The 44498-nt window shown below is 70.9% G+C and carries 37 protein-coding genes and 1 tRNA gene (1 of these 38 running past the window's edge); 22 read left to right on the top strand and 16 right to left on the bottom strand.

Annotation, left to right across the window (positions count from 1 at the left end; all coding sequences use genetic code 11):
- A partial coding sequence (locus tag BM339_RS05815) for a non-ribosomal peptide synthetase (protein ID WP_143118280.1) occupies positions 1-3730 on the bottom strand: 3730 nt, incomplete at its 3' end.
- Positions 3731-3767: 37 nt separating this feature from the next.
- Entirely contained in the window at positions 3768-3986 is a 219-nt protein-coding gene (locus BM339_RS05810; RefSeq protein WP_024935673.1) for an MbtH family protein, read from the bottom strand.
- A gap of 407 nt (positions 3987-4393) precedes the next feature.
- Between BM339_RS05810 and BM339_RS05805 the strand changes: the two genes are divergently transcribed.
- The gene (locus tag BM339_RS05805; RefSeq protein ID WP_075020094.1) at positions 4394-5890 is read left to right on the top strand and encodes a tryptophan 7-halogenase; all 1497 of its coding nucleotides are present in this window, start codon (positions 4394-4396) and stop codon (positions 5888-5890) included.
- 130 nt (positions 5891-6020) lie between these two features.
- Here BM339_RS05805 and BM339_RS05800 read toward each other — a convergent pair whose 3' ends face one another.
- From BM339_RS05800 to BM339_RS05770, 7 genes are all read right to left on the bottom strand, one after another.
- Complete coding sequence (locus tag BM339_RS05800; protein ID WP_052357646.1) at positions 6021-6290, bottom strand: acyl carrier protein; 270 nt, start codon at positions 6288-6290, stop codon at positions 6021-6023.
- Between the two features lie 13 nt (positions 6291-6303).
- Complete coding sequence (locus BM339_RS05795; protein ID WP_075020093.1) at positions 6304-8067, bottom strand: fatty acyl-AMP ligase; 1764 nt, start codon at positions 8065-8067, stop codon at positions 6304-6306.
- Positions 8068-8168: 101 nt separating this feature from the next.
- Positions 8169-8990, bottom strand: coding sequence for an enoyl-CoA-hydratase DpgD (gene dpgD, locus BM339_RS05790; RefSeq protein ID WP_052357648.1), 822 nt, complete (start codon positions 8988-8990; stop codon positions 8169-8171).
- Between the two features lie 110 nt (positions 8991-9100).
- Positions 9101-10345 (bottom strand): threonine synthase, encoded by a 1245-nt coding sequence (thrC, locus tag BM339_RS05785; protein WP_083597276.1) that lies wholly within the window; start codon positions 10343-10345, stop codon positions 9101-9103.
- 77 nt (positions 10346-10422) lie between these two features.
- A complete protein-coding gene (locus tag BM339_RS05780) occupies positions 10423-11127 on the bottom strand; it encodes a class I SAM-dependent methyltransferase (protein WP_075020091.1) in 705 nt (234 codons plus the stop codon).
- A gap of 177 nt (positions 11128-11304) precedes the next feature.
- Positions 11305-12435, bottom strand: coding sequence for a prephenate dehydrogenase (locus BM339_RS05775; RefSeq protein ID WP_256255222.1), 1131 nt, complete (start codon positions 12433-12435; stop codon positions 11305-11307).
- A 348-nt stretch (positions 12436-12783) separates the two neighbouring features.
- Positions 12784-15873, bottom strand: a complete 3090-nt coding sequence (locus BM339_RS05770) for an AfsR/SARP family transcriptional regulator (protein ID WP_075020090.1) — start codon at positions 15871-15873, stop codon at positions 12784-12786.
- Between the two features lie 679 nt (positions 15874-16552).
- Between BM339_RS05770 and BM339_RS05765 the strand changes: the two genes are divergently transcribed.
- The 17 genes from BM339_RS05765 to BM339_RS05685 all read left to right on the top strand — a co-directional run bounded on the left by BM339_RS05765 (position 16553) and on the right by BM339_RS05685 (position 32966).
- Positions 16553-16625, top strand: a tRNA-Leu gene (locus BM339_RS05765).
- 394 nt (positions 16626-17019) lie between these two features.
- The gene (locus BM339_RS05760) at positions 17020-17814 is read left to right on the top strand and encodes an IclR family transcriptional regulator (RefSeq protein ID WP_021593045.1); all 795 of its coding nucleotides are present in this window, start codon (positions 17020-17022) and stop codon (positions 17812-17814) included.
- A 79-nt stretch (positions 17815-17893) separates the two neighbouring features.
- Positions 17894-18946 (top strand): ABC transporter substrate-binding protein, encoded by a 1053-nt coding sequence (locus tag BM339_RS05755; RefSeq protein ID WP_218163569.1) that lies wholly within the window; start codon positions 17894-17896, stop codon positions 18944-18946.
- A gap of 23 nt (positions 18947-18969) precedes the next feature.
- A complete protein-coding gene (locus tag BM339_RS05750) occupies positions 18970-19833 on the top strand; it encodes an ABC transporter ATP-binding protein (RefSeq protein WP_083597271.1) in 864 nt (287 codons plus the stop codon).
- A 32-nt stretch (positions 19834-19865) separates the two neighbouring features.
- The gene (locus tag BM339_RS05745) at positions 19866-20639 is read left to right on the top strand and encodes an ABC transporter permease (protein WP_021593042.1); all 774 of its coding nucleotides are present in this window, start codon (positions 19866-19868) and stop codon (positions 20637-20639) included.
- Positions 20636-22339 carry a dihydroxy-acid dehydratase domain-containing protein gene (locus BM339_RS05740; protein ID WP_075020089.1) on the top strand — a complete coding sequence of 568 codons (1704 nt, stop codon included), beginning with the start codon at positions 20636-20638 and terminating at the stop codon, positions 22337-22339. Before BM339_RS05745 ends, BM339_RS05740 begins: the two co-directional genes overlap by 4 nt.
- Before the next feature lie 40 nt (positions 22340-22379).
- Entirely contained in the window at positions 22380-23669 is a 1290-nt protein-coding gene (locus BM339_RS05735) for an FAD-dependent oxidoreductase (RefSeq protein WP_075020088.1), read from the top strand.
- Between the two features lie 9 nt (positions 23670-23678).
- A complete protein-coding gene (locus tag BM339_RS05730; RefSeq protein WP_075020087.1) occupies positions 23679-24959 on the top strand; it encodes an aconitase X in 1281 nt (426 codons plus the stop codon).
- Positions 24956-25408, top strand: a complete 453-nt coding sequence (locus tag BM339_RS05725) for an aconitase X swivel domain-containing protein (RefSeq protein WP_021593038.1) — start codon at positions 24956-24958, stop codon at positions 25406-25408. Before BM339_RS05730 ends, BM339_RS05725 begins: the two co-directional genes overlap by 4 nt.
- A 9-nt stretch (positions 25409-25417) precedes the next feature.
- On the top strand, positions 25418-26338 hold the full coding sequence (locus BM339_RS05720) for a LysR family transcriptional regulator (protein WP_075020086.1): 921 nt from the start codon (positions 25418-25420) through the stop codon (positions 26336-26338).
- Positions 26339-26566: 228 nt separating this feature from the next.
- Complete coding sequence (locus BM339_RS05715) at positions 26567-27331, top strand: sulfite exporter TauE/SafE family protein (protein ID WP_075020085.1); 765 nt, start codon at positions 26567-26569, stop codon at positions 27329-27331.
- 123 nt (positions 27332-27454) lie between these two features.
- The gene (locus BM339_RS05710; protein WP_075020084.1) at positions 27455-28057 is read left to right on the top strand and encodes a DedA family protein; all 603 of its coding nucleotides are present in this window, start codon (positions 27455-27457) and stop codon (positions 28055-28057) included.
- Complete coding sequence (locus BM339_RS05705; protein WP_075020083.1) at positions 28054-28518, top strand: nuclear transport factor 2 family protein; 465 nt, start codon at positions 28054-28056, stop codon at positions 28516-28518. Before BM339_RS05710 ends, BM339_RS05705 begins: the two co-directional genes overlap by 4 nt.
- A gap of 64 nt (positions 28519-28582) precedes the next feature.
- Positions 28583-28837, top strand: a complete 255-nt coding sequence (locus tag BM339_RS05700; RefSeq protein WP_220126851.1) for a hypothetical protein — start codon at positions 28583-28585, stop codon at positions 28835-28837.
- A gap of 64 nt (positions 28838-28901) precedes the next feature.
- Positions 28902-29990: an FAD-dependent monooxygenase gene (locus tag BM339_RS05695; protein ID WP_075020081.1), complete on the top strand. Its 1089-nt coding sequence runs from the start codon at positions 28902-28904 to the stop codon at positions 29988-29990.
- A gap of 16 nt (positions 29991-30006) precedes the next feature.
- A complete protein-coding gene (locus tag BM339_RS05690) occupies positions 30007-31728 on the top strand; it encodes a CocE/NonD family hydrolase (protein ID WP_075020169.1) in 1722 nt (573 codons plus the stop codon).
- Positions 31725-32966 (top strand): metal-dependent hydrolase family protein, encoded by a 1242-nt coding sequence (locus BM339_RS05685; protein WP_021594720.1) that lies wholly within the window; start codon positions 31725-31727, stop codon positions 32964-32966. Before BM339_RS05690 ends, BM339_RS05685 begins: the two co-directional genes overlap by 4 nt.
- A 21-nt stretch (positions 32967-32987) precedes the next feature.
- Here BM339_RS05685 and BM339_RS05680 read toward each other — a convergent pair whose 3' ends face one another.
- Positions 32988-33431: a hypothetical protein gene (locus BM339_RS05680; RefSeq protein WP_075020080.1), complete on the bottom strand. Its 444-nt coding sequence runs from the start codon at positions 33429-33431 to the stop codon at positions 32988-32990.
- A 159-nt stretch (positions 33432-33590) separates the two neighbouring features.
- Here BM339_RS05680 and BM339_RS05675 point away from each other — a divergent pair, with 159 nt between their 5' ends.
- The gene (locus BM339_RS05675) at positions 33591-34721 is read left to right on the top strand and encodes a serine hydrolase domain-containing protein (RefSeq protein ID WP_218163567.1); all 1131 of its coding nucleotides are present in this window, start codon (positions 33591-33593) and stop codon (positions 34719-34721) included.
- Here the strand turns inward: BM339_RS05675 and BM339_RS05670 are convergent.
- Positions 34718-35095 (bottom strand): LysR family transcriptional regulator, encoded by a 378-nt coding sequence (locus BM339_RS05670; RefSeq protein ID WP_244938877.1) that lies wholly within the window; start codon positions 35093-35095, stop codon positions 34718-34720. The genes BM339_RS05675 and BM339_RS05670 overlap by 4 nt on opposite strands.
- Positions 35096-35238: 143 nt before the next feature.
- Between BM339_RS05670 and BM339_RS05665 the strand changes: the two genes are divergently transcribed.
- From BM339_RS05665 to BM339_RS05655, 3 genes are all read left to right on the top strand, one after another.
- Positions 35239-35757, top strand: a complete 519-nt coding sequence (locus tag BM339_RS05665) for an SDR family NAD(P)-dependent oxidoreductase (RefSeq protein WP_075020078.1) — start codon at positions 35239-35241, stop codon at positions 35755-35757.
- A 13-nt stretch (positions 35758-35770) separates the two neighbouring features.
- The gene (locus BM339_RS05660; protein ID WP_177287620.1) at positions 35771-36211 is read left to right on the top strand and encodes a nuclear transport factor 2 family protein; all 441 of its coding nucleotides are present in this window, start codon (positions 35771-35773) and stop codon (positions 36209-36211) included.
- A gap of 370 nt (positions 36212-36581) precedes the next feature.
- The gene (locus tag BM339_RS05655; RefSeq protein WP_075020167.1) at positions 36582-37589 is read left to right on the top strand and encodes a SagB/ThcOx family dehydrogenase; all 1008 of its coding nucleotides are present in this window, start codon (positions 36582-36584) and stop codon (positions 37587-37589) included.
- Here the strand turns inward: BM339_RS05655 and BM339_RS05650 are convergent.
- The 5 genes in view from BM339_RS05650 to BM339_RS05630 are tightly spaced (at most 27 nt apart) and all read right to left on the bottom strand, a layout consistent with a single transcriptional unit that may run on beyond the window.
- Positions 37579-38127 (bottom strand): cysteine dioxygenase family protein, encoded by a 549-nt coding sequence (locus BM339_RS05650; RefSeq protein ID WP_021594712.1) that lies wholly within the window; start codon positions 38125-38127, stop codon positions 37579-37581. The two genes, BM339_RS05655 and BM339_RS05650, sit on opposite strands and share 11 nt — an antisense overlap.
- Positions 38128-38154: 27 nt before the next feature.
- Positions 38155-39321: a MalY/PatB family protein gene (locus BM339_RS05645; protein ID WP_075020076.1), complete on the bottom strand. Its 1167-nt coding sequence runs from the start codon at positions 39319-39321 to the stop codon at positions 38155-38157.
- Positions 39314-40993, bottom strand: a complete 1680-nt coding sequence (locus BM339_RS05640) for a rhodanese-like domain-containing protein (protein WP_075020075.1) — start codon at positions 40991-40993, stop codon at positions 39314-39316. The genes BM339_RS05645 and BM339_RS05640 overlap by 8 nt, the downstream gene beginning before the upstream one ends.
- Positions 40994-41016: 23 nt before the next feature.
- Positions 41017-43341: a molybdopterin-dependent oxidoreductase gene (locus BM339_RS05635; RefSeq protein ID WP_075020166.1), complete on the bottom strand. Its 2325-nt coding sequence runs from the start codon at positions 43339-43341 to the stop codon at positions 41017-41019.
- Positions 43338-44498, bottom strand: the 3' portion of a protein-coding gene (locus BM339_RS05630) for an amidase (RefSeq protein ID WP_075020074.1). 234 nt of this gene lie beyond the right edge of the window; only the last 1161 of its 1395 coding nucleotides appear in the window; the start codon falls outside the window, past its right edge — the gene reads right to left on this strand; its stop codon occupies positions 43338-43340. Before BM339_RS05630 ends, BM339_RS05635 begins: the two co-directional genes overlap by 4 nt.

The following is a 44498-nucleotide window of genomic DNA, read 5'->3' as shown; positions in this document are numbered from 1 at the left end:
CCTCCGACCCCAGCAACTCCCGCTGCCACAACGCGTAATCGGCGTACTGCACCGGCAACGCCGCCCACTCCGGCACCCGGCCCTCACACCGCGCCGCATACGCCACCGACAGATCACGCGCCAACCGGCCCATCGACCAGCCATCACCCGCGATGTGATGCACCACCAGCACCAGCACATGCTCATCCGGCCCCACACCGAACAACCACGCCCGCACCGGCACCTCGACCGACAGATCGAAGGCGTGCCGGGCCGCCGCGAGCACCGCCTCGCTGAGCTCGGGAGGTCCTTCGCCGCCCTCCGCAGGGGCGGGCGCGGAGAGATCCTGGAGCCCCCGGAGCCGCTCGTAGGATTCGGGTGTCGCGACCACGTCGACGAACGGCAGGTCCCAGACGAGTTCCTCCATGCCCACGACCCGCTGGTACGGCTCACCGTCGGCCACCGGGAACACTGTCCGCAGCGACTCGTGCCGCCCGATCACGTCCCGCAGCGCGGCGTGGAGTTCCGAGCGGTCGAGCCCGCCGGAGAGGTTCATGACGAGCGGCGGCGCGTTGTACGTCGGGCTCGGGCCCTCCATCTGCCCGAGGAACCACATGCGGCGCTGGTTGAACGACAGCGGCACGCGCTCTGGACGCTCCGCCGCGGTCAGCCGGAGGCGTCCGGCCTCCGAGCCGGCGATGCGGGTCGCGAGGCCGGCGACCGTGGGGGCCTCGAACACGTCGATGACGTCCATCTCGACGTCGAGAAGCGCCCGGATCCGGCTGATCAGGCCGGTCGCCATCAGGGAGTGGCCGCCGAGGTCGAAGAAGTTGTCGTCCACACCGACCTCGTCCACGCCGAGGACGTTGGCGAACGCGGCGCACAGGATCTCCTCCCGCACCGTGGCGGGCGGCCGGCTCGCGGCGCTCGTGTACGCGGGCGCGGGCAGGGCACCGCGGTCCACCTTCCCGTTGGGGGTGAGCGGGATCGCGTCGAGCACCACCACGGCCGAGGGGACCATGAAGTCCGGGAGCCGCTCGGCCGCGAATCCCCGGACCGAGGCCGCGAGCCCGTCGCCCTCCCCCGTCACGTACGCGACCAGGCGTTTCTCGCCCCGCTCGTCCTCGGCGACGATCACCGCCGCGTGGCCGACCTCGGGGTGCGCGGCCATCACCGCCTCGACCTCGGCGGGTTCGATCCGGTAGCCGCGGATCTTCACCTGCTCGTCGGCCCGGCCGACGTAGACCAGCCGTCCGTCGCCGGTCCACCGGACGCGGTCCCCGGTCCGGTACATCCGGGTGCCCGGTCCGCCGAACGGGCAGGCGACGAACCGTTCACCGGTCAGCCCGGGCCTGCCGAGATAGCCGCGCGCGAGGCCGGTCCCGGCGACGTAGAGCTCGCCCGCCACTCCCGCCGGCACCGGCCGCAGGAAGGCGTCCAGCACGAACACGCGCGTGTTGGCGAGCGGGCCGCCGACGTCGGGCTCCTCGCCCGCCGCCAGCGGAGCCGAGATCGCGACGCCGATCGTGGTCTCGGTCGCCCCGTACCCGTTCACGAACCGGCGGCCCGGCGCCCAGCGCGCCACCTGCTCGGCGCTCAAGGCCTCGCCCACCGACGTCAGCGTCACCACCGACGGCACGTCGGCGGGCTCCAGCATCGCCAGCGCCGAGGGCGGCAGGGTCGCGTACGAGACCTCGTGCCGGGCGATCACATCGGTGAGCCCCGGCCCGGGCAGCAGCTCGCTCGCGGACGCCACGACCAGCCGCGCCCCGGGGTAGAGGGCCATCAGCAGGTCCGAGGTGGCCGCGTCGAACCCGACCGCGGCGAACTGCAGCACGCGGCTGCCCGCGTCCACCCCGCACCGCTCGGCCTGCGCGGCCGCGAGGTTCACGCCGCCGGCATGGGTGAGCATGACGCCCTTCGGCCTGCCGGTGGAGCCGGAGGTGTAGATCACGTAGGCCAGGCAGTCCGGCCTCGGGGCCGCGGCGGGGGCCGTCGCGGGTGCCGCGTCCAGCGCCGCGCGCACCTGGGGGGAGTCGACGGCGACCGCCAGGATGTTCCTGACGGGCAGCTCGTCGAGGAGCTCCTCCTGGCCGAGCAGCACCGCGGCATGGCTGTCGGCCAGCATGAACCTGATCCGGTCGGCGGGATAGGCGGTGTCGATCGGCAGGTAGGCCGCACCGGCCTTCCACACCGCGACCAGCGCCACGATCAGGTCGACGCCACGGCTCATCGCCACCGCGACCACCGACTCGGGCCCGATGCCGAGGCTCGTGAGGTGGTGCGCCAGGCGGTTCGCCCGCTCGTCCAGTTCGGCGTACGTCAGCCGGGCCTCGTCGGACACGACGGCCACCGCGTCCGGTGCCCTCGCCACCCGCTCGGCGAACATGTCGGAGAGGTCGGTCTCCGGGACCTCGGTCGCGGTGTCGTTCCAGTCGACGAGCAGGCGCCGGTGCTCCTCGTCGGCCAGGAGGGGCACCCGTCCGGCGCGCTCGGCCGGCGCGACCGCGGCGAGCCGGTCGGCGATGGCCAGGATCCGCCGGTGGATGCGCTGGGCGGCGGCGGGTTCGTGGACGTCGAGGTTGACATCGACGTCGGTCCGGAACCCGGGATCCCCCGGCCGGTCGTAGACGTCGATGCGGGCGCCGTCGATCGCGCCGGTGGAAACGTTGTGGCCGGTGACGGCGCAGCCCCCGAACTTCTCCGGGTAGTCGAAGGCCATCACGTTGACGTACAGGTCGCAGAGAGCGCCGCGCCTCGACTCCCTGAGAGCGTCCTCGTAGCGGTAGCGCTGGTGCCGCAGGCCCCGGTGGACCGCGGTGTTCGTCTGCCGGACGAGATCCGCGACGGTCGTGTCACGGTCGATCCGGAGCCGGATCGGCAGGTTGTTGGCGGTCGTGGCGGGGGCGAACACCCTGCGGCGGTCCGGCAGGCTGAGGACGGGAAGACCGATGACGATGTCCCGCTCGCCGGTGACGCCGTGCTGGTGCACGGCCGCAGAAACGATCATCAGCTCGGTCAGGCCGGTCCCCAGCCCGCGTGCCGCCGACCTCAGGCGCTCGGCGGCGTCGCCGTCGAGGTGGCCGGCGTGCCGCGCCAGGGGGGCCATCAGCCGGGTTCCTCCGCGCCCGTGCGCTCCGGGGGCGTCGGGGAGGTCGGCGAGGACGCCGAGCCAGTACGCCCGGTCGCGGCCGAAGTCGGGCGAGGCCCGGTAGGCGCGTTCCGCCTCCAGGAGCGCGCCCAGCGGCTCCAGCGGCCCGTCGGCGGCGGGCGGGCCCCCGGTGAGCTCGCCGTAGAGGGCGGCGACCCTTCGGACGAGGACCACGAGGGCCCGGCCGTCCATGATCAAGTGGTGGTACCGGTGGTACCAGCGGTGGTGATCCGGGCCGAGGACGAAGACCGCGTGCGTGAACAGCGGGCCGCCGGTGAGATCGGCGGGCGTGCGCACGTCCTGCCGCATCCACGCGTCGGCGGCCGCCGCCGGGTCGGGCCGGCCGCTGACGTCGATGACGGGGACCGCGTGCTCGGCCGAGGCGTCGACGTACTGCTTCGGAACACCGTCCACCACGCGGAAGCGGAGGCGGAGGGCGTCGGCCTCGGCCGCGGCGCGCCGCAGCGCCTCGGCGAAGAGCCCTACCTCGAGATCGCCGCGAATCTCCAGATACTCGGCGATGTTGTACGCCGGATTCTCGGGTGCGAACTGCTGGGCCCGCCAGATATCCAGCTGGCCGGCCATGAGATCATGAAGCACGCGTTCCACGACAGCCTTTCCCGACCGATCAGGGCTTCTACTTCTCCATCTTCTCCATGGCCTCGATCAGGCTCTTGGGCCGCATGTCCGTCCAGGACTTCTCTATGTAGTCGAGGCATTCCTGCCGGCCGGCCTCCCCGAACACCGTTTTCCAGCCGTCCGGCACGTCGATGAATACCGGCCAGAGCGAGTGCTGGTTCTCGTCGTTGACGAGAACCAGGTACATGGCATCGGGGTCTTCAAAAGGATTCGTCACCGTGCTGTCCCTTCACCGGGCCTTGAGAGTCCATGCCGGACAAATGACTAACGATCAACATGCCGCATGGTCAAACGGGTTCGCCAGCCGCCGGTTGAACGCGGCACGGGTGTTCAACCGGCGCACCGCCCCAGTTGGGCACCCGCCGCGGAGGCGCGTTCGAGCGCGCCGGGCAAACAGCGATGAACCCACGCTAGGATCCGGCCCGAACGCACGTTGTTGATCAGCGGACGCCTGACCGAATGGACCGATCACCGGTTTCCTCGCGGTCCATTGAGAATGTTTCATTCAGGCAGCTCGTGCTTCAACGGAAAAGCATCGGGCCGCGCAGCAGGTGATCGACGGGGCGCACCGGCTGCGGGCCGTGGTCATGCGCCCCTGAACCGTCCGTGCGAGAAGGGTGTCCGATGAGTTCTGGAACTGTCGAAGAATTCGATGTCGTCGTCGTGGGCGGCGGTCCCGGCGGCTCTGCTCTGGCCGCGCTCGTGGCGATGCAGGGGCATCGGGTCCTTCTCTTGGAGAAGGAGAGGTTCCCGCGGTACCAGATCGGCGAGTCCCTGCTTCCGGGCACGGTGCAGGGCGTGTGCGTGCTCCTCGGAGTGGCGGACGAGCTGGCCAAGGCCGGCTTCATGGTGAAGCGGGGCGGCACGCTCAGATGGGGCGCCAATCCGGAGCCGTGGACGGTCTCCTTCTCCCTCTCGCCGAAGATGGCCGCGCCGACGTCCTTCGCCTACCAGGTCGAGCGGAGCAGGTTCGACCAGATCCTGCTCGACAACGCCCGCCGCGTGGGCGTCGACGTACGGGAACAATGCTGCGTCACCAACGTGATCGCCGACGAGGAGCGGGTTCGCGGGGTCTCCTATACCGACGCCGGCGGCACCGGCCGCGAGGCCCGCGCCCGGTTCGTCGTCGACGCGTCGGGAAACGGGAGCCGCATCAACCGGCATGTCGGCGGATCGCGAAAGTACTCCGAGTTCTTCCGAAATGTCGCGCTGTTCGGCTACTACGAGGGCGGCAAGCGCCTTCCCGCGCCCAACTCGGGGAACATCCTGTCCGCGGCGTTCGACAGCGGCTGGTTCTGGTACATCCCGCTCAGCGACACGCTGACCAGCGTCGGCGCCGTCGTCCGGCGCGACATGGCGAGCAAGATCCAGGGGGATCCGGAGCGCGCGCTCGAGGCGCTCATCGAGGAGTGCCCGATGATCAGCGACTACCTCTCGTCGGCCAAGCGCGTCACCACCGGCCAGTACGGGAAGCTCCGGGTCCGCAAGGACTACTCCTACCACCACACGGCGTTCTCGCGACCCGGCATGGTGCTCGTGGGCGACGCCGCCTGCTTCATCGACCCGGTGTTCTCCTCGGGCGTCCATCTGGCCACCTACAGCGCCCTGCTGGCCGCGCGCTCGATCAACAGCGTGATGGCCGGCATCGTGGACGAGCGGGTCGCCTTCGAGGAGTTCGAGGCGAGGTACCGGCGCGAGTACGGCGTGTTCTACGAGTTCCTGATGTCCTTCTACGACATGCACGTGAGCGAGACGTCGTACTTCTGGTCGGCGAAGAAGGTCACCAAGAGCACCCACACCGAACTGGAGTCGTTCATCGACCTGATCGCCGGTGTGTCCTCCGGAGAGTCCGCCCTCGCCGACGCGTCCGGCGTGGCGCGGCGTTTCCAGTCGAGGTCGAAGGAGTTCGCCGACGCGGTCGACGAGGTCGGCAGGGGCACGAGGGGCAGCATGATGCCCCTGTTCCGGGCCTCCCTGGTCCGCGAGGCGGTGCGGGAGGGCGCGGTGGTCCAGACGCGCGCACACCTGCGGGAGGAAGCCGGGGCCGAGACGCCGATGTTCGACAGCGGCCTGGTCTCCTCGGCCGACGGCATGTTCTGGGTGCGGGCCGAGGAGACGTGACCGGGGCCGCCCCAAGTCCCGGACGGCGTCACGGTCGTCCGGGATGCGCTCTGGAGAACGGCACCGGTGCCCGGCGCACGGCCGGGCACCGGTCGGACGGCTCCCCTCCGCCGGCGCTCTTCCCCTCGGCTCAGTTCGTCCGCTCGACGAGGTAGGCGGTGAGCCGGTTGACGGTGTCGGCCTCCCAAAGCTGGGGCGGCTCGATGTACACGCCCAGCGCGTCCTCGATGTCGGCGCAGAGCGTGTGCGCGTGAACGGAGTCCAGGCCGCCGCCGGTGAGCGACGCGTCGGGATCGATCTCGGCCTCGGGCACCCTGAGATGGAGGGCGAGGTGCTCGACCAGCCAGGAGCGGACACCCGCCGGCGTCCACGGCGCATCGGTCACATCGGTCTCGGTCACGTGGTCTCCCTTCTCAGCCCGTGATGCCTCGCACATCGGGCTCCAGCTCCGCGTACAGCGGCGCGATCTCGCCGGCGAGGAACCTCGCGCGCGTCTCGACCCGCTGGATCTTGCCGCTGGTCGTCCGGCCCACCGTGCCGCGCCGCACCAGGACGACGTTCCGCACCGGCACCCCCAGCTCCACCGTGAGCCGGCGCGACACGTCCGCCGCGACCGCGGGCAGCTCGGCCGCCGGCGTTCCGGGGGCGACCTCGTGCACGAGCACGATCCGCTCGTCGGGCTCGGAGACCCCGAAGGCCGCGCCGACGAGCCCCGCGAGCGCCGGCTGGTCGCCGCGCGCCGCCTGCTCGACGTCCTGCGGATAGATGTTGCGGCCGTAGACGATCATCATCTCCTTGAGCCGTCCGGTGACGAACAGCTCGCCGTTCACCACGGCGCCCAGATCGCCCGTGCGCAGCCATCCGGGGCCCGCCGGACCGGCGTCCTCATCGGCGAGACGCGCCTCGAAGACCTCGGCCCTGAGTTCGGGCCTGTTCCAGTAGCCGCGCCCCATGGGGGCGCCGCGCAGCCAGATCTCGCCCACGGCGCCGCCGGGCAGCCGGCGGCGGGTCCGCGGGTCGACGATCCGGGTGTCGAAGCCGCCGGGCGGCGCGCCGACGCCCACGATCTCCCTGCCCGTGCCACGGGCCGTCGCGACGAGCGCCGGGGCTTCGGCGGACTCCAGGCGGTCCCGGTCGGCGACGAGGACGGTCGGCGGCGCGCTGGGCGGGGTGGACGTCACGAACACCGTGGCCTCCGCCATCCCGTACGCCGCCGCGAACGCCTCGGGCCGCAGCCCGGTGCGCGCGAAGCGCTTGGCGAACGCCGCCAGGGTGGGCGCGTGGATCGGCTCGGAGCCGTTGTGGATGATGCGCAGCCGGGACAGGTCGAGCGTGTCGAGATCGTCGTCCCGGATGAGGCGGGTGCACAGCTCGAAGGCGAAGTTGGGGCCCCCGGTGATCGTGCTCGCGTACCGCTCCATCATCCGGAGCCACTCCAGGGGGCGCCTGACGAAGGCCGTGGCGGGCATCAGCGCGATGGGATTGCCGAACATCAGGCCCGCCGTGAGATGGAGGAACAGGCCCATGTCGTGGTGGAGGGGCAGCCAGGAGCCGATCGAGTCCTCGGCGCCCGCCCCGGTGCCGGCGCGGATCGCGCCCATGTCGGCGAGGATGTTGCCGTGGCCGAGCATCACCCCTTTCGGGGTCGCCGTGGAGCCCGAGCTGTACTGGAGGACCGCGAGCGTGTCAGGGCCGGGACGGTGGAGCGGCCCCGCGGGCGGCTCCCCTGGTCCGGCCTCTCCCACGTCCTCGACCGGCACCTGCCCGAGCCCGTGATCTCTGAGCCGGGCGGCGAGCGGCTCCCGGTCGTCCTTCGTGGTGACGACGAGACGCGGCGCGCAGTCTCCGATGATCGCGGTGAGCCGGGTGTCGGCGCGCGACTGGCCGGGCGCCGGGACCGGCACCGCCACGAGGCCGGCGAACAGGCACGCGAGGTAGGTCTCGACGTACTCGGTGCAGGTCGGCAGCGCGATGACCACTCGGTCCCCGGGGGCCAGCCGCCCGGCGAGCCCGGCCGCCCGCACCCTGGCGCGGCGGCCGAGCTCGGCGTAGGTGAGGATCTCGTGGTCCTCGGCGGCGGGGCCCCGGACGATGGACAGCGCCATCCGGTCCGGGTGCTCGGCGACCCGTCCGGCGAACGCCTCGGCGACATTCCGGTATCCATCGAAATTCAGCATGAACGCACCGGCTTTCCTTCTGGGCTCCAGCACTTTGACATGGAATCGCGACACCGCTCAATGCGTTCAACCGCGGCCCTGAATGCACCGCCATTCGTCGGCTAATCGCCGGACCACACCGGGTCGCGCTTTTCCGTGAACGCCCGCACGCCTTCCGCCGCGTCGCGGCTGCGCCTGCGGCGTTCCTCCCAGACATAACTGGACGAGAATGCCTTTTCGAGGGGCATGTCAACCGATCGGAGAACGCTCTCCTTGAGGGCCCGCACGGAGAGCGGTGCGCTGCCGGCGATGCCGTCCGTCCATTCCGCGACGCACCGGTCCAGATCCGCGTAGGGCACGACCTCGTTGACCAGGCCGTACCGCAGCGCCGTCGCGGCGGTCATGCGCCGGCCGGTGAGCAGGTATCCCATCGCGATCTTCAGTGGCAGCTGCCGGGCCAGCCTGAACGCGCCGCCGGCCCCCGGGACCAGGCCGAGCGTCGCCTCGGGCAGCGCGAAGACCGCCTCCTCCGACGCGATGATCAGGTCACAGGCCAGCGCCAGTTCGAAACCGCCACCCACGGCGTATCCGTGCACCCGTGCGATCACCGGCTTCGACAGCGTGAACCGCTCGGTCAGCCGGGGCCACCCGGGCTGCCCCCGGCTCCCGAAGGTGGTGGGCGCCACGCCCTCCTCGGTCAGCCTGGCCCGCTCCTTGAGATCCTGCCCGGCCGAGAAGGCCCGGTCGCCCGCCCCCGTCAGAACGGCGACCCGCACACCGTCATCGGCCTCCACGTCGTCCCACACGGCGCCCAGTTCCTCGTGCGTGCGCAGGTCCATGGCATTGAGCACCTCGGGCCGGTCGAGGGTCACATACGCGACGTGCCCGCGCTTCTCGTAGCGCACCCGAGCACGGTCCTCGCGTGAGGACCCCAGAGCGGTCATTGCGACGCCCCTTCCGAAACGGTCAACTGCGTCGTTGCGCCACTTGGACGGGCCCGCGGGGATCGCCCGCCGACCAGGTCCCTCGCGACGTCCGCACCGGCCTCGGGGCCTTACAGTGCGTCGATGAGCGCGCCGCTGACGGTGTCGGCGTCCGCCGGGAGCCGGGTCACGCGCTCAACGGAGGAGGCGACCACCTCCTGGGCCTTGAGCCCGTTCCCGGAGATCACGGCCACCACCGACTCCTCCGGGGAGATGATCCCTGCTCTGGCCAGTCGCCTCGCCGTCGCGACCACGACGCCACCGGCGGGCTCGGTGAACACGCCCTCCGTCGAGGCGAGCAGCCCGATGCTTTCGACGATCTCCTCGTCGGAAATGGCGGAAGCCGATCCGTTGGACCTGCCGATCAGATCCAGGGCCACCTTTCCATCGGTGGGGTTGCCGATGGCGAGCGACTTCGCCAGCGTGTCGGGGACACAGGGCCGCACCGCGGATTCTCCGTGCTCGAACGCGTCCGCGACCGGAGCGCATCCGGCGGCCTGCGCGGCATGGATGCGCGGCCCGCCGCCGGCGGCCGTCATGCCGAGGCGGCTCATCTCCTCGAAACCATGGGCTATCCGGGTGAGCAGCGTCGCTCCCGCCACAGGCACGATCACGTTGGACGGCTGCCGCCAGCCGAGCTGTTCGACCACTTCGTAGGCGATCGTCTTGGCGCCCTCGGCATAGAACGGGCGCAGGTCCAGGTTGACGAAGGGCACCACCCCCTTGAGGGCGAGCTCCCGGCAGATCGCGTTCACCTGGTCGAACGTCCCCTGCAGCTGGAAGATCTCGGCGCCATGGACCGAGCTCACGACGTTCTTGGCCGGCTCGATGCCGTCGGGGTAGAAGACGACGGCGCGCATGTTCGCCGCGGCGGCGAGCGAGGCCAGCGAGTTGCCGACGTTGCCCGTGGAAACGCAGGCGACGGTCGACGCGCCTCGTTCGAACGCATACTGAAGGGCCATGGCGACGACTCGATCTTTGTACGAGAAGGATGGCCAGTTATAGCAGTCGAGCTTGAGGTAGAGATTCTCGAGACCGATGAGGCCGCCCAGTCGACGCGCGTGAACAAGTGGCGTCCATCCAGTATGGAGGCCGATGGTCGGCAGAGGCCCGACCGGCAGTAGCTCGCGCATCCTGTATATATTCCTGGGCCTCTCGCGCAAGGCTTCGGCATCCATCACGACGTCGTCGATCGGCGGGCTGAGGGTCGTGCTGCATTCACCGCACAGCCAAGGAACCTCTGGATTCGCGGCCACACCATGCCGTCGACAGACCAGAACTTCTTTGTTCATGACGAAATCGGCGTTCAGCGGCATGATTCTCCTTCGAAAAGCGGCTTCCGGGCATTACAACCGACCCGCGCGCAAACCGTCAAGGAGCGACTATGAAGCCGTCAGCGGCGGACGGCCGAAATGACGACCCGCGGATTTTCGTCCAACAGGGCCGGGGTGTGCGTCGCCTCTGCCCTGAGCACCTTGGCGGCCTCTTCACCGAGTTCCTCGGAGATCGCCTCCCAATTGCGCAGGATGGCCTCGTGCACGGCGATCTCCCGGTCCCGCGAACCGGTGGGACGCTTGGTGATGTCGGTGAATCCGGCTCTTTCGAGAAAGAAATCATAAGGCAGGTGAACAGGTTCCCAGCTGGTGAACACCAGCCGGCCTCCGGGACGGAGCACCCGTGCCAGCTCGCGGAACGCGCCCGACTTGTCGTGCACCATCCACAGCGCGTCGACACTGACCGCTCCGTCGAAGCCTCCGGCGGGCAGGCCGGTGTCCGTGGCGCTGGCCACGTGGAAGCCGGCCCGGGACGCCATGCCGAAGCCCGCCGCCCGATCCGACGCGGCGGCCACCGCCTCGGCGATGATGTCCACGCCGACCAGGGGGACATCGAGCTCGCGCGCGATCCAGAGACCGGGGCCGCCACGGCCGCAGCCGACGTCGAGCAGCCGTGTCGTGCCCGACTGCGCCAGGGTCTCCGCCAGCAGGCGCAGGTCGCTCAGAGTGACGAAACCGAAGGGCTCCACCTCGGCGGGGTAATCGCCGCCCAGGATCTCCCGGTAGATGGACTGGAGCGTGGAGCCCCGGCTCTGATTGGCCAACACCGAACGGTAACGGTCCTCACTGGTGGAGAGTGGTATCTCAGCGGCACACATCGAAGCATGCTGCACCGGATGTCCAACCACGGCAACGCGTCAGTTGAACACAAGCCTTTCCCTCCGCCAATGGAACTCTGTGGCATCGCTGAGTGGGCGAATTCTTTCTCGGCCATCGCGCCGTCACCGTCCGGGCGGATCAGGCAGAGACCATCCGCGGTCTCGAAGTTCGGCGATCAGGCGCGGAGCCGATTCCGGGTCCACCGACAGTTCTGCCACGCCGACCGGCCGGCCCTGCAGATGCTCGATCGAGACGTCCTCGATGTTGATCCCCGCGACCCCGGCGGCCTGGAGGATGAGGGCGAGCTCGCCGGGGCGGTCGGCGACGAGGACGGTGACGGTCGTGAGCCGACCGGCCGATCCGCCGCGCTTGACCGGAATCCGGTCGCGGCCGGTGACGCCCCGTGTCAGCAGCCCGGCCACCGCCGGCTCCCCGCCGGCGCGCGCCCGCAGCGCGGAGGCGACCCTGGCCAGGTCGTCCGACACCGCCTCGATCACGTCGGCGACCGGGCCGGCATTGGCCGCCAGGATCTCCTGCCAGAGCGCCGGCGCCCCGCCGGCGATACGGGTGACGTCGCGGGCGCCCTGCCCCGCGAGGCCGACCATGCCCTCCGGTGCGTCGGCGAAGCGGGCCGCCATCGCGGACGACACCACGTGCGGCGCGTGCGAGACGAGCGCCATCGCCCGGTCGTGCCCGGCGGCGTCGATGCGGACCGGGGTGGCGCCGCACCCGGTGACGAGGCTGGTCACGGCCTCCACGGCCGCGGGGTCGGCGCCCTCCGCGGGGCACAGCGCCCAGGGGCGGCCGTCGAAGAGCTCGGGCCGGGCGGCGAGCGGGCCGGACCGCTCGCTCCCTCCCAGCGGGTGCCCGCCGACGAAGACCCGCAGGTCGCAGCCCAGCCGGGCCGCCTCGGCCAACGGCGGGACCTTGACGCTCGCCACATCGGTGTACGCCGCGGCCAGGCCGCGCTCCTGAGCGTCCAGCAGGGTCCTCGCGACCGCCGAGGGCGGCACGGCCAGCACGGCGACGTCGGCCGACTCGCCGCTCCACGGGGCTCCGGCCCCCAGCTCCGCGGCGAGCCCGGCGACCGCCGGATCCCGGTCGATCAGCAGGACCTCCGCGCCGACCCGCCGCATGGCCAGCGCGATGGAGGTCCCGATCAGCCCGGTCCCGATGACCGTGATCCGCTTGAGCGCCGGCCCGAGCCGCTCACCGTCCGGAGCGCGTCGCCCGTCGTGACCGATGATGGGGATATTCACGCGCCACCTCATTGGTGCCAATCTCGCCGGACGTGGTCGGCGACAATAGCCGCAGCACCGTTCAACCGTGCCCGCGCGGCGTTTGAACACCTTCATGCCGCACCGCCCCCGCATCATCCACCCTTGACGCCGTTTAGGCATTCCTGAAGGATCGCGAGGTCAGATAGGGGAGGCGACGGCCGCTCACCGGAAATCCAGACTTTCGAAGCCGGGCACTATAACTACTCCAAAACGCCTCCCTTCACCGCACGTAAGAGCCTTCTCCACCAGTGAAGAAGGCTCCACCAGGAAAGCCCGTCCCTGTGCCGGCGCCCGCGTCCTGGCCGCCGCCGGCGTCCGCCGTCAGGAGCGCGCCGTGCCGCGCGCTCCGCGGAGGCGCTCATCGACGGAGGAGCGGCCGTCCGCATCGCCGATGCGGACGAACAGCTCGCGCGCCTCCGCCCAGGCGGCCAGGGCCGCGTCGCGGTCGCCGGCGGCATCGCGTGCGTTCCCGAGGATGCGCAGGGCCCGCGCCAGATACGGAACCCATCCGCGCGTGCGCCACACCTCCACCGAACGCTCCAGGCACGCGACGGCGCCCAGAAGGTCCCCCTCCGCCATGTTCAACTCGCCGAGCACGCCGAGCCCGTCGGCCAGGTGGTGGCGGAAATTGCCCGCCAGGCTGAACGACAGCAGCCGTTCCAGCGTCGGCCTGGCCTGCGCGTCCCCGGTCGCGACGAAGAGCTTGGCGAGGTAGAGCAGCGAGAACGCCTCCACATAGCGGTCGTCCAGATCCCGCGCCATCACGATCGACTCGTCCAGCAGCCTCCTGCCCGCCTCGATGTCACCGCACAGGGCGCGGGCGGCCCCGAGGAACTGCACGATCGTCGCGACGAACCGCGGGTTGCCCAGTTCCTCGGCCACCACGAGCGCCTGCTCCAGGCACTCCAGAGCGCTCTGCGGGTCGCCCTCACCGTGCACGACCGCCGTGACGTGGAGGGCACGGGCCTCCCCGGCGACGTAGCCCGCCTCCCGCGCGACGCGCAGAGCACGCTCCGCCAGTTCCAGCGCCTCGCCGTCCTCGCCGTCGGCCACCCGGCCCCAGACCATCGCCACCATCGCGTCGACCGTCCCGGCCGCGTCGCCCAGCTCGGTGAAGAGGTCGAGGACCCGCGCGGCCATCGTTCGCATCCGGATCATCGCCGGGCCCGGCCCGACCGGGGACGTCCAGGTAAGGACCTCCAGCAGCCCGCGCAGCACCACCGCCTCACCCCGCCTGGCACCGGTCTCCTGGCACAGCTCCAGCACCCGCTCGTGCATGCGGCGCCAGTCGTCGTACAGGCCGCGGACATCGCAGTACCGCTCCAGGGAGGCCGCCAGGTCCCACGCGTACTCGGTGAACCCCAGGTCGGCGGCCTGCACGGCCGCCGCGACCAGCGCCGCCCGCTCCGCGCCGAACCAGTGCATCGGATCGGCCAGCAGCCGGCTCCGCTCCGGGGACGGCGGCGGGAACCGCGGGACCGGTCCGTGCATGAGGGCGTAGCAGGGCCCCGGCACCCGCTCCGCCGCCTCCTCGGCGAGCGCCAGCCACCCGCCCAGTGCGCGCCGCAGCGCCGAGGCGCGCTCCTCCTCCGGGATGTCGCGTTCGGCCAGCTCGCGCGCGTACAACCGGAGCAGGTCGTGCAGCCGGTATCTCAGCTCCCCCGTCTCGTCCACCCCGGCGACCCCCACGAGGTGCGCGTCCACCAGCGTTTCGAGATGGTGCCGCGCCGCGGGCGGCGGCAGGTCCGCCAGCGCGGCGACCGTCCAGCTCGCGAAGTCGGGCGCGTCCAGCAGCCCGATCAGCTGGAACGCGCGCCGGGCCGGGGCGGGGAGCAGCCGGTAGCTCATCTCGAACCCGGCCCGCACCTCGAGATCGCCGGCCACCAGTTCGTCGAGCCGGCGCCGCTCCTCGCGCAGGACGTCGGCCAGGTGCGACGGCCTCCAGTGGTCGCGGCCCACCAGCCGGGCCGCGGCGATGCGCACCGCCAGCGGCATGTGCCCGCACAGCCGCGCGATCTCGGCCACGACGTCCGGCTCGGCCGCGACCCGCCGCTCCCCCACGATGTTGGTGATCAGCTCCACCGCCTGCGCGGACGGCAGGACGTCGAGGTTCAGCAGCCTCGCGCCCTCCAGGCCGATCAGCCGGTTGCGGCTGGTGACGAGGACGGCCGCGTCCGGCGTGCCCGGCAGCAGCGGCCGCACCTGGGACTCGTCGGCGGCGTTGTCGAGCACGACCAGGATCCTTCTGCCGGCCAGCCGGCTCCGGTACAGCGCCACCCGCTCGTCCAGGGACGGGGGGATGCCCGCGCCGGACATGCCGAGCGTGCGCAGGAAGCGGCCGAGCAGCTCGGCCGGCTCGGCGGGCTTGGCCGAGTCTCCGTGCAGGTCCACGTACAGCTGCCCGTCCGGGAAGGCATCCGCGACCCGGTGGGCGACGTGCACGGCGACCGTGGTCTTGCCGACCCCGCCCAGCCCCGAGATCGTGGTGACGGCCACCGCCCGCGGCCGGGAGACCCCCGCGGTCCCGACGAGGCTCTCGACCAGCTCCGCCACCTCGGCCGTCCGGCCGGCGAAGTCGGGGATGTCGGGCGGGAGCTGGGCGGGCGGCGGGGCCCCCGGAGGGGCGGCCGCCGTGCCCGGCTCATCGATCGTGCCGTCGGCCGACAGGACGCGCATGTGCGCGCGCTGAACGTCCCGGCTCGGCTCGACGCCCAGATCGTCGGTGAGCCGCTCGCTGAGCCGCCGGTAGATCTGCAGGGCCTCCGCCGGGCGCCCGCTCGCCGTCAGCAGGTCGATCAGCGCGGCGTGCAAGGGCTCGTCGAAGGGGAGCTCCTCGATCAGCGCGCCGACGGCGCCGACCGCCCCCTCGGGGTCGCCCGACTCCAGGGCCGCGGCGGCGAGGGCCATCGCCGCCTCGCGGATCTGGTCCTCAAGACCGCGGACCAGCGTGTCCGTCCGGTCGATCCGGGAGAGGCCGGCCAGCAACGGCCCCTTGCGCTCGGCGAACGCGGCCGTGAGCGCCCGGTACCTCCGCTCGGGCGCGGACAGGGAGCGCGCCTCGTCGGCGAGCGTCAGGAACCGGCCGAGATCGGACCGGTCCGCCGGGCAGTGCAGCAGATACCCGTTCCGGTAGCTGACCTCGATCCGATCCGGCCGCCCGGTGTGGAGGGACGCCGCCCATTTGCGCAGCCGCGACACCCCGACGTGCACCGATTCGCGGCTCGTCTCCCGGACCCGGTCGGTCCAGACGAGCTCGGCGAGCCGGCCGGTGGCCAGCGGCTCGCCCCGCGCCAGGACGAGCACGCCCAGCAGCCCCCGGAGGACCGGAGAACTCGGCGGGGCCACCTCGTCGCCGTCCACACTGACGGCGAGCGGCCCCAGGACCCGGAAGAAGACACCCTCTGCACCCACGCCTCGACATCCCCGTCGACCATCGACCAGAAGTCGCCCGCCACAGCCGTCTCAGCGAAGCAGCGAACGCGAACAACACGCGGGGTGAGAACGCATAAGAACATCCCGGACACGCCCGGTGAGCCGATTCGCGCAACACTCGGGCGCGCCCCGGCTCCGGCCGCAGAGAGAACACAGGAGCACATGAGCAGTCCGATCCACGTTTGGGAGCGACCGCGGACCGCGGGTCGCGAACAGCAACAAGACTTACGCGTACACCAGAAATGCAATTGTCGAAGACCACTTGGCGGGGAGCTCGCGCACGACAAGAGGTTCCTTCCCTGCGATTTCACAGGTCCCGTACCCTCGGCGATCTAGATGATCTCCGTATTTGAACGTAGCACAACCCATAGGCGGTCCTCACCCCCTTACTCGTGCCGATTCGGCCGTACTCCGCGCACGGGCGTCCGGCCCCCGAGTACCGCCCCCCGCGCCACCGCCGGCCACCCGGGGACCCACCACGGCCGCCACGGCCGACAGGCTGTGAACTCCTGCGTCACCGGAGACGGCCGCCGGTTCAGGTGAGCGGTCGCGGCACCTGGACACAGCGCGCCGCCCCACTTTCCCGCACATGCGCACCGTGTTCAACGAACACGCGTGGACGCCTATCGTCGGCGACCTTAAAGTCGAGTCCGCACCGGCCCCCGTAGCCCAATGGCAGAGGCAGTCTCCTTAAAAGGGACCATTTGTCGGTTCGACTCCGACCGGGGGTACCCATTTCTTTCAGCACGGCCACCGAACGGCTCGTCCGGACGACGAACGCGCCAGCGAGGCGCACCCGTCCGCTGGGAATCCCGGAACGTTCGTCGGCCATCAGGTCCGGTATGCAACGGCCCACCGGCACGGTGGAAACGATTCGTGCCGCAGCGGTGATGTGCGGTGAGGCTCATCCTGGAGCGCGCCGGATTACCAGGCGGCCGTTAATGCCCTCGGAATCATCGATGACGCCAAAAGCGGGCAGCGGAAACGTCTGGGCCGGGCACGGCGCGGTGCTGGTGGTGTGGCCTACAATGACGGTCCGGCTGGGCCGCCCCCCAGAACCAGTCCTCTGACCTGCTCAGACGTGGTGAGGCGATCGCGAGCCGGGCAGCGGACGAGGCGGTGAGGATGCCGAAGGAGCGTCGGTCCGTTCTCCGCCGTGCGCTGCGCATCCTGGACGTCTTCGAGGACGCCGCGGACGGGCTGAGCCTCTCGGAGATCAGCCGGCGGTCCGGCGTCCCGCTCACCACCACCCATCGCATCGTGGGGGAACTGCACGAGTGGGGCGCGCTCGAACGCGACGACTCCGGTGCCTACCGGATCGGGCTGCGGCTGTGGGAGGCGGCCTCTCTCGCGCCGCGGTCCGTGGGCCTGCAGCGCGTCGCTCTGCCGTTCATGCAGGATCTCTTCGAGACGACGCACCGCGGCGTGCACCTCGCCGTGCGGGAGCAGGACCAGGTCGTGTTCGTCGAGCGGTTCGTCAGCCCCGAGGTGGCCGGCGACCGGCCCCGCGTGGGCGGGCGCTACGCGATGCACGCCACCGCGGTCGGGCTGGTGCTGCTCGCGCACGCCCCGCTGGACATGCAAGAGCAGGTCATCGGCGGGCCGCTCGCGAGGTACACCCCGCACACCTGCACGAGCGCCGGCGAGCTGCGCAGGCTGCTCGCCGGCGTCCGGCGGTCCGGGTACGCGATCAGCGACCGGCAGATCAACCCGAAGTACTCCTCGGTGGCCGCGCCGATCCATGGCCCCGCCGGCGGCGTCGTCGCGGCCCTCTCGCTCATCCTGCCCTACGAGGAGTTCAACGGCCCGAGCGTGCCGCATCTGGTCCAGGCCAGCGCTCGGGGGATCTCGCGGGCGCTGGGAGCGCCCCGGGGCCGGACCGGTCCACACTCCTCTTCCGATATGCGGAAAGGCGGGTAGTCGCCGCGGCGATGGGGAGCGACCCTCAGTCCGTCGGCCGGGGGGTGTGACCTGGCCAGATCGGACTTAGGAGGGGTTCGTGCCCGTAACCGAGTTCACCTCATCCGCCCTCGACCGCCGATCGTTCCTCATGATGGCCGTCGCCGCGGCAGGCGCTCCCCTGCTGGCGGGGTGCGGTTCGGGCGCCGCCGGTTCGAGCGGCGGCAAGAAGACCACGTTCCTGAGCTATCTGCCGCTGGAGACGCTGTCGCTCGCGCCCGAACTGCTCGCGGTCGCGGGCGGCCACTTCGCCAAGCACGGCCTGGACGTGAAGCTGCAGCCGGTCAAGGGATCGCCCCAGGCCATGCAGACGCTCCTGGCCGGCATCTCCCCCATCACGCGTGTGGGCCAGATCGACGTGATGACCGCGGTCGCCGACACCGGCCAGCCGCTGGTCAACATCGGCACGCTCAGCCGCGGCTCGTCCTTGCGCTTCGTGTACAGCAAGAAGAGACATCCGCTGGCCAAGCCGCAGGACTTCGTCGGCCAGACGATGGGCGTCCCCTCCGAGGGCGGGACGAGCGACAAGGTGGTGTCGCTGGTGCTCGCCAGCGCCGGGATCGACCCGAAGCAGACCAAGCGGCAGGTCGTCGGCCTCACCCCTGGAACGTTCAATCTGGTGGAACAGGGCCGCATCGTCGGCTACGTGGTCAGCGTCGACACCGCCAACCTCCTGACGTCCAAGAACTCCGACGTCGGCCTGTTCGATCCCGGCAAGTACGTCAAGTCCGACCAGCAGGTCTATGTCACGACGAAGGACGCCGCCACGAAGGACGCGCAGACCCTCACGTCGTTCATGGCCGGGATCCACGACGCGGTGGCGGCGATGGTGGCCGACCAGTCGCTCGACGAGACCGTCAAGAAGCTGCGCGACGAGTACTCCTTCGCCTCCCTCAACGACGACAAGGTCGCCAAGGCCAGCTTGACCATGCTGCGGAACTCCTGGACCGGCGGGGATCCGAGCAAGCCGCTGCTCGTCACGGACAAGGCCGTGTGGACGGCCGGATACAAGGAGCTCACGTCCGCCGGCGTCGCCAAACCCGGCGGCGATGCCCCCAGCTGGTTCGACAACGGCCTCCTGCCCAAGACGTGAACCAGATCGACTGGAGGAAGCGGATGACCAGGCACAGCGCCAGGACGCTCGGGGAGAGCCGGGCCGAAGCGCCGCCGGGCTCGTCCCCGGAAGGGAAGAAGGGGACGGCGGCCAAGCTGGAGCTGATCGGGATCGGCAAGGAGTTCCGGAGCAGGCGGACCACCACGCAGGCCCTGTCCGGCATCGACCTGACGATCAGCGACGGCGAGTTCGTGTCGGTGATCGGACGCTCCGGGTGCGGCAAGACGACGCTGCTGCGCATGCTGGCCGGCCTGCTCGGGCCGTCCACGGGCGAGATCCTCGTCGAGGGCAGCCCGCTGTGGCACGGCTCCCGCGTGGACTCCTCCGTGGTGTCCCAGCTCGGCGTGGTGTTCCAGGAGGCCAACCTGTTCCCGTGGTACTCGGTCGCCGACAACATCTCGCTCCCGCTGCGGCTGCGCGGGGCCGGCAGGCGGGAACGGCGGGACCGGGCCCATGAGCTGGCCGAGCTGGTCGGCCTCGCCGGGTTCGAGTCGTCCTACCCCCGGGAGCTGTCCGGGGGGATGCGCCAGCGGGCCGCGATCGCCCGGGCGCTGAGCACCGGGCCGAAGCTGCTGCTGATGGACGAGCCGTTCGGCGCGCTCGACGCGCTCACCCGGGAGCGGATGAACCTCGAACTCCAGCGCATCGCGCTGGCCACCGACGCCACCGTCGTCTTCGTCACGCACGACATCACCGAGGCGGTCTTCCTGGGCGACCGGGTGGTCCATCTGACGCCGCGGCCCGGCCGGATCCGGCAGATCACGCCGGTCGGCTTCGAACGGCCGCGCGGCATCGACGTGCAGACCGAGCCGGAGTTCGGCGCGATCGTGCGGGGCCTGCGCCACGCGCTGGACGAGGAGGAATAGGGATGGGCAGGGAACGATCCAGGAGCCGGAGGATGCTGCCCTGGCTCAGCACGCCGCTCATCCTGCTCGCCTTCTTCGGTGCCTGGGAGCTGTTCGTCCGCGCCTCCGGCATCTCCGAGCTGGTGCTGCCCCCTCCGGCGAAGGTCTTCGAGAGCTTGCGGACCGTGGTCGGGGACCCGGCGACCTGGGGGCACGCGCGGACCACCGCGACCGAGACCATCGGCGGGTTCCTGATCGCGCTGGTCACGGGCGTCGCGGTGGGGGTCGTGCTCGGCAAGGTGCCCTGGCTGGAGCTCAGCCTGCGGCCGGTGATCGTGGCCTCCCAGGTCGTCCCCAAGGTCGCGCTGATCCCGCTGTTCGTGATCTGGTTCGGATTCGGGATGACCTCCAAGGTGATCATGGCCGCGATGCTCGCGTTCTTCCCGATCATGCTCAACGTGCAGCTGGGGGTCCGCTCGGTGGAGAGCGGCCAGCGCGAGGTCATGCGCAGCCTCAACGCGAGCCGGTGGCAGACCTTCACCCACCTGGAGCTGAAGAGCACCATGCCGTACGTCTTCGCCGGCATGGAGGTCGGCATCGTCTTCGCGATCATCGGCACGATCGTCGGCGAGTACCTCGGCGGCAGCGAGGGCCTGGGGTACCTGGTGGTGCGGACGCTCAACGAGCTGGACGCCCCCGCCCTGTTCGCGACGATCATCCTGCTGTCGGTGCTGGGGCTGCTGCTCTACTTCGTCGTCAACGGCCTGAAGCGGTTCTTCATCCCGTGGCACGAATCGGTCTACGGCCGGCAGGAGGTGAACCGGTGACCCGGCGGCTGCGCAGCGAGGTCCCGGACGGCAGCCCGCGCTGGGCCACCCGGCGCGCGCAGTGGCGCGCGCTCGGGCTGACCGACGCGGACCTGGACAAGCCCAAGATCGCGATCGTGAACTCCTCGTCGGGGCTCGCCCCGTGCTTCAGCCATCTCGACCCCATCGCCGCCGCGGTGAAGCGGTCGGTCGAGGCGGCGGGCGGCGTGGCGTTCGAGATCCGCACCGTCGCGCCGACGGACTTCATCATGAGCGCCGGCCGCGCCGGCGGCCACGTCCTGTCGAGCCGGGACCTGCTCGCCGCCGACATCGAGGCCGTCGTCGAGGGCGCCCGGCTGGACGGCATGGTCTGCCTGGCCTCGTGCGACAAGACGACCCCCGGCCAGCTCATGGCGGCGGCCCGGACCGACGTTCCGGCCCTGGTCGTCGCCTGCGGCTACCAGAGCTGCGGACGGCTCGACACGGGCGAGCGGGTGGACATCGAGGAGGTCTTCCTGCGCGCGGGAAGTCTGAAGTTCGGCGGCATCACCTACGACGGCCTGTGCGAGATGAGCGCACGCGCGATCACCGGACCGGGCGTGTGCACCGGGATGGGCACCGCCAACTCCATGCACGTCGTCGCCGAGGCGCTCGGCATGACGCTGCCCGGCACGACGCCCGCACGGGCGAACGGCGAGACGATGTGGCGGGCCGTCGAGGCGAGTGGCGAGGCGATCGTCGGCGCGGTCCGCGAGGACCGCCGGCCCCGCACGATCATGACGCCGGCGGCGTTCGCGAACGCGGTGATGTCGGTGCTCGCGATCAGCGGTTCGATCAACTGCGTCAAGCACCTCCAGGCGATCGCCCGCGAGGCCGGCAGCGGGGTCGACGTCTACCGGCTGTTCGAGGAGTACGCCGGGACGATCAGGCCGCTGTCCGCCGTCCGCCCCAACGGCGAGGACTCCATCGAGGAGTTCGAGGACGCCGGCGGCGCGCTGGCCGTCCTCAAGCAGCTCGGCGGCGCCCTCGCCGGCGACGCGGTCACGGTCACCGGGGAGACGATGGCCGCCCGGACGGCGCGCGCGACGGTGCGGGACGAACGGGTCATCCGGCCGCTGCGCGACCCGCGGGCCGGCCATCCGACCGTCGTGGTCGTGCGCGGCTCGCTCGCGCCCGACACGGCCATCGTCAAGCTGTCGGTGACCGAGGACCGGCCCGCGACGTTCGAGGGCCCCGCCCGCGTCTTCGACGACGCCCCGTCGGCGATCGCCGGCATCGAGGGCGGGGAGGTACGGCCCGGCGACGTCCTGGTGCTGCGCGGGCTCGGCCCGGTGGGCACCCCCGGCATGGGCATGGCCTCGCAGACCGTCTTCGCGCTCGACGGCGCCGGCCTGACCGGGCAGGTCTCGGTGGTGACCGACGGGCAGCTGTCCGGGCTCGTCAACAAGGGCATCGTGGTCGGCGAGGTCTCCCCCGAGGGCGCGCTGCCGGGGCCGCTCGGGGTGGTCGCCGACGGCGACCGGATCGCGATCGACCTGGACGTCCGCCGCGTCGACCTGCTCGTCGACGAGCGGGAGCTGGCACGGCGGTACGCCGGACGGGAACGGCACATGGTCCCCGGGGACAGCTCCGGATGGCTCTCCGTCTACGCACGATCGGTCGAACCGCTGCCCCTCGGCGCCACCCTCCGCGGCAACGACCTCCCCACGTCACGCCCCTGACCGTCCCGCCCGCGCCGCTCCAGGACCCTCAGGAGAAGGAATGCCGCACAAGCTCACCGAGCTTAAGATCAACACCGTCACCAAGCCGGCCGGGAACCCGACCGAGGACCTCACCGCCGACGTCTGCGTGGTCGGGGCCGGCATCTCGGGCCTGTCCGCCGCCGTCGAGGCGCGCCGCCTCGGCCGGACGGTCGTGCTCGCCGACGCCCTCCCGCTCCTCGGCGGGCAGTGCGTGAACTCGATCATCGGGCTGTTCTGCGGCGTCTACGGCAACGCCCCGGAGTACCGGCAGCTCACCCACGGGATCTTCGACCCCATGTTCGCGGACCTGACCAAGACGGGCGACGTCCACTTCAACAGGGGCCACACGATGACCGTGGCCTACGACGAGGTCGTCCTCGGCCGGTGGGTCGAGAACCTCGTCCAGTCGCTGGGGATCCAGGTCGTGCTCGGCGCCTCGGTGCTCGACGTCGAGGCGGACGGCGGCCGGATCGACGCCACCACCTTCGCCACCCGGCACGGCCTCGTCCGCGTGCGCGCGACCGGCTTCGTCGACGCGAGCGGAGACGCCTCCCTCACCTGGGAGGCGGGCCTGCCCTGCCGGATCCCCGAGCGCACGGTGTGGGGTTCGCAGCAGATCCGGCTGGAGAACCTCCGCGAGGAGTTCAGGCCCGACCCGGACGAGCTGGTCGCCCGGATCGAGGAGAAGGCGACGGAGTACGGCCTGGTACGGCGCGACGGCCTGGCGTTCTTCTTCCCCGGCCGGAACACCGCGGTGATGAACATGACCCATGTCGAGGCGCCGCTTGAGGCCGTCCGGGCGTCCAGCGCGCAGATCGAGGGCAGGGCTCAGGCCGACCGCGTCGTGGAGTTCATGCGCAGGGAGTTCCCGAAGGCGTTCGGCGAGGCCAAGGTGCGCAGTTACGGCTTTCCCGGCCGCCGCCAGACGCGCTGGATCGCCGCCCTCCACCAGCTCTCGGTGGAGGAGGTCCGGTCCGGGTTCCGCTTCGAGGACGCGGTCGCCCGCACGGCATGGCCCATCGAGCTGCACGACAGGGCGGAGGGGTACGTGTGGGAGGTGTTCGACGCGGACCATGTGCACTACGTCCCGCTGCGGAGCCTGATCCCGGTGGGCGCGCACAACCTGGTCGCGGCCGGCCGGTGCGTCGACGGCGACGCCGCCGCGCTGTCGAGCGTCCGGGTCATGGGCCCGTGCGCGGCGATGGGGTTCGCCGCCGCCCATGCGGTCGACCTCGCCGGTGACGGCGGCGTCCAGCGGATCGACCCCGCCGAGCTGCGCGAACGCGTCCAGGAGAATGTCGATGGCTAGGAGGCGCCGGTGAAGCTGGCGGACGATGAGAAGGCGATGCTGGACGGTGCCGAGGGACCGGCGGTGGCCGCCGCGATGGACCTCCTGGTCCGGTACGGCGAGGCGCTGGGCGCCGACGGCCTCTGCGACATCCGCAACGTCGCCGGGACCATGACGCAGCCGTCGCCGGTGAAGGCCAGGCTGGTGCGCGAGGGCGGGTGGAACAAGGCGTTCTCGGTGATCAACCTGGACAGCGACGACGAGGTGGAGATCCCGCGCATGCGGGTGCCCACCTGCCAGTTGCAGCAGGGGTTCGGAGAGGACGCGCTCGGGGTGGCGCCGTACCCGGCGAACATGGTCGCGCTCCAGCGGGACGCCGAGTCCTTCTACGGCGCGCACGGCGTCAACATCCTCGCCACGTGCACGCCGTACCAGGTGGGGAACCTCCCGGTGCGCGGCGAGCACTGCGCCTGGATGGAGTCGTCGGCGGTGGTCTACTGCAACTCCGTCCTCGGGGCCAGGACCAACTGCGAAGGGACCGCGTCAACCGGGGCGGCCGGCCTGACGGGGAAGATCCCCTGCTGGGGGAACCACCTGCCGGAGAACCGGTACGGCACCCACCTGATCGAGTCCGCGGTGCCGGTCGAGGGGTTCCTCGACTGGGGGATGTTCGGGTACTTCGTCGGCGAGACCGTCCAGGAGAACCGCCCGGTCCTCACCGGCGACCTGCGCCGGCCCGACCTGAGCGACCTCAAGCATTTCGGCGCGGCGACGGCCTCGTCGGGCGGCGTGGAGCTCTACCACATCCCCGGCGTCACCCCCGAGGCGGCCACGCCGGAGGCCGCCTTCGGCGGGCGGGCGCTCCCGGAGAAGATCGTGTACGGCGAGCGCGAGCGTCGCGAGGTCTACCGGAGGCTGAACGACCAGGGCGAGTCCGCGGACGTCGACTTCATCCTGCTCGGATGCCCGCACGCCTCGCTCGACCAGATCGCCCGGACGGCCCGCGCGCTCGACGGAAGGAAACTGAACGCGGGCACCGAGCTGTGGATGATGACCCCGCGCGCGCTTCGCGAGGTCGCCGATCGCAGCGGCTACACCGAGATCATTCGCAGGGCGGGCGGGCGGCTGCTGACCGACTCGTGTCCGGCGATGTCCAGGTCCGCCCCCGAGGGCACGCGCGTGTTCGCCACCGACTCGGCCAAGCAGGCGCACTACCTGCCCGCGATCCTGGGCATCGAGGCATGGTTCGGGACCCTTGAGGAGTGCGTCGACGCGGCCGTCACCGGAACCTGGCGAGGAGAACTGACGTGATCATCGAGCTCCACGGCCGCGGCATCGTCCCCGGCCTCGCCGAGGGGGAGGCCCTGGTCTCGCACGAGACCATCTCGGGCTGGGGCGGCATCGACCCCGCGACGGGCACGGTGATCGAGCGCCGTCACGAACTGTTCGGGGTCTGCTTCACCGGCAAGGTGCTGGTCTTCCCGGGCGCCAAGGGCTCCTCGGGGTGGTCCGGCTTCTTCCAGAGCACCCGGCTGCTCGGCACGGCGCCGCTCGCGATGGTGTTCACGACGCTGTCCACCAAGTCGGCGCTCGGGGCGGTCGTCACCCGCGTCCCGGCCGTCTCCGAACTCGACCAGGACCCCGTGGAGATCATCCAGACCGGCGACCACGTCACCGTCGACGGCGACCGGGGAATCGTCACCGTGACGACCCGGCTCCCGCGGAACGCTTTCGAGGAGTGGAAGACTGCCACCATATAGTTTACTTGGGTGCAACTAGACCTGAACCTGCTGGTAGTGCTCAATGCCCTCCTTGAGGAGGGCAGCGTGATGGGTGCGGCCGAGCGGCTGCATCTGTCGTCACCGGCGGTCAGCCGCAGTCTGGGGCGGCTGCGGAAGCTGACGGGCGACGACATCCTGGTGCGGACGGGGCGCACGATGGTTCCGACGCCGTATGCGATGGCGATCCGGGACGATGTGCGCCAGTTGCTCAGCCAGGCCCATGACGTGCTCGTGCCGAGCGGCACGCTGGACCTCGGACAGCTGGAGCGCACGTTCACCTTGCAGTGCCACGACGGGCTCGGCGCTGCGCTGGCGCCGGCGCTGCTGCGCAGGGTGCATGAGCAGGCCCCGGGCGTGCGGCTCCGCATTCTCGCGGAGAACTCCGTGGACACCGACGATCTGCGGCGCGGCCGCGTCGACGTCGAACTCAGCCAGGACCGGCCGGACCGGCCCGAGTTTCGCTCCGAGACGCTCGGCTCCGATCCCCTGGTGGTGGCCATGCGGGCCGGACACCCCTGCGGCGAGCACCTCGATCTGCACTCGTACGCCGCGTACCCGCATGTAGTCGTTTCGCGGCGCGGCCGCCTGACCGGGCCGATCGACGAGGTGCTCGCCGCGGAGGGCCTGCGCCGGAACGTGTCCGCGGCCGTGGCGACCGGCACCATGGCGCTGCACGCGGCCAGCCGGAGCGACCTGCTGGTCACCACGACGGCGCTGGTCAGCCGCCCCCTCGTCGAGGCGTTCACCATGATCAGCAGGCCCTTGCCCGCCACCTTCCCGGCGGCCCCGATCAACTGCACCTGGCACCAGCGCTACGACTCCGACCTGGCCCACACCTGGCTCCGAGACCAGGTGCGGGCAGCGGTCACGGAGATCGCCGCCGATGAGCACTCCAGTTCCGGTTCCTGATTTTCAATTGCCCTCATAACACCACCATCACCAATTTCCCCGGCGATAACTTTTCGGCGCAACGCGGCAATCGCCATTCCGCTCGGGCGAGTGATTGCACGGCGGTAAATCGTCGGTTTACCAAGGCGCACTGGAGTTCGCGGACCGGCCGAATTAGAGTCACAGCCTGCCCGCCGGTCGGCGTGAACAGTCATCCGGCCAGACCTTCCTACGGATCGCGGAAACCCCATGGACCTTGGAAACGTACTGCTGCTGATTCTCGCCGGCGTGGTCGCCGGCGGAATCAACGCGCTGGCCGGCGGGGGCTCGCTGATCACGTTTCCCAGCCTGATCGTGACCGGTCTCCCCTCAGTCGAGGCGAACGTCACGAACTCGGTCTCGGTCTTTCCCGGCTACGTCTCCAGCGTGCTGGGCAGCCGCGCCGACCTGGCCGGGCAGTGGGGGCGGATCCGGGCGGTGCTGCCCGCCTGCGTCGCCGGTTCGGCGGCCGGATGCGCGTTGCTGCTGCTCACGCCCGCTCGCGCGTTCGAGCTCGTCGTGCCGTTCCTGGTGCTCGGCGCGGCCGCGGCGCTGTTCTTCCAGGAGCGCCTGCGCCGCCTGGTCGGTCACCCGCGTGCGCTCGGGCGCCGCCGCCGGACGGTCACCCTGCAGGTGGCCGTCCTCGCCGGCGCCGTCTACGGGGGCTATTTCGGCGCCGCGCTGGGCGTCATGTACGTCGCCGCGCTGGCCCTGGTGCTCGACGAGACGCTCAACCGGATCAACGCCGTCAAGAACGTCCTCACCGTCACCGTCGGCGGCGTCACTCTCCTGACATTCGCGCTCTTCGGCCCGGTCAACTGGCCCGCTGTTCTGATTCTGGCTCCCGCGACGGTCGTCGGCGGCTATACGGGGGCGATTCTGGCACGGCGCATGCCCGGCCGCCTTTTGAAGGCGCTCATCGTCACATTCGGCACGACGATCGGCACGGTCCTCTTCGTTCGAGCGCTCACCTGACGCCTATTTCATGGCCTACTTCACGAATTTCCAGACAGACGGAAAGGACCAGTCGATGAGGACAAGCTTCTGGAGCCGCACGCGGGCCCACGGTGGATCCGTTGACGAGATGCCGCTCGTCTCATGATCGACTGGGTCGAGCTCACCGAGTCGATGGGGACGTCCTGGTGGCTGTATCTGATTCTCATGTCCGTGTCCCTGCTGGACTCGTTCCTCCCGCTGATTCCGAGCGAGCCCGTCATCATCATCGCCGGCGTCTTCGCCGCCACGGGTTCCACCAACCTCACCCTGGTCATCGCAGCCACGGCCGTCGGCGCCTTTCTGGGTGACCAGATCCCGTACGCCCTCGGCCGGCGGCTGAGCGCCAGGGTGCAGAAGCGGCTTCCGGACGGCTCCAGACGGCGCGCGACGCACGACTGGATCTCCCGGCACCTGGATCTGCGCGGCGGATTCGTCCTGGTGAGCACCAGGTTCATCCCGGTCGGGCGCTACCTGGTGACCGTCACCACCGGAATGGTGCGCTACAACTACCGGCGCTATGTCCTGTTCACCGCCGTCGGAGGCACCGCCTGGAGCGCCTACACCGTCCTGACGGGCTATCTCGGCGGCGTGCTCTTCCAGGAGAACGCGCTGCTGGCCTTCCTGGTCGGGCTGGGGCTGGCCCTCGTGATGTCGGGCGCGATGGAGGTGACCCGTCGTGTTCGCGCCCGCGGCGGGGTGGCATGAACGGGGCCGGGACACTGCTCGACCGTATTCGGATCACCGACGTGGTCGCCAATCTCGCGCATGCTCAGGACTCCAAGGACTGGGAGCGTTTTCGGGATCTGTTCGCGGATCGGATGACGCTGGACCTGACCGGGCGGTCCGGCGAACCCGCCGAGGAACTGACGGCGGACGAGATGACCGCGAAGGCGCGCACCATCATTGATGGATTCGCCTGCACGCACCACGCCAGCTCCAATCTCCTCATCGAGGTTTCCGGCGCGACCGCGCGATGCCGGGCGCACATGGTCGCCTACCACCATGTCCCGACCCCGGGGGTCGACCATCTCACCATGCGGGGCTATTGGCAGCTGGACCTGGTCGACACGAACGGGAAATGGGTGATCCAGCGGTGGACGATCGTACGGACCGCGCCGTGGGAAGGAAATCCGGACCTTTACCGCATCGCACGTGAAGGAGCCTAGGTTGTTTTACGAGATCCGCCGTGAGACGGCGGTGCCGGGCCGCGGAAGGGAGCTGGCCCGGTGGATGGACGAGCAGGTGATTCCGCTGCACGAGGCGAGCGGAATGGTCGTCGCGGGAGCGTTCACCGATGCCGGCGACGAAGACGCCTTCGTCTGGATCCGCAGGTTCAGCAGCGATGCGGAACGCGAAGAAATCGTGGAGCGGGTGCACCGGGATCCGCTCTTCGAGTCGGCGATCAGGCCTCGGCTCGGGGAACTCATGGCCGGCGAAGCGGTGACCGTGCGTCTGGCGCCCACCGCGCACTCCCGGCTCGCCTGACGGCCGGCCCCGCGCCCGGCGCGGAAACGTAGAGAATTCACAGCCATTCCAGGAGGTACGACAGGTGCGTGCAATTGTTGCCGGTGGCGGGATCATCGGGCTCACCACCGCGATCGCGTTGCACAGGCGGGGCATCGAGGCGGTGATCCACGAGCAGGCGCCGGAGATCCGGGCGGCCGGCGCGGGGCTCGGGTTGTGGGCGAACGCGATGGCGGTCTTCGACGAGCTGGGGCTGGGCGAGCGGGTGCGCGCCATCGGCCGGCCCGCGGAGATGTACTTCCGGAACCACGCGGGCGAACTGATCCAGCCTTCCGGGTTCTCCGACGACGACCACCGGTACCTTCTGGTGCACCGGGCCAAGCTGAACGACCTGCTCGCCGATGCGGTGGGCCGGGACGACATCCGCCTGAACTCGCGGCTGGTCGGCTACGACGAGACCGACGCCGCCGTGACCGCCCGTTTCGGTGACGGCACGACCGCCGAGGCGGACGTGCTCGTCGGCGCCGACGGCGCGTACTCGGTCGTCCGGTCCCTGCTGCTTCCGGGCAGCGACGCCGTGGAGCACAAGGGCCATCACGCGTGGCGCGCGGTCGTCCGGCCGCCGGCGGGCGTCACCGTCGACCGCAGCGTCATCGTGCTCGGTGAAGAGCGCACCCGCGGCGGATATGTGCCCACGGTCGACGGCACCGTGTACTGGCTGGTCAACCAGTTCGACGCCGATCCCCTGCGGGGCACTCCGAAAGAGCAGGCCGCGGAACGTGCCGCGTTCCTCGACACGACGGGCTGGAATCCGGCCCTGCTCGAACTGATCGCGTCGACGCCGGACGACCAGGTGCTGCACAACCAGATCATGCTGGTGCCGCCGCTGCCCCGGTGGGTCTCGCAGCGGGTCGTCCTCGCCGGCGACTCCGCTCACGCGCTCTCCCCGCACATCACGGCGGGTGCGTCGCTGGGCGTCGAGGACGCGCTGCTGCTGGCCCGGCTGCTCGCCTCGTCCGGCGGGGTGGCCGCCGCGCTGGCCGAGTACGAACAGGACCGGATCCCGCACTACCGAAAGGTCAACGAGCTGGCCAAGACGGTGGAGGACTCCGCGACGCCGGAGGAGTTCGCCGCCAACTACGTGGCCTTCAGCCACTGGATGCTCAACCGGTAGAGACATGGAGAACCGGATGGGCTTGTGCATCGACGCCAACGTCGCCGTGCCGATGCGTGACGGCGTCACGCTGGCGACCGATCTGTGGCGACCGGCCGGGGACGGCCCGTGGCCGGTCCTGCTCGCGCGCACTCCGTACGGCCGGACCTCCACCGCCCACCTGGGCAACCCGAAGCTGCCGGACATCCGCGCCCTGGTCGACAGCGGCTACCTGGCCGTCGTCCAGGACGTGCGCGGCACCGGAGAGTCGCCGGGGCTGATGGAACCGCACCGCTTCGATCAGAGCGACACCGTCGACACGCTGGCGTGGATCGCCGACCAGGCGTGGTGCGACGGCAACGTGGGGATGTGGGGCGCGTCGTACATGGGCTTCCCGCAGTGGCAGGCGGCCACCGAGGCGCCGCCGGTCCTGCGCGCGATCGCTCCCGCGATGACCTCGGCGGACATCTACCGGGCCTGGTACTCCCCGCAGGGCGCGGTGTCGCAGGGCACGCTGTTCAACTGGTCGGCCCGCATGGCCGTGGCCAACCTGTCGCGCCCGCGCGGCGACGGCCCGCCGGATCCGCGGGACGCGGCAACGGTCCGAGCCGCGCTCGAAGACGTCGACGCGCTGTACTCGCTGCCGGTCGATGGCGCTCTCCTGCGGGGCCTGCCCTGGCTCGGCGAGATGCTCGCCAACCCCGACTACGACACGTACTGGAAGCGCCTGGCCGCGCTGGAGCGCAGCTCGGCGATCACCGTTCCGGCGCTGAACGTGACCGGCTGGTACGACGTGTTCGCGCGCGAGGTCGTCCGCTCGTACACCACCATGCGCCGCGACGGCGGCGGCGTTCCCGCCAGGGAGGGCCAGCGGTTGATCATCGGCCCGTGGGGCCACGGTGACGGCGCGGACCTGGGAATCTTCCCCGACCGGTCGTTCGGGCTCGCGGGGTCCGTCAAGGCGGCGGCGATCACCCGGGCCCATCTGCGGTTCTTCGACCGGTGGCTGAAGGGGTGCGCCGAGGCCGACCAGGGTGCGCGGGTGCGCATCTTCGTCATGGGCCTGGACCGGTGGCGCGACGAGGACGACTGGCCGCTTCCCGACACCCGGTACGAGGATTACTTCCTGCACAGCTCGGGACGGGCCAACAGTTCCAAGGGAGACGGGCGGTTGCATCGCCGCGCCGCCGCCGACGACCGCAACGACTCGTACTCCTACGATCCGCTCGATCCGGTCCCGACCGTGGGCGGAGCGACTCTGGGCTTCGACGGAGTGGCCGGCCCGGCCGATCAGACCGACGTGGAATGCCGTGACGACGTCCTCTGCTACACCGGCGAACCCCTCCAGGAACCGCTGGAGGTCACCGGCCACGTCACCCTCAGCGTGCACGTGTCCTCGACAGCGGCCGACACGGACGTCACCGGCAAACTCGTCGACGTCTTCCCCGACGGCCGCGCCATCATCCTGTGCGAGGGCCTGTGGCGGATGCGGTACCGCGACTCCCTGAGCCGGCCACGGCCCCTGGAACCCGGCCAGATCGTCGAGGCCACCGTCGACATGGGCGTGACGTCGAACGTGTTCGGCCCCGGACACCGCGTCCGGCTTGAGGTGTCGAGCAGCAACTTCCCGCGGTACGACCGGAACACCAACGGCGGCGACCCCGCCATGTCCACGACGCGGGTCGCTCTCAACCGCGTCTTCCACGGACCGGCCCACCCCAGCCGGCTGACGCTCCCGGTCATCGCGAGGCCCCGATGAGCACGCGTCAGCGCATCGAGGCCGACCTGCTGATCCCCGGCCGGGGCGGTCCCGTCCGCGACGGCGTCGTCGTCATCGACGGCGCCGCCATCGCGTACGCGGGCCCGCGCGCCGGTGCCCCGATCGACGACCCGCCGGTCGAGCCGGTGCACGCGCGAACCGTGATGCCCGGCATGTGGGACTGTCACACGCACGTCAAAGGCGGCCGTCCGGGCGCCTTCGACGACGTCCGGCTGGTGCAGGAACATCCCGCGACGCGGGCGGCCCGGGGCGTGCAGGGGCTGCGCCGCGCCCTCGACGCCGGGGTCACCAGCATCCGCGAGGTCGGCGGAATGGGGCTGCATCTCGCCCCGGTGGTCGCCGAGGGCCACCTTCCCGGCCCGACGATCCACGCCGCGGGCGCCGTCCTGTCCGCCACCGGCGGCCACGGCGACATCCACGGCCTCCCGGCGGAGTGGGTCCACGACTGTGCCCGGATGGGCACCGAATTCCAGCTGGCCGACGGCGAGGCCGAATGCGCCAAGGCGGTCCGCGCACAGATCCGGCGCAACGCCCGGGTCATCAAGGTGTGCGCGTCCGGCGGCGTGCTCAGCGTCATCGACGATCCGGACCACCAGGAGTTCACCGTCCGCGAACTGCGCACCATCGTGGAGGTCGCCGGGCTCGCGGAACGCGGTGTCGCGGCCCACTGCCACGGCAAGGCGGGCATCATGGCGGCCCTGGAGGCCGGCGTGCTCACCATCGAGCACGGCAGCCACCTCGACGACGAGGCATGCACGGCGATGAGGGAAGCCGGCGCGATCCTCGTGCCGACGCTGACCATCGTCCGGGAACTGCTCGACGCCGGAGGGCTCCCGCCGTACGCGGCCCGCAAGCTCGCCGGCATCGCCCGCGCCCACCGGGACAACATCGCCCGCGCCCACCAGGCCGGCGTGCGGATCGCCATGGGCACCGACATCCAGAGCAGCGGCGACGCCCCCGCCGCCTGGGGCCGCCACGGGCGCGAGGCGGTGCTGCTCAACGACATCGGCATGGACCCGCTGGACGTCATCGAAGCCGCCACGGCCAACGGCCCCGCCACCCTCGGTCGCCAGGCACCCCGCTCCGGCCTCCTCCAGGAAGGATTCGACGCGGACATCCTCGCCATCGACGGCGACCCCCTGAGCGACATCTCCCTTCTCGCCGACCCGTCCAGAATCACCGCGGTCTGGCAGGCCGGCACTCAGGTGAAGGGCTGATGCGGGGCGAGCGCCTGCGGGTCACTTCCCCACGGTTGCCTGGACGGTCTCGACCTCTTCGACGTCCTGCACGGGGAGCGTCGTACCGCCGGCGAGCGCCAGGCTCAGCGCCACCGCGGCCAAGCCGATCGCGGACCGCCACCGCGGCCTCCGGGCCGCCCTCGGCCCGGTCGCGGTGACCTGCCCGCCGACCGCGATGCGCTTCCTGGCGGCCACCCAGGACGCCGCCTCGCCGTCGTCCAGCCCGCACGCCAGGACGAAGGCGACCAGCAGCTCCTCGCGGGGCAGGGTCGTGCGGCCGAGCGCGGTGGACGCGGTCGAGTAGGGCAGCACGCGACCGGCGTCGGCGGCCCGGCGCTCCAGTTGCCGGTAGCTGAGGCCCGACCAGGCCTTGAGCCGGCGGAGCGCGGCGATGAACTCGGCCTCGTCGCAGGCCGCGGCGGGCGACGGTGGCGGTGCGGTCACGATCTCACCCCGATGCTCGTTGATCGCCCCACTATGCCCCACGCTGACCAGCCCGTACACCGTCTCGCACAAGTTCGGACGGCGTGACCTCTTGATCGACGCGGCCCGCCACGGCGAGCCTCTGGCGCATCCCCCGCGAGACACTGCTCTGGAGGCCGCATGCAACGGATCAATCCGCTCTCCTTCGCCATGGCGCTCACGACCGCGCTGGCCTTGACGGGCTGCGGCAGCGCCATGGGCGTGCCGAGGGCCGCCCGTAGCGCCGAGCCCGTCGACCGTTCGATCGCCCGTTACCTCGACCGCACGCTGCCCAATGGGCCGGGCGGTACCGTGGTCGCCGCCCGCGGCGCCGAGCTCGCGCACTGCAAAGGCTTCGGCCTGGCGGACCGGACGTCCGGGAGCCCGGCCAGCTGCGACACCGTGTACGACGTCATGTCGATCACCAAGCAGTTCACCGCAGCCGCGATCATGAAGCTGGAGATGATGGGCCGGCTCCGGACGACCGACCGGATCGGCACCGTCCTCGGCCCGGTGCCCGCGGACAAACGGGGCATCACCCTGCATCACCTACTGACCCACAAGGCCGGGCTGGCCGAGGGACTCGGCGACGACTACGAGCCCGTCTCCCGCGACGGGATGCTGGGCAGGGCGCTGAAATCCAAGCTGGTCTCCCGCCCCGGCACGGAATTCCACTACTCGAACACCGGGTTCAGCGTGCTCGCCGCCATCGTCGAGAAGGTGTCAGGGACCAGCTACGAGCGGTTCCTGGCAAAGCACTTGTTCGCACCGGCGGGCATGACGCAGACGGGCTATGTGCTGCCGAAATTCTCCCGTGCCCAGGTGGCCGTCGAGTACGACGAAGAGGGCACGAGCCAAGGCCGTCCGCTCGATCACCCCTGGGCCGCCGACGGACCGTACTGGTACCTGCGCGGCAACGGCGGCATGCTGTCCACCGGCCGTGACATGTTCAGATGGCACCGCGCGCTGCTCGGCGACACGATCCTCAGCGCCGACGTGAAGGCCAGGATGTTCGAGCCTCACGCTCGGATCCCCGGCACCGAGGCCGCCTACGGATACGGCTGGGGCGTCCTGCACACCAAGGACGGCCGAGTCGCCTGGCACAACGGCGGAAACGACTGGTCCTTCGCCAGCTACAGCCGCATATTGCGCGACGGAACCATGGTCTTCTGGGTCACCAACCAGGCCTCACAGGCAGACCAGTGGAACCTTGAGGATCGCGAACTGGAAATGAACCAGGCCCTGGCCGACCACGCCCGCGACACCGACTAGGAATCCGCCGCCAGATGCCTGACCACGCCGGCGAAGTCGGTCACGGGGCGGGACGCGCCGTCCAGGGGCCAGCACAGCGCCTCGAAAGCGACGCGCAGCACACGCGCGCGTTCGGCCGCCGCCACGCGCGTGACGCGCTGGGCCGCCTGCCAGTCGGCGACGAGGCGGCGGGCGGCCGGGAGGAGGGACTCGCCCGCGGCGGTCAGCCGCACCTCGCGTCCGTCGCGCTCGAACAGGGTGGTGCGCAGACCGTCCTCCAGCGCGCGGATCCGGCGGCTGAGCGCCGGCTGGGAGACGAACAGGCGCTCGGACGCCCGGGTGAAGTTGAGCTGCTCCGCGACCTCGATGAAGTAACGCAGGGAACGTGTGTCCACGTCCACGCCTCCACCTCCCGTGACGGGGCCTCGAACCTCGTGATCTATGCGTTCTGCGCATCACGATAGGTCTTGGACACGCCCGGGTGAATCGCGGTCTGCTGGATCCGCGGCGGAACCATCATCCTGACGGGAGTAGAAGAATGCTGCCTCGATCCTCCTCTCGACGCCACGTCCTGGCCGCGGGTGCCGCCGGGCCGGCGGGGACGCTGACCGGTGGCCCGAGCGCCTTCGCCGACCCCCGTCCGAGCCCCACCGGCCCGAACGGCCGGTTCGCCCGCAAGACGGTCCTCGTCACCGGCGCGACCTCGGGCACCGGCAAGGCGACCGCCTACGCCATCGCCCGGGAAGGCGGACGGGTGATGTTCTGCGGCCGCCGCGCCGACCTGGGCCGTGCCAACGAACGGGAGATCCGCGCGTTCGGGGGCGAGGCGACCTACCACCGGGCCGACGTGCGCGCGGAACGGGACGTGTCCGGGCTGGTCGCGGCCTGCGTGGCGAAAGATGGCCGGATCGACATCGCGGTCAACAACGCCGGGATCGAGACGCCCCGTCCGGCGCCCCTGCACGAGCAGCCGGTCGAGGACTTCGACGGGGTCTGGCGCACCAACGCCCGCGGCTTCGCCACCATCGACGCCTCCGGCGGCTACCTGACCGGCTGACGAGGGGATGATCATGAGAACCGCGATCACGTCGGCCGCGCTCCTTCTCCTCGCGGTCGGCATGGGGGCCTGCGGGAGCGGCGAGCCCGCCGCTGACGACCGGTCCGCCGCCGCCCGGGAACGACCCGATCCGGTGGTCCAGGTCGCCGCGCAGGCCGGCCGGTACGTCGACGCCGTCAACAGGCGCGACCTGGACGCACTGGTGGAGTCCTTCGCCCCCGGCGGAAAGATCGTGGACGTGTCGCGTGAGATCAGCGGCCGTCCCGCGATCCGCGACTGGGCCCGCGACGAAGTCATCGGCGGGCGGCTCGAAGTGCTGTCGGTGACCCGCACAGCCGGCGGTCAGGACCTGCTCGTCCACTGGGCTCCGCGGGGCGGCACGGGGTGGCGCGCCCACTACAGGTTCACCTTCCAAGGCGACCGCATCGCGCTGGCCGACCTGCAATACGCGTGACCGCGCGGCCCGGGGCGGCCAAGCGCTCACGATCCATGAAGCCGGAATGAAGCCTGTTCGTGAAAGGCTCCCGATTGCCTTGTCCATCGCGGTTGGGAGAATGCCATGCGGACGGTTTCGATGAAGACGCGACCGGTGGTCCGGACCGAGCGGCCCAAGGGAGGCGCCGTCGTTCTGAACCCCTGGTGGACCTGAACGATGAGGCAGGGGCCTGGGCTCAGGCGCCTGGGCCCCAGTTCCACTTCCCCGTCACATCTGGTTTGGAGCCTTCATGCGTCTTCGTCGTTCCCGTTGCCTGATGTGCTATTGGAACGACGGCCAATTCGTCCTGCACCCGTATCCCTCGGGCACGCCGGTCACGGTGCATCCGGTGGCGGCTGAGATCCTGTCGGCATTCGAGGACTGGTGCGGTGTCGAGGAGGCGGCCAAGACGCTGGACCACCTGACCCTTGAGACCATCGACGAGGCGGCCCAGGCTCTGCTCGACGCCGGGGCGCTCGTCGCCGAGGACACCCCCGAGGCTGAGCGGGACGCGCGTGTGGACCGCGACTGGGGCGCCTGGACCCCGGAGGCGTCCTTCTTCCACTACGCGGTCCAGGACGTCTACGACGACATCCCTCTCATCGACGAACCGCTGGTCGTCGAGCCGGCCGAGGTGCCCGCCGTGTTCACCGGCTTTCCGGACGCGCCGCGGCTGCCGCTCCCCCGCCGTCCCGCCGATCTTCGGGCCCCGTACGAGCAGGTCCTGTACCGGCGCCGCACGCACCGCGATTTCCTGGCCGCCCCGGTGGGCCTGGACGTGCTCGCCGCGCTCATGGCCGCCGTGTTCGGCCCCGTCGACTTCGTGGACAGCGGGCAGGGGCCGGTCTTCCGCCGGACCAGCCCCCAGGGCGGCGCCCGCCAGGAGATCGACGCGTACGTGGGCGTCCTCGACGTCTCCGGCCTCGATCCCGGCTGGTACCACTACAACGCGCTGCAGCACAGCCTGGAACTGCTCACCGAAGGGCTGACCGGGCAGGAGGCCGGGTACCTGTGCGCCGACCAGGACTGGTGCGGCGACGCGGCGTTCCTGATCGTCCTCGCCGCCCGGCTGGAGCGCATGAACGTCAAGTACCGCGCGCCGCGCACCTATCGCGCCTGCCTGCTCGACGCCGGCCACCTCGCCCAGACCTTCGCGCTGACCGCCACCGCGCTGGGTCTCGGGCCCGCCCAGACCGCGGCCTTCCGCGACTCCGCCGTCGCCGAGCGGTGCCGCCTCGACAACACCGGCCGCACCCCGCTGTACGTCCTGGCCGGCGGCATCCCCCACCCGGACCCGCGGCGCGTCCCGGCGCCGGCCACGCCCGCCACCTGGCGCGACATCACTCTCAGCAGTTGAAGTACTTTCCGCTCGCGAATTCCTGCATGTCGTCTCCGTTCAGTGACCAGCGGCGGCGGCGGAGGCCCGTCAGGTCCTTTCCGTACACGTGGATCTCCACCGTGTCGGTGTCGGTCAGGTTGTGCATCGAGTGGATGTCGTCGTCCGGGACGAGGACGGAGACGGCGCCCGCGGCGTGCCGGTGGTGGTCGACCGGGTTGAGGGTGTCGTCGCCGGCGAGTTCGTAGCGCCGCTCCTCGATGCGGTTGGAGATCAGCCCGATGGCCCCCCAGGTCTCGTGGGTGTGGGGAGGGGCGACCTCCCCGGGCGCCCACACGATCGAGCTGATCGTGAAGGTGGGCGAGCGGTGCAGGATGTACCGTCCGCGGCCGTTGTGGGCCGCTGACCGCCGGGTGAACTCGACCGGGATCGGGGCCGGCCGGGTGACGAGCTCCTGCAGGAGTTCGGAGACCGTGGTCGCCAGCGCGTCGTCGGGCATCCTGTCCTCGGCGGTGGTGAGGTCGGTCAGGTCGTGGATGAACTGTTCGAGTGCGCTCATGCGTCGTCTTCCTTCGTGGTCGTCGGGTCAGGTGACGGTGAGGGCCGCCTCCATGCGGTCCAGGGCCTCGGCGAGGATGAGGGGCGAGGTCGCGAAGTTCAGGCGTGCCCACGTCGGGCAGGAGGCGGCGAAGTCCTCGCCTGCCTGGAGGGCGAGGCGAGCGGTCTTCAGAAGGTGCTCGTGAGCCGACGCTCCGCCGGGCGGCAGCCGCGTGAAGTCCAGCCACGCGAAGTACGTGCCTTCCGGCATGTGGGCGTGGACGTGCGAAGGGCGGGCCGCCACCCAGTCGAAGACCGTACTGCGGTTCAGTTCGAGGATCTCCAGTACGCCGCCCAGCCACCCGTCCGCGTCGGTCCAGGCGGCGATCGTCGCGGCGGCGGCGACGCCCGACACCCTGCCGAGCACCCGGTCGGGGAACGTCGCGGTGAAGCGCCGCCGCAAGGGCTCGGACCCGAAGTGGACGACCGCGCATCGGAGGCCGCCCAGGTTGAACGCCTTCGTGGCCGACTGGAGTGTGATGGTGGTGGCACCGGAATCCTGGGCCACGGTGGAGAAGACGGTGTGGGCGTGGGGGGCGTACACGAGGTCCGCGTGCACCTCGTCGGAGACCACGACGACTCCGTGTTCGAGCGCCACCTCGGACAGGCGCCGGAGTTCCTCGGCGGTGAACACCCGGCCGGTCGGGTTGTGGGGGTTGCAGAGCAGCATCAGCCGCACGTCGGGGCGCGCGGCCTGCCGCCTGAGCAGGTCGAAGTCGATGGCGAACCCGCCCGGTCCATCGACCATCGGCACGTCGGCGACCTTCCGGCCGCTCACCTCGACGCTCCGGACGAACGGGGGGTAGATCGGGCTGAGGACGATGACCCCGTCCCCGGGCTCGCTGTAGGCCATCACGGTCGCCGTGAGGCCCTGCACCAGGTCGGCGATGACGGCCGTCCGGTCGGCCCTGGCCTCCCAGCCGAAGCGGGCGCGCATGCGCGCCGCGAAGGCTTCGCCTACACCGCGGTGCTCGGCGTCGAGCGGGTAGGTGAAGGTCCCCGCTCGCGCCGTCTCCAGCACGGCGCGCCTGACGGCTTCCGCGGGCTGGAAGTCCATGTCGGCGAGCCACATCGGCAGCACGTCATCGGCGTAGGTGCGCCATTTCTTGCCTCCCCGGCCGCGGAGCGTGGCCTCGGCCAGCTCCAGCTCAGTCATGGTCCCCTCCGGGAGAACCTTCGGCCTTCGCCAGCATTTCCGTTCCAAGGCGCTCCTCCCAGTCGAGGTACCGGACCATGTCCTCGCGGTTGCGTTCGAGCAGTTTGGGACGCCGTGCGACGAGTTCCGCGTCTTCCTTGGCCTCGGCCAGCGAAACGTCCGCGCCGTCGAGTCCCTCTTCCGTCGCCCGGCCCGAGGAGATCCACCCGTTGACGCCGCCTCCGAGCACCGAGACGTTCCGGTATCCCATGTCCAGCAGCGTCCTCGCCGCCAGCGTGGAGCGGAGTTCCCGGTCGGAGGCGAGGACGAGCCGGGTCTCGGTGTCGGCCGTCGCGTGGGCGCCGATACGCCGTTCGAGGTCGCCTCGCGGAATCCACAAGGACCCGGGTATGTGGCTCAGCGCGTACTCGCTGCTGCGCCTGACGTCGAGCAGCAGGCCCGTGCCGTCGGCCAGGACGTCCGACAGTTCGCCGCCGTCGATCGTGGGGACGTCGGGTCCGGAGAAGGCGAGGTCGTCCAGGTAGGCGTTCGGATCACCCGTTTCGATGGGGCCGTCGTGTTCCGCGAGGCCGCCCGCGAGCCAGGCGACGCGGCGGTATCCGATCCGCGCCAGGAGCGCGGCTCCGATCCTGGCTCGTGTCTCGGCGCCGGAGTAGCACACGAGGAGCGCGTCGCGGACGGCGAGTTGCTCGTCCACCGCGTTGGCCAGCTGGCCCGCTGGGCAGGAGAGGGCGCCCGGGATGTGTCCTGCCTTGAATTCGTCGACCATGCGGACGTCGATGACGTAGCAGGGTTCGTGACGTTCGCGCAGTGCGGCGAGTTCGGATGCCGGGATGGACAACGCGTGTGTGCCGCGGACGAACTCGTGCGCGAACTCGGCAGATCTCGCCGATCCTCCGGTCCCGGCCTCCGAGCCGGTCCACGGCCTCTGCTCCGTTTCGAGCTCACGGCCCGACATGACCCATGCCATCGTCCCGTTGCGGAGCGCGAACACGTTGTCGAAGCCGGCCTGCCGCAGTAGATAGGCCCCGACGATGCTTCGCGTCCGGCCTGCGCAATGGACGATAATCGGCGCGGTGCGGTCGGCCCGGTCGATGCCGGCGTCGAAGACCGTGGAGACGAGCTCGCCCCCGGGAATGTTGTAGGCACCGGGGATATGGCCCTTGGCGTATTCGCTGGAAGTGCGCGCGTCGAAGATGACGGTTTCCCCTGCCTCAGCCAGGGCCGCGACCTCGTCGGGTTTGAGCTGCCGGACCTCGTCGGTCACCGAGAGCTTCTCACCGAAGGTCTTGCCGAGGACGTTGACCCCGTACACCGGCGAGCGTCCGTCCGCGGCCCATTGGTCGATGCCGCCCCCAAGGACGCGGACGTCTCGATAGCCCATTCGCAGGCAGGTGCGCGCAGCCAGGACGCTTCGATGGTTCCCGTTCGAGTAAAGGACCAGGGGGACGTCCTTCCACGGCACCATACGTTCGAGGCAGATCTCGATGAGTCCTCGTGGAAGTGGGCAGCTGCCGGGGATCTGCCCGAGTGCGTACTCCCCGCGCTCCCGGACGTCCAGCAGAGCATGGGCCTTTCCTGCGGCGCGCCAACGCTCGATCTCGTCGTAATCGATGAAGGCGACATCGGTGAAGACGGCATCAGCAAAGACGTCATGGTCTTCGGCGGTCATCTACGGCTCCTGTCTTCCACGTATCAAGGGCTGCTGTCGAAGGTCCGGGGTGAAGGGGATGGTTCGGCACCGCGCGGGGGCGCGTGAGCCGGCACGGACGGTGCAGGCCCCTTATGAAGGCGTACTTCGACGCTCACCAGCTGACCGGTGCATCCCTGGGCGAGCCGCGACGTGCCGCGGTCGGCGGTCAGGGTGTTCACGTTCCCGTGCCCGCAGGGCGAGTCGACGTCTGAGGGGTCCAAGGGGGCGTACCACGCGCCGGTGGAGAGCTGGACGCACCCCTTCTTGATGTCGGGCGTGAGGACCGCGCCCGCCAGGCAGCTTCCCTGCGCGCTGGTGATGACGACGACGCATCCGGGCGTGATCTCCCGCCGGGCCGCGTCCTCGGGGTGGATCAGCACGGGCTCGCGCCCTCCGACCTTGGTCTCCTGGCTGGCGAGGCCCATGTCCAGCTGGCTGTGCAGCCGGTGTGCGGGCTGGGACGCCAGCAGGGTGAGCGGGTACTGCTCGCTCGGTCCGGCGTCCGGCGGAAGCCAGGTCGGGTGGCCCGGGCAGTCGTCGTAGCCGAACGAACGGATCGTTTCGGAGCAGAGTTCGATGCGCCCGCTGGGCGTGTTCAGCCGGAAGGTCTCCGGGTCACGCGCGAAGTCGCGCAACATGATCTGGTCGTCCGGGACATCCGGCAACTCGGTGTGGCCCGCGCTCCAGAACTCCTCGAAGGGCGGCGGGGCCGCCCCCTGACCGGTGACCTCGCCGCGCCAGCGCTCGTAGATCCGGCGCAGCCAGTCACGTTCCGGGGCGTCCTCGGTGAACGCGGATCCGACGCCCATCGCCGCCGCCAGCTCGCTGAAGGTCTCGTAGTCCGTCCTCGCGTCGCCGGGCGGGTCGCACGCCTGATGCATGGCGATGAGGCACGGGTCGTTCCGCGAGGCGCCGATGTCCGACCGTTCGAAGGACGTCGCGCTCGGGACGACGATGTCCGCGTGCCCGGCCATCGCGGTCCAGAACGGTTCGTGGACGACGACCGTGTCCGGCATCGCCAGCGCCCGGCGGAGCCGCCCGATGTGCTGATGGTGATGGAACGGGTTGCCGCCGCACCAGTAGACGAGCCGTGCGTCCGGATAGCGGTGGACGCCTCCGTTGTATTCGAAGCGGGCTCCCGGATTGAGGAGCATGTCGGCGACTCTCGCGACGGGAATGAACGCGTCGACGGGATTGCGCCCCTGCGGAAGCGTGGGGAGGGGGTTGCGCCGCTGGGGAAGCCCCACGTCGCCCATGGATCCGTAGCCGTGCCCGAAACCGCCCCCGGGCAGGCCGATCTGGCCGAGGACGGCGGCCAGCGCGATCGCCGTCCACGGCGGCTGTTCCCCGTACCGGGCGCGCTGGAGTGACCAGGTGACCGACACGAAGGTCCGGTTCGCCGCCATCCGCAAGGCCAGCGCGTGGATGTCGGCGGCCGCGACACCGGTGATCCCCTCGGCCCATTCCGGGGTCTTCGGGACTCCGTCCTCCAGCCCGAGCAGGTACGCCTCCAGCCGGTCGTAGCCGGCGCAGCGCGTGCGGAGGAACTCGATGTCGTGCAGGTGGCCTGTGACCAGGACCCAGGCGAGGGCCAGCATCATCGCGACGTCGGTGCCGGGATTGATCGGACACCAGTGGACGTCGGCTCCCTCCGGGCAGTCGGTCCGCGAGGGGCTCACGGCGACGACGGTCGTGCCGCCGTCGATGATCCGGCGCAGGGCGGCCGCGCCCCGGTGCCGGGTGATCCCTCCGGGAGCCACCTGCATGTTCTTGGCCGGCAGCCCGCCGAAGGCGACGATCAGGGTGGTGTGCTCGGCGAGCACCGACCAGCCGGTCAGGCCGTGGATCGCGTCCACGTCGGGACCGAGCACGTGGGGAAGGATCACGCTGGACGCGCCCGTGCTGTAGGTGTTGACCGAGCGCGCGTAGCCGCCGACGGTGTTGAGGAATCGGTGCACCTGGCTCTGCGGGTGGTGGAACCGGCCCGCGCTGCCCCACCCGTAGGAGCCGCCGAAGATCGCGGCGTTCCCGTGCAGATCGATGACGCGCTCCAGCTCGGCCGCCAGAAGCGCGGTGAGTTCGGGCCACTCCACGCGGACGAACTCGTCGTGCCCGCGCGCCCTGCTGGGACCGGCTCCGTTCTCCAGCCACCCGCGCCGCACCATCGGGTGGCGGATCCTCGCGGGGTGCCCGTTGGCGGGCGCCATGTTGCGCAGTAGAGAAGAAGGGGCCGGATCGAGTTCGTGCGGGTCGACGGTGAGTCCACCGTCGCCCATCCGGGTGCGGAGCGGGCCCCAGTGGGAGCTGGTCGGTCGGCTCGTGCTCATGTGACCGGCGCCTTCGGCGGCGGCCGGAGGCCGTGCCATCCGGTCGCGTCCTGCACCGTCATGGCGAGGGCGAGGACGTCCCGGTCCCTGCCGAGACCGGCCGCCATCTGGAGTCCCACGGGCAGCCCGTCGGACGCCGTTCCGCACGGAATGGAGACCGCCGGCTGGCCGGTGACGTTGAAGCAGTAGGTGTTGGCGAGCAGCGCGGCCTGGGCCGCCGGCGCCTGGTCGGGGCCGCAGTCGGCGATCCTCGGGGCGGTGACGGGGACCGTCGGGCCGATCACGGCGTCGAAGGGGCGCTGGGCGGCGAGCATCTCCGAGGCGAGCCGCCGCCTCTCCCGCTTGGCCGTCCGGTAACGGGCACCCGGCACCTCCAGGCCCGCCTCCAGCCGCGCCCTGACGTCGTCCCCGTAGTCCCCGGGACGATCGCGGAGCCAGCGACGGTGCACCTGCGCCGCCTCGAACGCCACCACGGTGGCGGTGACGGCGCGGGCCTCCTCCTCGTGGTGCAACTCGACCCAGTCGACGGTGGCGCCGAGCGCTTCGAACGTCTTGAGAGCGGAGTGGACCACCTCGTACACCTCCTGGGAGGCCGCCGCGAGATGCGACCTGACGATTCCGAGGTGCAGCCCCCGCAGCGAATCCCGCCGCCCAGGATCTCCCTGGTCGGAGCCGCCTTCCGGCGGCACGCCCTCCGCGAGCAGACTCCGCAGGACGCGGGTGCACCCGGCCGCCGTACGGCTGAACACGCCGACGGTGTCGCAGGACGGGCTGAGCGGGAACACCTTCGTCGTCGGGACGAGGCCCAGGCTGGGTTTGAAGCCGGTCACGCCCGTCAGGGCGGCGGGGATGCGCACCGACCCCCCGGTGTCCGTCCCGAGCGAGGCGCCGCACGCGCCGACGGCGACCGAGACGGCGCTGCCACCGCTCGATCCGCCGCTCACGCGCCGCGGATCCCACGGGTTCGACGTGGTGCGCGCCTTGGTGTTGACGTTGGTGGCGCCGTAGGCGAACTCGTGCATGTTGGTCTTGCCGACGTGCAGCGCCCCGGCGGACGCCAGCCGCCGCCAGCACTCGGCATCGGCCGGGGCCTTCTCGCTGAACCACGAGGAGCCGGCCGTGGTCGGCAGCCCCGCGACGTCGATGTTGTCCTTGAC

The organism is Actinomadura madurae, from assembly GCF_900115095.1.
In the GTDB taxonomy this organism is placed as follows: Bacteria; Actinomycetota; Actinomycetes; order Streptosporangiales; family Streptosporangiaceae; genus Spirillospora; species Spirillospora madurae.
This window is presented reverse-complemented; position numbering and strand designations above follow the sequence as displayed.

Bases quoted from the DNA above. Each gene is read 5' to 3' on its own strand.
- thrC (WP_083597276.1), bottom strand. From the start codon at position 10,345: ATGCCGCTGAACGCCGATTTCGTCATGAACAAAGAAGTTCTGGTCTGT.
- BM339_RS05710 (WP_075020084.1), top strand. From the start codon at position 27,455: ATGATCGACTGGGTCGAGCTCACCGAGTCGATGGGGACGTCCTGGTGG.
- BM339_RS05640 (WP_075020075.1), bottom strand. From the start codon at position 40,993: ATGACCGCCGAAGACCATGACGTCTTTGCTGATGCCGTCTTCACCGAT.
- BM339_RS05760 (WP_021593045.1), top strand. From the start codon at position 17,020: ATGCCGAAGGAGCGTCGGTCCGTTCTCCGCCGTGCGCTGCGCATCCTG.
- BM339_RS05750 (WP_083597271.1), top strand. From the start codon at position 18,970: ATGACCAGGCACAGCGCCAGGACGCTCGGGGAGAGCCGGGCCGAAGCG.
- BM339_RS05745 (WP_021593042.1), top strand. From the start codon at position 19,866: ATGCTGCCCTGGCTCAGCACGCCGCTCATCCTGCTCGCCTTCTTCGGT.
- BM339_RS05645 (WP_075020076.1), bottom strand. From the start codon at position 39,321: ATGACTGAGCTGGAGCTGGCCGAGGCCACGCTCCGCGGCCGGGGAGGC.
- BM339_RS05635 (WP_075020166.1), bottom strand. From the start codon at position 43,341: ATGAGCACGAGCCGACCGACCAGCTCCCACTGGGGCCCGCTCCGCACC.
- BM339_RS05685 (WP_021594720.1), top strand. From the start codon at position 31,725: ATGAGCACGCGTCAGCGCATCGAGGCCGACCTGCTGATCCCCGGCCGG.
- BM339_RS05805 (WP_075020094.1), top strand. From the start codon at position 4,394: ATGAGTTCTGGAACTGTCGAAGAATTCGATGTCGTCGTCGTGGGCGGC.
- BM339_RS05705 (WP_075020083.1), top strand. From the start codon at position 28,054: ATGAACGGGGCCGGGACACTGCTCGACCGTATTCGGATCACCGACGTG.
- BM339_RS05795 (WP_075020093.1), bottom strand. From the start codon at position 8,067: ATGCTGAATTTCGATGGATACCGGAATGTCGCCGAGGCGTTCGCCGGA.
- BM339_RS05650 (WP_021594712.1), bottom strand. From the start codon at position 38,127: ATGAGCGCACTCGAACAGTTCATCCACGACCTGACCGACCTCACCACC.
- BM339_RS05735 (WP_075020088.1), top strand. From the start codon at position 22,380: ATGCCGCACAAGCTCACCGAGCTTAAGATCAACACCGTCACCAAGCCG.
- BM339_RS05675 (WP_218163567.1), top strand. From the start codon at position 33,591: ATGCAACGGATCAATCCGCTCTCCTTCGCCATGGCGCTCACGACCGCG.
- BM339_RS05665 (WP_075020078.1), top strand. From the start codon at position 35,239: ATGCTGCCTCGATCCTCCTCTCGACGCCACGTCCTGGCCGCGGGTGCC.
- BM339_RS05660 (WP_177287620.1), top strand. From the start codon at position 35,771: ATGAGAACCGCGATCACGTCGGCCGCGCTCCTTCTCCTCGCGGTCGGC.
- BM339_RS05715 (WP_075020085.1), top strand. From the start codon at position 26,567: ATGGACCTTGGAAACGTACTGCTGCTGATTCTCGCCGGCGTGGTCGCC.
- BM339_RS05690 (WP_075020169.1), top strand. From the start codon at position 30,007: ATGGGCTTGTGCATCGACGCCAACGTCGCCGTGCCGATGCGTGACGGC.
- BM339_RS05700 (WP_220126851.1), top strand. From the start codon at position 28,583: ATGGACGAGCAGGTGATTCCGCTGCACGAGGCGAGCGGAATGGTCGTC.
- dpgD (WP_052357648.1), bottom strand. From the start codon at position 8,990: ATGACCGCTCTGGGGTCCTCACGCGAGGACCGTGCTCGGGTGCGCTAC.